The sequence below is a fragment of the Shewanella sp. 2_MG-2023 genome (assembly GCF_030548905.1).
GTDB lineage: Bacteria > Pseudomonadota > Gammaproteobacteria > Enterobacterales > Shewanellaceae > Shewanella > Shewanella electrodiphila.
Genome location: NZ_JAUOSO010000012.1, coordinates 1 through 57,671 on the forward strand (window position 1 = coordinate 1; position 57,671 = coordinate 57,671).

Annotated in this window: 36 protein-coding genes and 1 pseudogene (1 of these 37 running past the window's edge); 18 read left to right on the forward strand and 19 right to left on the reverse strand. The window is 37.5% G+C overall.

Annotation, left to right across the window (positions count from 1 at the left end):
* Positions 1–439: 439 nt before the first annotated feature.
* The 8 genes from Q4600_RS12875 to Q4600_RS12910 all read left to right on the forward strand — a co-directional run bounded on the left by Q4600_RS12875 (position 440) and on the right by Q4600_RS12910 (position 8,259).
* Complete coding sequence (locus tag Q4600_RS12875; protein ID WP_303516719.1) at positions 440–886, forward strand: hypothetical protein; 447 nt, start codon at positions 440–442, stop codon at positions 884–886.
* Positions 887–1,343: 457 nt separating this feature from the next.
* The gene (locus Q4600_RS12880) at positions 1,344–1,820 is read left to right on the forward strand and encodes a hypothetical protein (protein WP_303516721.1); all 477 of its coding nucleotides are present in this window, start codon (positions 1,344–1,346) and stop codon (positions 1,818–1,820) included.
* Positions 1,821–2,242: 422 nt separating this feature from the next.
* On the forward strand, positions 2,243–2,887 hold the full coding sequence (locus Q4600_RS12885; protein WP_303516724.1) for a GIY-YIG nuclease family protein: 645 nt from the start codon (positions 2,243–2,245) through the stop codon (positions 2,885–2,887).
* Between the two features lie 845 nt (positions 2,888–3,732).
* Positions 3,733–4,560, forward strand: a complete 828-nt coding sequence (locus Q4600_RS12890) for a hypothetical protein (protein WP_303516725.1) — start codon at positions 3,733–3,735, stop codon at positions 4,558–4,560.
* A 461-nt stretch (positions 4,561–5,021) separates the two neighbouring features.
* On the forward strand, positions 5,022–5,687 hold the full coding sequence (locus Q4600_RS12895; protein WP_303516726.1) for an HNH endonuclease signature motif containing protein: 666 nt from the start codon (positions 5,022–5,024) through the stop codon (positions 5,685–5,687).
* A gap of 667 nt (positions 5,688–6,354) precedes the next feature.
* Complete coding sequence (locus Q4600_RS12900) at positions 6,355–6,777, forward strand: reverse transcriptase (protein WP_303516728.1); 423 nt, start codon at positions 6,355–6,357, stop codon at positions 6,775–6,777.
* Positions 6,717–7,559 (forward strand): reverse transcriptase domain-containing protein, encoded by an 843-nt coding sequence (locus tag Q4600_RS12905; RefSeq protein ID WP_303516730.1) that lies wholly within the window; start codon positions 6,717–6,719, stop codon positions 7,557–7,559. Before Q4600_RS12900 ends, Q4600_RS12905 begins: the two co-directional genes overlap by 61 nt.
* A 217-nt stretch (positions 7,560–7,776) precedes the next feature.
* On the forward strand, positions 7,777–8,259 hold the full coding sequence (locus tag Q4600_RS12910; protein ID WP_303516731.1) for a hypothetical protein: 483 nt from the start codon (positions 7,777–7,779) through the stop codon (positions 8,257–8,259).
* Between the two features lie 270 nt (positions 8,260–8,529).
* Here the strand turns inward: Q4600_RS12910 and Q4600_RS12915 are convergent.
* Positions 8,530–9,155: pseudogene (locus tag Q4600_RS12915) on the reverse strand (IS110 family transposase); the annotation flags it as partial.
* 114 nt (positions 9,156–9,269) lie between these two features.
* Here Q4600_RS12915 and Q4600_RS12920 point away from each other — a divergent pair.
* From Q4600_RS12920 to Q4600_RS12935, 4 genes are all read left to right on the forward strand, one after another.
* Positions 9,270–9,833 (forward strand): hypothetical protein, encoded by a 564-nt coding sequence (locus Q4600_RS12920; protein ID WP_303516732.1) that lies wholly within the window; start codon positions 9,270–9,272, stop codon positions 9,831–9,833.
* Between the two features lie 96 nt (positions 9,834–9,929).
* Positions 9,930–10,517 (forward strand): lysozyme inhibitor LprI family protein, encoded by a 588-nt coding sequence (locus Q4600_RS12925; protein WP_303516733.1) that lies wholly within the window; start codon positions 9,930–9,932, stop codon positions 10,515–10,517.
* A 753-nt stretch (positions 10,518–11,270) separates the two neighbouring features.
* Positions 11,271–12,743 carry a group II intron reverse transcriptase/maturase gene (gene ltrA, locus Q4600_RS12930; protein WP_303516735.1) on the forward strand — a complete coding sequence of 491 codons (1,473 nt, stop codon included), beginning with the start codon at positions 11,271–11,273 and terminating at the stop codon, positions 12,741–12,743.
* Between the two features lie 343 nt (positions 12,744–13,086).
* On the forward strand, positions 13,087–13,587 hold the full coding sequence (locus Q4600_RS12935) for a hypothetical protein (protein ID WP_303516736.1): 501 nt from the start codon (positions 13,087–13,089) through the stop codon (positions 13,585–13,587).
* A gap of 1,068 nt (positions 13,588–14,655) precedes the next feature.
* Here Q4600_RS12935 and Q4600_RS12940 read toward each other — a convergent pair.
* The 10 genes from Q4600_RS12940 to Q4600_RS12985 all read right to left on the reverse strand — a co-directional run bounded on the left by Q4600_RS12940 (position 14,656) and on the right by Q4600_RS12985 (position 34,082).
* On the reverse strand, positions 14,656–15,942 hold the full coding sequence (locus tag Q4600_RS12940) for a site-specific integrase (protein ID WP_303516737.1): 1,287 nt from the start codon (positions 15,940–15,942) through the stop codon (positions 14,656–14,658).
* A 110-nt stretch (positions 15,943–16,052) separates the two neighbouring features.
* On the reverse strand, positions 16,053–17,135 hold the full coding sequence (locus Q4600_RS12945; protein WP_303516739.1) for a PleD family two-component system response regulator: 1,083 nt from the start codon (positions 17,133–17,135) through the stop codon (positions 16,053–16,055).
* Between the two features lie 26 nt (positions 17,136–17,161).
* A complete protein-coding gene (locus Q4600_RS12950; protein ID WP_303516741.1) occupies positions 17,162–21,937 on the reverse strand; it encodes a PAS domain S-box protein in 4,776 nt (1,591 codons plus the stop codon).
* Positions 21,924–23,144, reverse strand: a complete 1,221-nt coding sequence (locus Q4600_RS12955; protein WP_303516743.1) for an EAL domain-containing protein — start codon at positions 23,142–23,144, stop codon at positions 21,924–21,926. The genes Q4600_RS12950 and Q4600_RS12955 overlap by 14 nt, the downstream gene beginning before the upstream one ends.
* 287 nt (positions 23,145–23,431) lie before the next feature.
* Positions 23,432–23,812, reverse strand: coding sequence for an STAS/SEC14 domain-containing protein (locus tag Q4600_RS12960; protein ID WP_303516745.1), 381 nt, complete (start codon positions 23,810–23,812; stop codon positions 23,432–23,434).
* Positions 23,813–23,926: 114 nt separating this feature from the next.
* Complete coding sequence (locus tag Q4600_RS12965; RefSeq protein ID WP_303516747.1) at positions 23,927–27,388, reverse strand: TonB-dependent receptor; 3,462 nt, start codon at positions 27,386–27,388, stop codon at positions 23,927–23,929.
* A gap of 492 nt (positions 27,389–27,880) precedes the next feature.
* Positions 27,881–30,238 carry an alkaline phosphatase D family protein gene (locus tag Q4600_RS12970; RefSeq protein WP_303516749.1) on the reverse strand — a complete coding sequence of 786 codons (2,358 nt, stop codon included), beginning with the start codon at positions 30,236–30,238 and terminating at the stop codon, positions 27,881–27,883.
* Positions 30,239–30,334: 96 nt separating this feature from the next.
* Positions 30,335–31,435 (reverse strand): glycosyl hydrolase, encoded by a 1,101-nt coding sequence (locus Q4600_RS12975; RefSeq protein WP_303516750.1) that lies wholly within the window; start codon positions 31,433–31,435, stop codon positions 30,335–30,337.
* Positions 31,436–31,509: 74 nt separating this feature from the next.
* Positions 31,510–32,451 (reverse strand): sugar kinase, encoded by a 942-nt coding sequence (locus tag Q4600_RS12980; protein WP_303516751.1) that lies wholly within the window; start codon positions 32,449–32,451, stop codon positions 31,510–31,512.
* A gap of 2 nt (positions 32,452–32,453) precedes the next feature.
* Positions 32,454–34,082 carry a sugar porter family MFS transporter gene (locus Q4600_RS12985; protein ID WP_303516753.1) on the reverse strand — a complete coding sequence of 543 codons (1,629 nt, stop codon included), beginning with the start codon at positions 34,080–34,082 and terminating at the stop codon, positions 32,454–32,456.
* 444 nt (positions 34,083–34,526) lie between these two features.
* Here Q4600_RS12985 and Q4600_RS12990 point away from each other — a divergent pair, with 444 nt between their 5' ends.
* From Q4600_RS12990 to Q4600_RS13005, 4 genes are all read left to right on the forward strand, one after another.
* Entirely contained in the window at positions 34,527–36,917 is a 2,391-nt protein-coding gene (locus tag Q4600_RS12990) for a beta-galactosidase (protein ID WP_303516754.1), read from the forward strand.
* 371 nt (positions 36,918–37,288) lie between these two features.
* Positions 37,289–37,906, forward strand: a complete 618-nt coding sequence (locus Q4600_RS12995; RefSeq protein WP_303516756.1) for a GntR family transcriptional regulator — start codon at positions 37,289–37,291, stop codon at positions 37,904–37,906.
* Positions 37,907–38,581: 675 nt separating this feature from the next.
* The gene (locus tag Q4600_RS13000; protein WP_303516759.1) at positions 38,582–40,981 is read left to right on the forward strand and encodes a hypothetical protein; all 2,400 of its coding nucleotides are present in this window, start codon (positions 38,582–38,584) and stop codon (positions 40,979–40,981) included.
* 159 nt (positions 40,982–41,140) lie between these two features.
* Entirely contained in the window at positions 41,141–42,529 is a 1,389-nt protein-coding gene (locus Q4600_RS13005; RefSeq protein ID WP_303516761.1) for an RICIN domain-containing protein, read from the forward strand.
* 438 nt (positions 42,530–42,967) lie between these two features.
* Here Q4600_RS13005 and Q4600_RS13010 read toward each other — a convergent pair whose 3' ends face one another.
* The 3 genes from Q4600_RS13010 to Q4600_RS13020 form a co-directional block, all read right to left on the reverse strand.
* The gene (locus Q4600_RS13010) at positions 42,968–43,720 is read right to left on the reverse strand and encodes a SapC family protein (protein WP_303516763.1); all 753 of its coding nucleotides are present in this window, start codon (positions 43,718–43,720) and stop codon (positions 42,968–42,970) included.
* Between the two features lie 13 nt (positions 43,721–43,733).
* Positions 43,734–45,368 carry a tryptophan halogenase family protein gene (locus Q4600_RS13015; RefSeq protein WP_303516765.1) on the reverse strand — a complete coding sequence of 545 codons (1,635 nt, stop codon included), beginning with the start codon at positions 45,366–45,368 and terminating at the stop codon, positions 43,734–43,736.
* Between the two features lie 152 nt (positions 45,369–45,520).
* The gene (locus tag Q4600_RS13020; protein ID WP_303516767.1) at positions 45,521–48,295 is read right to left on the reverse strand and encodes a TonB-dependent receptor; all 2,775 of its coding nucleotides are present in this window, start codon (positions 48,293–48,295) and stop codon (positions 45,521–45,523) included.
* Positions 48,296–48,744: 449 nt separating this feature from the next.
* Here Q4600_RS13020 and Q4600_RS13025 point away from each other — a divergent pair, with 449 nt between their 5' ends.
* Positions 48,745–50,808 carry a CRTAC1 family protein gene (locus Q4600_RS13025; RefSeq protein ID WP_303516770.1) on the forward strand — a complete coding sequence of 688 codons (2,064 nt, stop codon included), beginning with the start codon at positions 48,745–48,747 and terminating at the stop codon, positions 50,806–50,808.
* 622 nt (positions 50,809–51,430) lie between these two features.
* Here Q4600_RS13025 and aldA read toward each other — a convergent pair.
* From aldA to Q4600_RS13050, 5 genes are all read right to left on the reverse strand, one after another.
* Complete coding sequence (aldA, locus tag Q4600_RS13030) at positions 51,431–52,879, reverse strand: aldehyde dehydrogenase (RefSeq protein WP_303516772.1); 1,449 nt, start codon at positions 52,877–52,879, stop codon at positions 51,431–51,433.
* Between the two features lie 4 nt (positions 52,880–52,883).
* A complete protein-coding gene (locus tag Q4600_RS13035; RefSeq protein WP_303516774.1) occupies positions 52,884–53,648 on the reverse strand; it encodes an SDR family NAD(P)-dependent oxidoreductase in 765 nt (254 codons plus the stop codon).
* A gap of 10 nt (positions 53,649–53,658) precedes the next feature.
* On the reverse strand, positions 53,659–54,681 hold the full coding sequence (locus Q4600_RS13040; protein WP_303516776.1) for a zinc-binding dehydrogenase: 1,023 nt from the start codon (positions 54,679–54,681) through the stop codon (positions 53,659–53,661).
* A gap of 10 nt (positions 54,682–54,691) precedes the next feature.
* A complete protein-coding gene (locus Q4600_RS13045) occupies positions 54,692–55,801 on the reverse strand; it encodes a mandelate racemase/muconate lactonizing enzyme family protein (protein WP_303516778.1) in 1,110 nt (369 codons plus the stop codon).
* 295 nt (positions 55,802–56,096) lie between these two features.
* Entirely contained in the window at positions 56,097–57,212 is a 1,116-nt protein-coding gene (locus Q4600_RS13050; protein WP_303516780.1) for an AraC family transcriptional regulator, read from the reverse strand.
* A gap of 131 nt (positions 57,213–57,343) precedes the next feature.
* Between Q4600_RS13050 and Q4600_RS13055 the strand changes: the two genes are divergently transcribed.
* Positions 57,344–57,671, forward strand: partial view of a 6-bladed beta-propeller gene (locus tag Q4600_RS13055; protein ID WP_303516782.1) — the beginning only. 761 nt of this gene lie beyond the right edge of the window; 328 of the gene's 1,089 nt are visible here — the first part of the coding sequence; the start codon lies at positions 57,344–57,346; its stop codon lies beyond the right edge, outside the window.

Consider the following 57,671-nt stretch of genomic DNA (forward strand, 5'->3'; position numbering starts at 1 on the left):
TAGAGTTTCTATTGTGCAAAATTTACTAATCCCACGACCAACCTTTAGACCCTTTGATCTAAATGATTTCTGTCCAACTTCGAGCCAGCGAGATCTACGCTGACTCACTTTTGCCCCTTTGTTTGTTAGAAAGGGATTGAATCAAGTTTTAAGACTTAGAAGTCTGGCTTGCTTTTCCTCAAGTCGAAAACTCTACCTATGTGGCCAAATGAGCTGTACCACTATAATATATTTAAGCGCTCCTCTCTGCTGTTTGAGGTGGATTGGTTTAAGTCGAAAGCGTCATCCCAGCTCAAGCAAATAATGCAAATTAAGCAGCCAGTTTTGTGCAATTCATCAAGGCTAGCGTTCGAACTACGCGCTCAAAGGGCAAGGTGTTGTCGTAGCTGAAAAAGGCTAAGACCCCGTATTCATGTTACTTAGAAGGAGAAAGGCTAGGATGAAAATTGTTTATATCGATATGGACGATACGCTTTGTGATTACAAATCCGCATTTCAGCAGGCTAGGCGCTTGCGACCAGATATTGAATACCCACAAAGCCAGCCATCTTTCTTCATTAACTTGTCACCACTACCTAATGCCATCGATGCGATGCAGTTCTTTTTGGCCGATGAGCGATACGACCCATATATACTGACTGCGCCGTCAGTCAAGAATCCACTTTGTTACACAGAGAAGCGATTGTGGGTAGAGGAGCATTTGGGTTTTGCTTATGCCGAACGGTTAATTATCTCGCCAGTTAAAGGCCTGCTTGTTGGTGACTATTTGATTGATGATTACGTTGAAGGAAAAGGGCAAGAGAGCTTTCAAGGTGAGCTAATTCACTTCTCAGGAGAGCGATTTAAGGATTGGAATGCCGTGATGCGGTATTTTGCACTTTCGTAGGCTAGATAGGCGCTGGCTGACATGTTTATGCCTCAAAATGAGTTTCAATCGATTGTTATAAGCTTAATTAGATCTAATACATGCCACAGTTTGTTTGCTTGGAAACATACAAAGCACAGGCCAGAACAAACACCTTCCGGTTGGCTGTTAGATTCTAACTGCCTAGGTTAACTTTGATGTAACTATTGTTGGTTTTAACCTGAAGTCATTAACTAAGATTTAACTAACTGCAGGGTGAAAATACAAAATTTTATGCTTTATGCGATCTAATCCTACATTAGGTATTTACACACTATTTAATTGATTAGTTGTCATGATAACCTTAATAGATAAACCAACTTATTGCTTTTAAATGAAAGCCTCGTTTACTATTCATCATTAAAAAGATGTAGTACTGGTGATGCTAAGTTTACTCTTTTTGGTCAATACGATTGCAAGTGCATAAATAGGGGTCAATGTGGAACGATTGTTAGCTTCAATAGCAAAACTAGACCGTTGGGCTGTGGAAAATCGTGTTGATTTATCACGTGAATTAGCATCGATAGAATCAAAAATAAAAAAAACACATAAAAGAAGTGACGCTTCGCAAAAAGTAAAATCAACAAACTCTAGTAAGTTCCTCAAAAAAATAAAAACAATAGATAATAAACTACAAACAAAGCCGCTAAATGAGCCACCATCTGCGACAAGTATAAACTTTGATAAAAGGTCAAATATCATAAAAGGAATATCGTATTGTCGTTATTGTCGAGTAAACAGATTGGAGTGCAGAGAACATGAGTTATTTGATGGTACTAAAGTTCTAATTTGTAAAGATTGTAGGCTACGAAGGCATAGAAAGTACCTGAAAAAGAAAAAAGAATACTATGTAAAAGAGGATGCGCTGTTCCACCTTGTTTCTGGTAGTTATGGCTCAGGTAAAGCAAACCGATAAAATATTGATACTGTCTATAGAGAAATTAGAGCCCGCAAAAAACCATTAAGATGCCATGCTCTTTATGTTGCTGGTTGGTCATGTCAAATTATAACAACGCTTTACAAACATTAAAAATGTACAATTTAGCAAGTTTAGTTATCACTATTTGACAGAAAAAAGAACGTTGAAACTGCATGTTATATTAATTTTTACACCTCTAATTAGGTGGCCAAATTAACTATGCTACTACAAACCAATCATGTTTAGGAATTGGTCTTTAGTGGCACGGGTGAAGGTGCCGTTTTTTAAAGCTTTACTCACCTCATAGTTAAGCTTTAATTTTTAATAATTTTCTTTATTGTACATTCAATTTACACAAACAAAATTGATAGTGTTTTTTTATAGAGCTCATTTTGATTTCAATTCTTAAAGGAAAGAATATGTACGCTGTTGTAACTAAAAACTTAAAGGCATTTAAAGTTAAAATTGCCGAGCATGTTATTTACGCCCATAAAAACAGAAAGGGGCAAGTGTATATTGGGCAGAGCCGTTGCATGGTCAATCGATGGGCTGAACATCAACAAATTGCCAATTCGCCGTTACACCCAGAACATAATCAAGCTTTTAAAAAATCTCTCCGAGATGAAAAGGTTTGGCAACACTATATTATTGCAATTGCTGATAACCAGAAAGAGGCTGATGAAGCAGAGACCTCTGCAATTGATTTTTATAAACCTCAATTAAACTCTCAACCAGGTATTGGAATTCCAAAACCTGAAGTCTATGGCTTTTTACCGCTAAATGGCGATGGACGTGAAATTTCACTTGAAGCAAAAACTATTACCCGTTACAGAAAACAAGAAAGATTTTGTGACAAAGAAAGGAGAATAATTAAATGCCGCACGATTCGAAAAGCTGGTAAGTCACATATTAGTTTTGAATGTATTGACGATGGTTACAGAGTAAATATTTCATATGAAAAAAGGCTAGCATTTAATGTAGGTGACATTGTGAGTATCTCTTATGCTGCCAAAGGAAAAGGTATTTATACTACGACAGATTATAGCGAAATAACTTTAGATTAGTGTATAGCTAATAATTTTTGCTGTCTAATGGCTTAGTAAAACAGGGCACTAATTTATAGTCAATTGGTGTGTTTGGCATAGAATAAGTTATCAGAAAATTCAGCTGCACTTATCCATCGTAACTTGGAATTGTCCATGAATGGAATATGGGCTTAGCTCACTTCTGCCCAAAGTGTGTTAACTAACCAGGCTGAGTAGTCTTAAGCTAATTACGTTTGCCATACATGCGCTAATGGATAGGGAAAATACAAGACCTGAGCCCGAAGCCATATCAATAGGGTGAAGTAAGGGCAATAAAATACCCTTTAGCACTTAGGTTAATCATTGATGTTATATGGTTTGTCGTTATTCGGATTATTCCTTGCGTATTCAACCCCATTTCTCTTATAGATTATAGATATGGGTATCAGGATGCTGCCCTTGTTTCACTTCTTTGACTATTTGAGCGCGAGACACCTTTCCTCTACCTGTAACAGTGTAGTTATCGTTTCCGCCACTATTACCCCATTGCCATTAATACTTGAACCTTTTGCCATTATGAACACCTCATATAAATACTCTCTAATTTTGTATGATAAATACTATCACACTGGTCTGACCAATCAAGTTAAGGGTTACAGTGAACATTCAAATAGCTGGTTAGGTACGAAATTAATTGCTAAATGATTAGTGCCCCATAGTGAGCCAGAGCTAGATTGAACCTGATTTCAATCTCCGCAATTTAACTTACTTTTTCTCATGCCTTTAACTTTCAACTATGGGCCAAGTTTGATAATCCACTACAGGTAGTCATGAAGCTCCTCTTCCGTCAAAATAAGTGTATAGGCAGCTATGAAGGTTATGATTTGTATACAAATAAAAGGTTGAAAGGGTGTGGTTCTATATTGGGTGCTGTTTACATCTGTTCTATGGTCATTCATCCATTGTATATTGGCGGGTTCAATACGTTAATGGAAACATGGAGTGAGTGGCAGACTTTCAATGCGGGTATGATTGCAATTTTAGCAGCCGTTATCAGTGGGTATATAGCGTTAAAACTTGATAAAAGCGCTCGCCAAAGAGAAGCCGTGAATATTAATGCATCTCGACAAAATGAGAAACGAAAATTACGAGCTGAGAAAAAAGCTATAGATGAACAAAGGCATCGAGAACTCATCGCTGCCAGCGCATTTTTGCCCGCTTCATTGATCTTAATAAATGATTATGTAGATGATGTAAGCAAGAAACTACTAAGGTCTTACGCTGCAAAAAAGACTAATAATGATATGGATTTACGACGGTATATTAATGAAGTAAAAGGACTTAGTGTGCCTGATGGTTATCAAGGGGTATTTAAAGAGTGTATAACTTTTGCAACCCCAGATGTGTCTGAGCATTTGGTATATATTCTAGTTCATTTGCAAGTGTTTTCTTCTCGAATTGAAAGTCTTAATCCCAATCACCTAGGCTATAGTTATCTAGAGGAAATTCTTGTTGATAGCATTAGATTCCAATTGAAAATTGATAGTCTGTTTGATTTTGCGAGAAAAGGTCTTGCGGTCAATGAATTACACAGAGATGTTGAGAGTTATTATACAAGAATTAGTCGTTCATTAGACTACCAAGTTGAAATAAATAGAGGAGAGAGTGAACTTATTGATAAGTTTGTTGATAGCGCAGTTAGAAGGGATTAGATATCGATAAGTGGGTCGGTGCAAATTACCTATGTTGAAGAAACGAAGATACTTTTTCTAATCTAAACTATCCGAGTTAGAGTCAGATCTTTAAGTGTAGTGGATGAGAAAGTTTGGCCAGCCACATGTAGGCTGCTCGCTATACCAGAAGTAATCTGAAAAGTCTGAATCGTCTATGGATCGTAACTCGGAAATGCCCCTTTGCGACTTACAGTCGATAAGCAGTACAGATAAGTAACAAGCCTGTTGACCTACTTTTGCTAATCGATAAGTGACAGCTGCTGATTACTTCAGATAAGGCATCAATTTCAATGCTCACTTTGCAAATCTTTGTACTCGTTTATCCAATGTCACTCTGGTAGAGTGCTTATAAATCAATAGCTTTACTTTAGTAAGGCTTAAATAATAGGTTTATTAAACGCGCGTGCGTACTATACAAACGTTAGGTGAATGGAGTTACCGTGTCCAAATATACATCAGAACAATTATCATCATTGGCAAAATTATCTTTTAACTTATACATAGAGAAATATAAAGAATCTAGTAATTTACAATACTCTATTACGCCAAAATCTAACAAAATGAAAATTCATCTCATTGCTAATGATATTGGAATGAGTACTGGTACGGCTGAGATTTATTCAGAGAGACTTTTTAATTTATTTAATGAGTTAAATGAGTTTAACTTAAACAATGGGTTACCACCTTGCCAAGGTGATCTTAGAACATCTGGACTTCAAGTTTTTGATAAAAAACACTTCATCAAACAGGCTATTCCCAATGAGTCATCGTATGATGATGAACTAATAAAAAGAATCAAAAACTCAAATAAATTATCACATGAAGATAGGTTAAAAGAACTCGAAGAAAGCTCTAGATTACCCGAGAAAATTGAAGTTACCACTTATCGTTTCATCCGAAACGCCAATGTTATTGTAGAAGTGTTAACTCGCGCTAATGGTACTTGTGAAAACTGTAATTCTGAAGCACCTTTTCTTAGGTCTAAAAATCGTACGCCGTATCTTGAAGTACACCATGTTATAAAATTAGCGGATGGTGGTGAAGACACTGTAGATAATGTAATTGCCGTTTGTCCAAATTGCCATAGACAGCTACATTTCGGGTAATTCACCTACAAGCAATTTAAACGGAACTAAAACAGTTTGCAATGTTTCGTTCCTCAACAAGTTTGGCAAACAATTTTAGTCCGCTTAATGTGGGCGTTAGTGCGTCAAGCGAAGCTTGATGCATCTTGCAGGGGGCAAGTCCCTGTCAGGTAAGGTTTAACCAACAACCTGTATCGAGTGTTGCGCCTATGGCGGAGAGTGAGATTAGCGTTGGCTTTTTAGCAGTGAGGACTGCATGACTCGAACAATATAGGTGAAGCGTACACAGAGAATCATATAGGCCATAGGGGTTGTCGTGATCCTGAAGTGCTGGTATCGCTCCGATAAATATTAGAACTGACAGACGAGGTTTGTAACGCCATCGAAGTCCATGCAAAGCAGCCGTTATTCATGTAAATGAAAGGGTGAGGTTGTGGCGAGTCAGCGGAGTTATCAAGCCGTGGCATGTATGTAGAGATGTATTGAGAACTTGAGAGATCCAAAGGTGTTCCATCAGGAAGATGGTAGGGAAGTCTAGTTAAAAGCGAAACGAACGATGACCCATTGGAAGTCAGATCAGCCCGTAGTAGTCTGAGCAGGGGAAAGCCTTGTACAATGCGAAGGAGCTGACAGTTATATTCGGTATTAAGCAGAGACATAGTCCGGACAAAGTAGGGCTGGGAACACTATGACAACCACACTTAATGCCATCACATTTAAAGCACAAACCCACCCCAGGCACAGGTTTCAGAATTTATATGGACTGCTAAATACTGATAGCCTGTATCAAAGCTGGGGGCAACTCAATAAACAAGCAAAGCCAGGTATTGACGGCATTACTATGCCCAATTATAAGGCGAAGCTAACTGAAAATATTGAACGTTTAGGTCAGCAACTCAAGCAGAAATGTTATCGAGTCAATGATATAAAACGGCTCTTTATTCCTAAATCGAACGGTAAACTACGGCCTTTAGGTCTACCAACGGTTGATGACAAGCTAGTGCAACAAAGTGTTAGTCAGATCTTAAAAGCATCTGGGAACAAGACTTTTTGCGTAATAGCTATGGTTATCGTCCGAATAAAAGTGCCCATCAAGCAGTACATAGTTTAACGCTTAATCTGCAGTTCAAAGGTTACGGTTATATCGTCGAGGCTGACATTAAAGGCTTCTTCGATAATCTTGACCACGAATGGCTGATGGACATGCTTAAGCAGCGTATTGATGATAAGGCGATACTTAACTTAATCAATCAGTGGTTAAAAGCGCGGATAAAATCACCGGATGGTGTGTTTGCAAAGCCATTAAGTGGTAGCCCGCAGGGTGGCATTATCAGTCCTGTGCTTGCTAATATTTATCTGCATTATGCGCTAGACCTCTGGTTTGAAAAGAAAGTAAAGCCAAGAATGAAAGGCCGAGCAATGATGATCCGTTATGCGGATGATTTTGTGTGCGCCTTTCAATTCGCAGATGATGCTGAACGCTTTTATAAGGTATTACCGAAACGATTAAAGAAGTTCAACTTAGACGTCGCAGAGGACAAAACCTCACTAATGCGATTTAGCCGATTTCATATTGGCCGCAAGCGTCATTTTGTCTTTTTAGGATTTGAGTTTTACTGGGGCAGAGATTCGAAGGGTAAAGCTAGACTCAGGCGGCGAACAGCTGTGAAGAAGCAGAAGGCGACGCTGAGCGAGTATTATCAATGGATCAAAGCCAAGCGCTCATTAAAGTTGAGCATTTGGCTTCCACAGTTAAAGCGCAAATTAACAGGTTTTAGAAATTACTTTGGTCTTCCCGACAACAGTCGAAGTTTGAGCTATGTATACGATTATGTCTTACATAACTTGTACAAATGGTTGAATAGGCGCAGTGGTCGGCGAAGTTATAACTGAAGTAATTTCAAGAAGATGTTAGAGTATTTTAACATTGAAAGTATCAAAGTCAGCAAGCGTTTGGTGTTGATTGACTGGTACTAGGGTCGTGTTTTACACGAGTGAATATATAACTGAAGAGCCGGATGCGGTAATTCCCACGTCCGGATCTGTGTGGGGTCGGGTCAGCAATGGCTCGCTCTACCACGATTAATTTTTATCTACATAAGGAGTTTAAATGGATGACAAGCAATATAACCTAGCGGATACAATAATAAAATCTTTGGGGTTTGGCGGGGTTGTTGTTTCTCTATTTATTGGCGGATGGCAGTTCAATAAAAATATTGAAAAAGAATACAAGAAACCACTCTGGGAAGCACAGCTCAAACTATGTAGTGAAACAGTTAAAATAACTTCACTTCTAGCAAGAAGTGAAAAAGATGGAAAAGTAGATCAAAAACAAGTTGATGCACTTTTTAAAACATTTTATGGTGAAGCACCGCTATTACTGAGTCAGGAAACCATGAATTCTTTAGGGGAAATGGGGCGACTAGCATACCAGTGTAATAATCCTACAAATAAAAAAACAAGTAGGTGCAAAGGTCCCATTTTTAATGGTCTATCCTTGAATTTCTCTAGATCATGTCGTGATATGATAATTAAATCATCAGGTCTACCAATTGATAAGCTCAATTCAGATTTTAAGCAGCTTGAGTCTTAAAAATTATAACAGATAAGGATAGGCCGCGCGTAGCCGCGTCCTTATCCCAAGTGTTTAACAAGCCCGAGTGATACCTTTATAGTGTAAATATAGGCGTAAGTTCTTACGCTTTTTAGGTGTGTGCTGAGCAGTATCATTTTCACTAGCCGCATCGATCCCCTAGTATCGCCAGCTAATTGCGTTACCTAAAAATATCAATGCCTTAGCACCTCATTTTTCTTTTCTAGCTCCGCATCTTAAGTGTTAACTTTTTAATCCGTGGCATTAGGTGTCGTTGTTTTTTGCCTGTTTTTCAATGAACCATCCGACCTGCGCAAGTTCCTTGGCATTGCAATCAAGAAGTGGCATGTCTAAATCAATATTTCGTTGCACGATAGGGTCTTGATATTGCTCCCGCAGTTTTTGTCTTGCAGAGATGTTTTTAAGGTTTAGGTCAGTGGCAGGTGAGTTGTTTTGGCTGTTGGTGTTAACCACATGACCTTTAAGCTTCGCGCCGTGACGGACAATCTCATTCGTCGACGTAACAGATCACGTGCAGCGCGCATTTCACTTGGGTCATCGTAGGCTATTGGGAAATTGCCACCACGCAGCAGTGTGGCATTTTTAAATGAATCGACTCTATCGTTCTTAGTTTTACCGTCGTGAATCGACTTCATATAAAGGGCATGATATAGAATAAAGTCGATACCCAGTTCAGCACACCAATCAGACACTCAACCCCGACAATGACATTGCCAATATAGGGTTCAAGTATGAGTAGTAAGTCATCTTTGTCAGCGCCAATCTTTTTATGGACGACAGCTTTCCCTTTGAAAGCAATGATGTAGATATAAAGTGAACGTGCGTGTAAATCGATAGCACAGTAGTATGGGTGTGAGATTATTATAAAATCTCATTGAGCTTTCTCCTGTTGGTTTGGTCACCTTAAGCATACCGCTGATACGGCTTGCTAGGGAGGGGACTCAATGAGTATCAAGCTGTTAAACTAGTACAAAAAACCAGGGAGCCATATGTCGCAATACATTAGATTATTTTCAGAAATGAGCTTGATGGCTGGTCTGATTGGACACTTCGAATACATCGAACGGCATGAAATTGCTGATTGGTTGGAAGATTTCAATGGTCGTGTTCCTGATCCGAGAGTAACGAGTGATGAAAATAGTGAGCCGCTTTCGGAAGAAAGTTCTGAAGAAAATAATAGCGATGAAAGACAATCGAGCGCTACAGAAAAACACAAGTATGATGACCCACCATGGCTAGAACTGCTAATGATGAATCAGTGGATGTTCACTCTTGGTGACGCTGATTGCTATCCATCAGTGCCGCATGGACACTACAAAAGTAAGACCAGAGAATGGCCTAAACTGAACCCATATACTGGGCGTGCATTTTCTGATGTTCACAGGGAAGACGTCAGCAAGCGACTAAGCAAGAAAGACATGATTAAGCTTTGGAATGACTCAAAATTCATTGAGCATTGTCGAGAACAAGTCCTCTGGTATAGCTATTTTTCTTCAAGCTATGGATTTCCTAACGCTAGGCGCGGAAAGTTAGCTTTCCCTAGGTGGAAATAATGTCTAACAAATTGCTGTACAAGGAAAAATCACTTGCTACGCTCTCAATTTTTCGTTGAGCAAAGCGTTAGAGTTCATAAAGGAAGTTGTTACGATATGACAGAGATTATTGAAAAAATAGGTTTCATAGCTTTAGGTGGCATTATCTCTGCAGTAGCGTACCTGCTTAAGAGAAAAATCGAGTCCAAGCCTGATTTAGAGTTACTGGATAAACATCAAAAAGTCTTAGATGTACATAAAAAAATGAGTGAACAAGGGCTAGACATTCAAAGCTTAAATACATTTGGGCAGATGTTGACGGCTAAGAGTGCATCAGTTCAAAACCATATTCAAGGTTTACAAACTGAATCAGCTACTTACTTAGTAAGCTCTCCTAGTGAACATGTTACACAACTTGAAATGAATCAACAGGCTCTGGAAAGTTTCACTAGGTCTTCAGAAAAAATGTCGAACATTTATGATGAGTTAAAAAATAAATTGGATTCAGATCAGATCCCCTTATATGAATCGAGTCAAAGCTCTTGGTTAAAATATAGTAAAGAGCAAGCTTTGGCTGTTGCTAGCATGTATCGAGGAGGCTCGATATATCCTTTGATTTACCATACAGAATTGGAAACATTAGTGCATGAACGCACTGCTCGGATTAACAGTGAACTTGACGAGTTAATACAACTTGGTAACTGAGCCGTAATAAGGCATTTAAAACGGAACTAAAACAGTTGGCTATTGTTCGGTCCTTACAAAATTATAGGCAACTATTTTTAGTCCGCTTAATGCGGCGTTACCGTATCGAAGATTTCCATACTTCCCCTAATCTAATCATCATTTTCAGAGCTTAAGCTCTAACGCATTTATGTCCGTGCGACCTGAGATCGTATGAAGCGCTGTTCGCCGCGATAAGAGTGAACCATCTGTAACACCAGATGACCCTAAGACTCTGAATAAAGCAGCGAGTCTGACAATGTAACAAAGTTCGGTTTTATAGCTGAGTGGGAACTGAATCGTGAGAGGACGTTCTTCCTGATAACCACAATCGGGTAAGTGCTAGGGTGTCAGTATGATGAACGTAAGTGAATCCATGTAAGGTACGTTATATGCGAAACAGCGGAAGTGGTTTATACGCTGTAGCCAAAAGGCAACGAGAGTTGGAAAGAGATTGGACAGTGCTCTTTCGTGATCAAATAACTCTCCGCACTATAGTGGGCATCTAACCTGACGTTGCGCGACATACGGAACAGGGTAAGCCTGTATTGCTCCCCTTGGGAAAGCGGTCTGCGAAGGCTGTCGATAGTCATGCAGGTAAAGGAGGCTAGAAAAAGCGAATGCCGCATTGTAATGATGCGGATACTGATTTTATCTGGCGCGAAAGCGAGCTGACTTCTAGCTGGTCTCCCGTTGCAAGATGATTTGAAGAACTTTATTCAAGGAGAAACGCAAATGATGACTTCAATTGAAGTTAGTGCATCCCCTGACAATGTTCAATGGCAATCCATTAACTGGAAAGCGGTTAAGCAACATGTATTAAAGCTTCAAATGCGCATTGCAAAAGCAACCCGAGAAGGTAAACACGGCAAGGCGAAAGCATTGCAGTGGATACTTACCCACTCGAAATTAGCAAAATTACTTGCTGTTAAAAGAGTTTCTCAAAATAAAGGCAGCAAAACACCAGGCGTTGACGGCATCATTTGGAACAGTGATGCTCGTTGTATGACTGCGGTGAATAAACTGAGCCGCAAAGGCTATCATGCCAAACCGCTCAGACGTATCTACATCCCCAAGAAAAACGGCAAACTCAGACCTTTAGGCATTCCTTGCATGATAGACAGAGCGCAGCAAGCGCTTCATCTTTTAGCCTTGGAACCTATTTCGGAAACGGTAGCTGACCTCAATAGCTATGGCTTTCGACCCAACCGAAGCGCAGCAGATGCCATTGCACAGTGCTTCAAATGTTTATGTATGAAGCGCTCTAGCCAGTGGGTTCTTGAGGGTGACATCAAAGCCTGTTTCGATAAGATAGATCATCAATGGCTCATCGACAACATTCACTTAGATAAGCGAATGCTGAAACAATGGCTTGGATGTGGTTATGTTGACAAAGGATTGTTCTATAAAACAGCAGAAGGAACACCGCAAGGCGGGATAATCTCCCCAACGCTGATGTTGCTCACGCTGGCTGGGTTAGAACAATTGGTTAAGTCTATTGCCCGTAAAACAGGGAATAGGGTCAACTTTATCGGATACGCAGATGATTTTGTTATCACAGGTTCTTCGAAGGAAGTGCTCGTTAATGACATCAAGCCACAGCTAATTGGTTTTCTACAGGAAAGAGGCTTAACACTCTCTGATGAGAAAACGTACATAACTCATATCGATGATGGTTTTGACTTTCTGGGATTCAATCTTAGAAAGTACAAAGGCAAACTGCTCATTAAACCGAGCAAGAGCAACGTTCTATCATTTTTGAGTAATCTACGTGAATTCATCAGAAAACATCCAACAATCCCCGTTAACGATTTAATCAAAATATTGAATCCGAAACTGAGAGGATGGGCGAACTATTATCGCCACAGTGTTGCAAAGCAAATTTTCGGTTATGTAGGCCATCAACTTTTCTGGTTGTTATGGCGTTGGGCAGTTAGGCGTCATCCAACTAAAAGTAAAGACTGGGTGAGGCGTAAATATTATTTGGACGGTAAGGGACAATGGCAATTTCATGGTTGGCATAAAATAGCGAACATGGATTGTCGATTTAACCTTGTCCAAATAGCTCAAACGCTCATAAAAAGACATGTAAAAATCAGGAGTGCAGCCATACCTTACGACCCAGAATACGAAGCTTACTTAAGTAGGCGGAAATGGGCTAAGCAAGGCAGAAACTCTTGGTTCGAACCTGTCTTGGCTGCTATGTAAGGTGCTGGGTAACAGAACACGCCTTAGTGGAGGCTTGAGCCGTATGCAGTGAAAGTTGCACGTACGGTTCTTAGGAGGGCGGCACTTGGTAACAGGTGTCGCCTATCCGACAAAAACCAGTTTCAATTTTTATTGTCTTTTCAAAGAAATTGTGTGCTTAAGCCTAAGAAAATTTCAAGCTTTAATGATGCTTGATGTCTCCGTTGTAACGTAAACATCAAGATTTTTGCTAGGTAAAGTTTCGAACTTTATTGTATGACGACAGAAAAATGAGATATTCATTCACTTGTACCAAAAGAAAATTGAGTCACAATGGTAGTACGTAACAAATAAAGGAATGCCAATGTCAGGATCAAATTTATTTCATTCAATACTAAACACAAATGCAGTGATTTACGGTATTGCGATAATTTTAATAACAATCATGATATTTCTTTTATGCCATGCCTTAAAATCTGTATTAAGTTCTTATACTTCTGAGTCAGTAACACCTAAAGTCGTTCCATTAACAACCGCATCCTCTATTTATGGTATTTATGAAATAGCAGATACTGTTATTACTCATGAAATTGATGATACTCATGAAATAGCAGAGACTGTTATTACTCATGAAATTTATGATACTCATGAAATAGCAGATACTGTTATTATTCATGAAATTGATGATACTGATGATACTGATATTTGCACTGATTTATTATTAGATCCTACTTACAGAAATATAGAGTGCAATGTTTTCCATGACTTATTAGATGAAAGTTACTCAATTACTGAAAGTGATGACTTTACGAGAACCATTCTAGAAGATTCCAGTAGCTTTCTAGATGATTCAAGTGTCTTTTAAATATGACATATTGCTAGTGTAGTGGTTCAGTAGTTTTGACCAGGCATTTGTAGGTAATTGGGATACTAGAAGTTATCTGAAAACCAAACTTTGTAACACGGAAATGTCCAGTAACAGGTTAGGGGGCTAACATGATTAATTAATTATATTCCTCTACATTATTTTTGATTGATATAACTATTTTTTTCAATCACTTAGCAAGCTGAAATAAGTAAGTATCAGGGGTAATTTTGTTAATTATTATATCTGGCAAGACCAACGGTAACAATAAAATCATTATTAAAACTAAAATCTTGTGCAATATATTATTGAATTAGGGCGTTGATGTTTTTATGTAATGTAAACAATAAATACTTTCACGATTAGAGATTCAAAATCTCATGCTGTTACAATTGAAAATCAGCAACTCAATTATCTTTGTTCTGTAATTGAATCTTTAGATAGACTAGGAAAGCTCTAGGGTACCAGCAAGGCAATATCATTAGCGATAAATTTAAGAGACTCAGTTTGAAATGGCCTTAGTAAAAGTCGCAGATTTCACGTAGCAACGCCTAACTATTGAGCATTTCCTTATTCGAGTTAGCTTGTTTAATTATTATCATTAATTTTCAGTCACTTATTGATGAGCGGTATTAATAGTTTATGATAATTGAGTTCATAAACAACTCCAGAAAAATGCTTCAATTAGTTAAGTACATGTTTTGGTTTAGTAAATCAATACATGTAGACGGAGTTAAAAGCTTACCATCTGTTTTCAGTTCAAGCTGTAGTTATCCTATATAGCGCATAGTTATTGGTACAAGTGCAAATAAAAATCTCATTGCGCCGTGAAATCTCGATCTAAGTGGCAGGGCTCACACTGAACTAATTTTCTAATCCTTAAAGACATATCTCATTTAACATAATATACATTGTGCGCAGTTATGTGTAATCGTATTAATCGTACTGTTTTAACAAGAATCCGCCACTTTACAGGCAAAACAGCACATTATTTATGGCGTCGCTACGTGAAATCTGAAGCTAATACCCTTGATACACATTCAGATTTCACATACGAGCGCCTAAGTTTTAGGCTAAATGATCCAGTGGTTTGTTGGCAGCACTTTGATGACGTTCTGTTTGTGTGGTGTGCAAGTACTGTGACGTTGTATCAATGCTTTCGTGTCCGGCATCAGCTTGAACATGCGATAACGGCCTTTTATTAATATTGATGTCATGAGTAATACCAGTATGCCTGATATTGTGTGCAGATAGTTTCCTCATCAATTCACTGTCATGATCAAAGCCATCTTCTAATGCTTTATCTGCTGCAAGATTGATGAGCGTATCTATTTCTTCTCTTATTTGCCTGATACCTAAATTTGCATTTAACTCACCAGAGTCTCGGCCATGAGAAGCTGCTTTGTGTCTAATAAAAATTGGCTGTTGCTCATTAATATTAGGTAAATCACTAAGTCCAAGAAAATGGCGATATGTTTGAAGACCGTCTAACAGTGACGCAGATATTGCAATACTTCTAGCTTTGCCGCTTTTTGAAAATGGTACGTAGAAATACCAAATGCCATTGTGAGCATCTTTTCTAAACTGACTCATCATTGGTGAGTAACCAGCACGGGCGCTAATCTCAGAAATACGTAAGTAACAGCTATATAATATGTTGATTAAAAACAAACTTCGTTGATGTTTTTCTGGTTCTTTTTCTGCCAACTCAGTTACTGTACTGACGACATATGACCATTGTAATTTAGTAAAAGCATGATGGTTGTCATCGTCATTTTTTACGTATTTACGATTAACAGCAAAACGACTGTGTTTTAACCATAATTGTGCAGGATTTCGCTCAGTATATTCTTCACTATTTAAATAGCCGTAAAATGATGAAACAATTGCAATTTTAGTCTTTAATGCATTCTCACTTAGGCTGTATGGCAATTGTTTACCAAGCTTTTTCTTACCGATAAACGGTCTCCATGCAGTATTTGGATACCTTATTCCTGTAGGTTTATCTGTCTTAAATTGTGCCACATTAAAATAGCCAACAAGATCAATTGGCGGGTTTTCACAGTAGTTTATATAACGGGCAATATCCTTACGCGTTACTTGAATCGGTGAAAGTGACGCGACATCAAAACACCAATGCAAGAACGTTGTTAGCTCGCTACGATACGCTTTGTAATTATTCTCAGATTGTTTTTGTTCAAATAACCAATCGGAACAATGCTCAATAATTAAGCCAGCATCTGGCACTTTATGAAGCGTTATCGTGGTGATATGTTGATTAACAAAGCTATTACCCGCAAGGATAAAGTCAGCGGAATCAAATAGAGGGTAAACTGGAGGTTTCTCGTTTAGCATAATCTTATCTTGCTGAAATAATTGATTAATTATACCAGATTTACTTAATGCCGATAACGTTATTTATCGGCACATAAATAGCCGTTTATATTGAATTTATTACCTTTAAGTTAAATTACCGCAAGTATTTTTTTCAGTAGTGTTTCTGCATTTGTAGGTTTTACAATGTAATCAATAGCACCCAATTCACGGCATTCGATAAAGCTTTCTTTGTCTGTGTTGCTTGTTAGCATAATGATTGGAACCTGGCTTAATTCATTAATTTCTTTTATGGCTTTTAGTGTTTGAATTCCATCCATTACTGGCATATCAATATCCAATAACACAAGTTCTGGCTGACAGTTTTTTAGTTTGTTTAGTGCTTCAGCCCCATTAGTTGCGACTTCAACATCAAAGCCTTTGGGTTTTAAAATTGTGGTAATAATTTTAAGCATTACATTTTGATCATCAACCACAAGTACTAAAGGCATTTTTTTCTTAAAGCTAGGCTTAGCTGCCCTTACCTTGCTGCCTATTTCGTTAAAGTATTTCTGATTATGGGCCTTAAAATTTTCAACTCTAGGTTTAATCTTTTCTACTTGCACTTTGACTTCGGCACTCTCAGTCATATCCCCTTTACATAACTGATCGACTTCAGAAATAAGCTCGGTTAGTAAATTATGCTGTATGCCCTTTTCGTCTGTTAAAGATGTTTCAACCTCATGCAGCTGGTGGGAAACAGATTGTAATTTTTTAATCACTGCCTTTTTATCTTGTTGGTAAGAGTTAACTTTATCTTGGCTGGTTAATAAATCACCCATTTGCGTTATTGAAAGCCTAATCCTATTCATATCATATACGGGTCTAAAGGTTTCATAGCTATAGAAGCGCCCTTTCGAACACTCAAAATAGGCAGCTTCACGATGTTCTCTGCAACAGATTAATAAAGATAAATATTTATCACTATGGATTTTCTTGTTTTTATTGAGTTCTACAAAAATATCATTAAATTCAATTGCTTCTTCAGTTTTTTCAAAAGCATAAATAAATAACACCGGCTGAGATTTATCCGTCATAAAAGCAATAAACTGTTCTTGGTTAGTATTAACATCGCAGTACAAAATACTTTGATATTTATTTCTAAGGATTTCTTGAATCACTTTTTTAATTTCAATTGAATGATAAAAAACCACCACACTCATTAAATTGTCCATAAACCGCCCTGTTGCTTATCAATGTATTAGAGTACTGATCTGGTTTCTAAAACACGTTTAATTAATACTAATTCTGCTTCAATGTCATTGATATGAGTTACTATCCCCTCAAAGTTATCGTTGTTTTTCTCGATCCACTTAAATAACTCACCTAATGATATTGCGCCACTTGATACAGAAGCCCCTTTTGCTGCATGGCCTCTACTTCGTATTGTTTCTGGGTCTCTATTTTCAAGCCCTTGCTTAATTAACTCAAAATCATCTACTACACTTGACCAAAACATAGCTAAAATCTCATCAGTAATGTCTTTATCGTTGGTACCAATCACAGCTTCTAATTGACTGAAATCAATCACGGACTGATCAAACTCTTGAGTTGGTAAATTTGAATCTGCCGTTAATGTTGATTCTTGACTGTTAATGTCTAAATACTTTGCTAGCTTTTCCTTTAAAGTACTTATTTCTATTGGTTTAGCGATATAATCATTCATACCTGCATCAAAACAATTGTCAGACTCGCCGACCATGGCATTAGCTGTAACTGCGATAATGATAATAGGAGTCTTATTCTCGAGGTTTTCTATATCTCTAATGGTTCTAGTTAATTCTAATCCATCCATATTTGGCATATGCCAATCAGTTAGTAATAAGCTAAACCGACCTGTTTTCCACAGTTCGAGGGCTATAACACCATCTTCAGACATTTCATAAGCATATCCAAGGCTATCTAGTTGTTTACCTAAGACTAAACGGTTGGTAGGTTGATCTTCTGCCACCAAAATTAACGTATTATTTAACTCAGCTTCTGCAATAGTTTGAGGCACTACAGCTTTATTTGATTGATTATCTTCAGTGGACCAATCAAGTATCGGACTTTCTAGACCGCATAACACTGCAAGACCGAATATCAATTCTGTCGGTTTAAGGGGGTGGGTGCCTACTACATAAGTGTAAGGGTCAATATGCCCTTTTCTTTCAATAGGATCTGAGTTTAATTGTAAGGTTTTAACTTGTTTACATTCATCAGAACATTTAAATTGCTCCGTATCAGTAAGTAATACAGCAGGCATTGATGATTGTGTAACAAGATAACAGTCGTCAATAGATATAACGTGGATATTGTGATGTTTAAGTTGTGCTAATATTGTATGGCAAGAATTAGCAAGGTCATCATTAGAGCATGCAATAAATACTGCATACATAGAAAAATCGAATTGCTCAAATTCCACTTCTTTAGATGATTCTGCTTGTACAGGAAGAACAACTTTAAATGAGCTTCCTTCACCAAGCTCACTGTTAATTTGTATGTCGCCTTTCATTAGTTCAGTAAACGATTTGGTTATACTTAGCCCTAAACCTGTACCGCCAAACTTCCTCGTTGTTGATGAATCGGCCTGTGAAAAAGGAACAAATAATTTTTGTTGCTGCTCTGTTGAAATCCCCACACCATTATCAATCACTTCTAATGACAATAAATTTTCTTCAAACTGTGTTTTAACCGTTACCTTTCCTTTGTCCTCTTTGCCACCTGAAAATTTAATCGCGTTTCCTAATAAATTAAGCAGAATTTGTCTTACCCTAACAGTATCCAGCATTAACTCTTTAGGCATTGATAAGTCAGGGTCGATGTACAATTCAACATTTTTGTTTGATGCATTAATCCATAGGCTATCCATGGTTTTTTCGACTATCGAAAGTACATTACATTGTGTTAAGTCAATTTCAATTTGACCCGACTCTATCTTTGAAAAATCTAAAATATCATTAATAATATCTAACAATGAAAACGACGAGTCACGAATGGTCGTTACCATTCTTTTTTGGTCTGAGTTAAGAGGTGTGTTTTTAAGAAGGTCAATCATCCCTATTACACCATTCATCGGCGTTCTAATTTCATGACTCATCGTAGCTAAAAATCTAGACTTAGATTTACTTGCCTGCTTGGCCGCCTGGCTTTCTTTTTCTAGCGCCAATAGAATGTTTTTTTCATGTGTAAGATCAATATTAATACCATACATGGTGACTGGTTTTTGATTTTCATCCAACAATAAGTCAGCTGAACACTGAACCCATCTAATGGACTTATCCAGTTTATTGATGACTCTAAATTCAGTTTTAATTGAACAAATATTTTCTATTGCATCAGCGACTTCTTGTTCTGCTATTTCAACATCATCGGGATGAACCCCATTTCGCCAATCTTTATAAACTATAGCTTGATTCTCATCAAGACCATATAATTGGCACATACGCGAATCCCAATTTAGTTCTCCAGTTTGAAGGTCATAAGACCAATTACATACGCCTGCGGCTTCTGAAGCTAAATTGATACCACTGAGTAATTTATCCCTTTCGTCGTTTGCTAGGAGTAATGCATCTGCCGATGCGATTCGTTCTGAAATATCTTCAACAACAGCGATAAAAAATAAAGGTTGTTGAGTGACATCTTCTCTGACTAATGAAACAGATAAATTAGCCCAAAATACAATTCCATCAGCCCTAATATAACGCTTATCTGTAGTAAAAAATGACTTCTTGTTTTCAAGTAGTTCTTTTATATATTGAAATGATTGAGGAATGTCTTCCTCATAAGTGACATCTTTGATTTTTTTAGTCAATAAGGCGCTTTCTTCGTAGCCTAAAATCTCACACATCTTTGTATTAACTTCTAAAAAATTTGAATCGGTTCCAACACGTGCAATGCCAACAGCTGCCTGATCAAATGCTGTTCGATAAATAAGTTCCTGATCATGTAATTGTTTCTGTAATTCAAGTTCTCGCCGTTTAGTCTGCTCCTGTACAGAAATATCCCTTACAATCGCTACATACATTGTTTCTGCTTCAAGAACTGTTTCACCTACGGAAAATTCAAGTGGGACTTGATGCCCTGATTTATGTAAACCATAAATTTTCTGTGTTTGTCCGATGTAATTTCTAAGCCAGTCTTTAAACGGTGATTTATGCAATTGATCTTGTTGATTATATTGTAAGCTGACGAGTAATATACTGATGTTATAATCAATTAACTCTGTACGTGTCCGACCAAAGATTAACTCTAAAGATCGATTTACATCTTTGATATTACCTCGTTCATCTAAAACAATTGTGCCATCAAAAGTGGTATCAAAAACAGCTCTTAATCTGTTGGCAGAGTCTTTAGATTCTTTCGTTCGCTCTTCTAATATCAATGCCATTTCTACCATCGATGCTTCTTCTTTTTGCTTTTCTTCGGTTATGTCATTTTGCACACCGATGTAATGAGTTAACTGGTTATTTTTATTAAACACTGGCCCTAAAGATAAGTTATTAATAAACGCATGACCTGCTTTGTTGTAATTAGTAATGACAACGTCACAAGGTTTTCCTTTAGTAATAGCATGTGACATCTGCTTTATTAATGCTTTTTCAGTATTGGGACCTTGCAAGAAACGGCAGTTTTTACCTAAAACCTCTTCTGCGCTGTATCCAGAGATATCACTAAAAGCTTTATTGATAAAAATAATAGGTTGATCTGGCAGTCTGATGTCAGTTACAACAATTCCCGTTTTGGTTGAATCAATTGCACTTCTTTGCAAATCTAATATTTCTTGTTGTATTTTGTTTTTATCAACCAGCTTTTGGTTATCGATAAATTTTTGCTTTAAATCGTCAATTATAATATGTGTCTCGTGATCAATATTTGTTAATCGATGCTTACTATTTGGGTTTGTTGATAAATTTTTTATAGAGTGAGTTAAGTTATTAAGTGGTATAAGTAATTGTTTATATATCAAATAACCTAAAGTGAGCAAAAGTAAGAAGCTAATTATTATTGTTTGATATACATTTTTGTCGAATAACTGAGAAACAGAAAAAGCATCCTGTTGATCAATACGAATAATGGTTGACCAACCGATATTTGGGCGTTGTTTATGACCTGAAAAGTGGCTAAAAATTATGATCTGTTCAACGTCTTTAGTTTCGTGGCTGGTTAATTCTACACCAGAAAAGCCAGCTATCGCGCGATCAGCCCCTTTAACCCCTGCGTCTATTAAATTAACTTGATTCAATATAGAAAAATCACGTTGATAACTGTTTTGGTGTTTACTAATGGGGTCAAAATCAATTAACAAATAACCTTGGTCGTTAATTAACGCCAACTCGAGATGATGTAAGTCGTTTAGCGCTAGTTGTTGATAGGTATTTTTAAAAATTTCTTCTATGAGGCTAAAATCGATAATGTTTATCCATATCGCGATCTTATCTCCGTTTTCAGCAAAAATTGGATGACCTATTAGTAAGTCATATCTATCAGGATAATTATCAATAAATTGTTGTTGCGGCCCAAACAAGTCAGCCTGTTGAATGCGATTAACCTGGTTGTTTCGAATTGCTTTAAACCATTCTGAATTAGCGATTGTTAATTGGTCTACGTTAAACTTAGGAACATTAGCAGACAATTTATTTTTAGTGGTTTCGACTAAGACCTTACCTTGTAGATCTAATATCGCAATTTTGATGTAGTTGTCTTTTTGTGTGGTTAGCGTATTTAGTTTAGTTTTAAAACTCTCAGTAATAATAATATCGATCAAGTTATTTTCATTTACTGGCCCCATGATTAAAGGCTGTAATTGAGTATCGTTTAGCTGCTCATATAAACTCTTTTCGACTAACCCAGTTAGCATCTTTGATTGTTTTTCATAGAAAGATACCGTCTGTTCTTGAAGTAATTGATCGTTATTTTGTGCAAATATATAAATACTAGTTAACAAAACAACAGAAATAGCCAAAAAGCTTACAGTCATTAATTTATTTTTGTTCAATTGGACTTACCTCTTCTTTTACACCAAAACCTAAGCCTAACTGATTAATTTTATTCACGACTTCATTGGCAGGTAATGGTTTAGAAAAGAAAAACCCCTGGGCAATTGAACACCCAAGTTGCTGAATTAAACATTTGGTTTCATAGTCTTCAACACCTTCTGCTACTGCGAGTAAATCAAGGTCATTAGCTAATGAAATACTTCTTCTGAAGAGTGCTTGAGACTTTGTGTTATTTAAAATATCTGACACAAAGCATCGATCGATTTTAAGCTCATCAAAAGGCAACATATGTAATTGCTCTAATGAAGCAAACCCAGTACCAAAATCATCAATTGATAATTTAAATTTCATCATCCTTAACCTGAGTAAGGCGACAATCATGATCGAAGGATTCGATGGAATGGCTGTTTCTGTTAGCTCACAAGTGATGGCGCTATTTGCAATCGCGTTTGCAGATGCGGTGCTTTCAATCCATTGCGGGAGAGTGTCATCCACTAAAATCTTTCCGGACAAGTTAATTGATAAGTTGAGTGATGAGAAAGTGTTATTTAATTTTGAAAAGTTTTCAAAGGCATCTGTGATCACCGCTTTCGTTAACGGTAAAATCAAGCCAGTATTTTCTGCTGCGTTAATGAATTGCGATGGCAAAATAACGTTATCGCCATCGACTATTCGGGCTAGTGCTTCAAATCCCGAGACTTGATTTGTATTTAGATTATATTGAGGTTGAAAATATGCTTTTACATTACCTTGCTTTAGATGAAACTGAAGTTGTTCTTGTGTGAGCTCTAGTAATGGTTCTTGTACTGTAAATGTTTTTAGTGAGCTCGCCTGATTAATCAGAGATTTAAGCATCATTGAAGTTATTGGTTTGGGAACGATTGAAAGGATGTTTAAGTGGTAATGAGAGGCTAATACTTTCGCTGAGTTAAGCAGATTTTCATCTTCACCACTAAATAATACGATTGGGCTAGTGTATTTAATTTCGATTAATCGTTCTAGTAGATACAAACCGTCTTTGACTGGCATGTTTAAATCACAAAACACCATATCAAAATCACAAGTTTTAATAAGATTGAAAGCATCTAATCCATCAGCTGCTTCAGAAATATCAAATTTACCCAACAGCTGTAGGCTTTTGATAAAAATCTTTCTGATGATTGATTGGTCATCGACAATCAGTATAGAACGTATTTCCTTAGCCACTATACCTCCACTTATTCGAAATTCCTTTTCATAAAATAAGTATAGACATAAATAAGAAAAAACAAGGAAGAAACAGGATGTTGCCAGACAAGGTTTAATACATTGATCACATAAAGACAAAGCAGTTTGAAACTTATCACTTATTCAAAGCTTTTGACCGAAGCAATAAACCTAAGTAAATAACCTAAGCAATAAAGATTGCTCAAATGCTGCTAAGCCTTATAAACCCTAAGCATACCTCGTTAACTTTTACTTATGGTAAACAAGGTGTGTTTAGGGTTTCGGTATTAGTTCAATAACCACTGAAGTGCTTTGTCTTTATCTTCAAAGAACTGTGATTCACCGTGTATAAACCATTTCGCAATTTTGCCAGCAACCTCTTGCCAGCCTTTATTGCCGTAAATAGCTATTTTTTCAAATTCGTTGCCATGTTTCAGCCCTAACTTTAAATCATCCCACGCAGCTCTCATTTCCCAGCCGTCTAACTCGGTACCATCAATGAAAACTTTCACCTTAGGATTGTTAACTTCTGCTAAAGCAGATTCGATAATTGGCGTTATTGTAAGATAGTCCTGATGAGTTAATGTCCCTTTTGCTTTTAGTGATAAAAAAACATCACTGTTAATTCTCTCTATGCCTATAGAAAAGCCATGTGATTCCTGGGTCATAAATTTCTCCTTCTAACATTGATAGCGACGAACCGAATTACTAGAACACTACTAAGCTAGCATATTTGTACAAAAAAAAAGCTACCCAAAGGTAGCTTTTTATAAGTATTCAATTTAGAAATTCATACGTGCATTGAGACGGAATGTTCGGCCTGTTTGGTACTGATAAACGGTACGTGAGTCCGTCGCATTACCTGACAGTGGACTACCTTCATCTAACACTTCACCATTAACATTTAGGAAACGGCTAGTATAATACTGACGTACACCCTCATCAGTTAAGTTCACGGCTTGGAAAGAGAATGTAACCATATCATTTAGCTTATAACTAGCTGAGAAGTCGAGAGTTTGGCGCCCTTCTTCCCATAATGAACCTGATTCCCATGAGCGCTTGGCTAATTGGTCACTATTACCTCGATAAGACAGTCTTAATTGATGTCCATTCTTTTCCCAAAATGCAGTTAAGTTATAACTATGCTCAGGTGTATAGGCAACTTGTAACTCAGGTAGTTGAACAGTGTCATCTATTGACGATACTTCTTGGTCATATTTACTGTCTTGATAGGTATAATTAGTTTGAATACCTAAACCTGAAAGCCAACCGGGTAGCATGTCAAAAGTTTGAATATACTGCAGTTCAACCCCTTTAATGTTCGCACCTTTACCATTTTTGATACGAGTTGTTTTGAACTGAGCACACATTTGCTCCAAGTCACCCGAGTACATCCAATCTTCACGGAATTCATCATTACCCTGGAAGCGTTTAGGCATACATTGTTCAAGACTGTCTTGGCCTGCTACCAATACTAAATCATCAGGATTATAACCTTCGCCTTCTGTTAAGCCGACATCTCGTAGGTCATCCATATAAGTCACAACAGTTTCAGATTCTTCGAAATTAGTCATGTCTTTATAGAATAGGCCTGCAGACAACATACCTGATTCGTTAAAGTACCATTCGTACGATAAATCTAAGTTAATTGATTCTAATGGGTCTAATTTAGGTGTTGTGAGGGTAATGGTGTTATTACGATTGTAACCGCCCCACTGGGTTTCACGCACTTTAAAACCAGGACGTAATGAATCAATTTGTGGGCGTGCCATCGTCTTAGATGCTGCAAAACGTAGTACCGAATCGTCAGTAAGGAGATAATTCAAGTTTAGACTGGGTAAGAAAACGTCATAATCATGAGTACCAGTTACAGCAAAGCTACGCTTACTTCTATCTTCAGTTGCAACAAGCTGACCATTTTCGTCAAGTTGTCTATCACCATAACCATAGAATTTTTCAGTAGATATATCACTGTGACGCCATAACCACCAACCACTTTCGTTTGGATTACCACGTACAGCATTAGCATCAAAACAAGCACCTTCATCTGGTCGAGCAATATCATCAGTTAAATCGTTAGTACCATTAGTATCGTAACCATTGCCATCTACACGGCCCCAACGAGCTTCAGCATTCCAATCTGTGCCATAAAAAGGGATACCGCTACATTCAGGTAAAGATGAGTCTCGTAACTCAGCTAACTTAAATGGATCCATCAAACGGCCGACATTTCCTGGATCAAAGGCGAACTGAACACCTGAGTAGCCTGATGTTTCGACTTCCGTTTTAACATATCGAACACCAACATCACCCGATAAGCGACCATCAAATAAATCAAAATTGGCTTTTAAATAAGTTGCAAAATTTTCAAGTTCTGCAGAACGTGTATTTGAATTATCAGGCTCGAAACCTACAGAAGGTGAACCTAAAGCAACATCAAATGCTTTAAATGCTGAAAAAGTTGTCCAACCATCAGTAATCGCATCTCGCCCATAGCCGTTACTGTCCATAAAGTCATCTACAGGAAAGTTTTCACCGGTAGCAAATAAATCACCACTTAAAGAATTCAAACCATCATTTAATACAGTCGGTGCGCCGGTGTAAGGGTTATTAATGACAATGCCTTCACCAACACTATTAAATGCATTTTGCTGGTTATCTACGTATTTTTCACGGTTAGAGTATTTCGCACCAAACTCGATACTTGATAGTGGCCCTACGTCGACTATCCAGTCAAAATCAACAAAAGCAGATTTCTGTTCATCTTCAACAGCAACAACTGAACGGTTCAAAAAGGTTAAATGCTGGGCATTGAGCTCATCAACGTTAAAACCTGTTGTACCGTAGTTATCCCAAACATTTAATGGATCGCCAAATTCGTTATTCTCGCCATAATCAATGAGGCCAGAACCACCTACTAAGGTACATGGGCCATTGGTACAGTCGTAACCAACAGGCTCAATATCAGTTTCTGGAACATTTTTTAATAACCAGCGGTTAATATTGCTGTAGTTTTGCATCGCAATATACACTTGGTTTTCAGGAATACGTTCTGACTTTGAATAACCTAGACCGGCATTTAAAATAAGATTATCACTAATATCATGCCTAACATCGAATGAGATAACGGTGTTTTCTTCATCATATTTGTTTTCAGACTGGCTTAATCCACCATCACCAAATCGGTTTAAGTATTTAGTAAATGTATTGGTTTTTAAATCAATGGTATGCCAATCTTGCTGTGGATCGGTCCACTGAGATGGACCGCCTCCTAAACCAGGGTCGACACCTTCAATCATATTTCCTTGTTCGCCGCTTCGAATTTGTACGCCATGCATTGAACTTTCAAAAGATTGTTTAGTGTAATTGGTATTAAGATTAAACTCAGTTGAATCGCTCGGCGCCCATTGCAAACCTAGATTGAAATTCATACGATCTACATCGTTATTATATAGCTCGTAACGTGAGTTCTTGTTAGTAATACCCCACACATCTTCAACCAAATTTCCTTCTGTATCAGAGGCTAAATGAGAAAACTCAGATACCCAGTTATCTGCTGAATACTGATCTTTACGATAAGAATTGGTTTCTTTTACTGCCGTAAAAATAAGACCAAAAGTATCTTCGAACATTTTTTCAGAAATAGTACCCGATATTTTGTAATTTTCGTCATCAAGTAAATCGTTGTATCGTCCCTCTACAGTAACGGTACGAATTTGATAATTTAAATCTAACGGTTTGTTGGTGATTAAATTAATATTTGCACCTAAAGCGCCCTCTTCGTGATCTGCACTAGGTGTTTTAACCACTTCGATTTTTGACAAAATGTCAGATGAATACTGCGATAAATCAACGCTTTGACTAAAGTCAGTGGAGCCAAGTTGTACACCGTTCATGCTGATGTTATTTTGTTGTGAGTTTGCACCACGAACTGTAATACGTGAGCCTTCACCATCAACAGATTGAACAGTAACACCGGTGACTCTTGATAATGCATCAGCAATATTTTGGTCAGTGGATTTACCAATATCTTCAGCATTAATTGAATCAGTAAGGTTTTCAGAGAATCTTTTATCGTTGATTGACTTCTTTAAACTGCTTTTCAAGCCTTTAACTTGAATGACTTCCATCTCATCAGGTGATTTATCCGCTGCTTTTTCGTCAGCAACCGCATTAACTGACATTGCAGTAAGCAATGCTAGATATATTGGATTGTATTTATAGTGTGTCTTATTAAATGGCATGTTTACTCCCCCAAGAGCTTTTTGTTTCTGCCTATCTTGAGTCGCTAAAAGTTAACACAATGTTGCAACTCTGTTTACAGACATTACTGACCAAGAGAAGATGTGTCAACATAATTTTGTTAACAATCTTCAATTAATTAAAAGCCAAATTTAATTGGGAAAAAATAATTCAAAGGTATTTATTTAACAAAATGGTAACGCAATTTTGCAAGGCGGGATAGAAAGCTGAAGAGATTAATGTGTTTTTAAATAGTGACTTATGGAGAGAATGCTTTACGTAGTTCTTTATACTGCTTTTTTACATACATTGGTTTCTTTAAAAGCCTGTCATTACCAAAGTAGAGTTTTGAACTGTTTAAAAAATTGATATTTTATAAATAAGATACAAATTAACAATGTACTTTTACAGCAAATTTATGTGTATTTGTTAAATCTTTAATAAAAAAGCCATCTTTCGATGGCCTCATAAAGCTAATGAAAATATATATAACGTTAAGTCAGTTTATGTATGTAAGGCCATCCAGAAAATTGCTTGCCTGTTGATGGGTCTACATTCCATTCCCAACATTCAAATTTTATTTGTTGCTGGTTATGTTGAATCTTGACAATGCCATAGCCTTCACTTTTCAAACGCCTATCCGATAGGAAGTTACTCCAAGAGTGATTGGTTTGATGCTTAAAGTCATCATAAGTGACTTTAGGATTAGCAACAGCTAACACGCGCATCTTATTGCCGAATGTATCTGTAAAATTACCTGTATTAGGATCTTGATTAAACTGATTATCCAATTTACCTAAGCCTTCAAACCAGCGTTGCCAAAATGCAGCACCAGCAGGACCTGCAAAAAATGTTGGACCATCTTCATAGTCATCAAGTCCTTGTTTAGCCACCATGGCTAGATGCTGGTCACCGCAGATAACGACTGCGTCCGCCTCTTTAATAAGTTTTATCGCACGAGTTCTTCCGTCAGGTGGATAGCCATTAGAATCGTAATCAAGCAGTGGTTCGAGATTACTCTTAGTCTGTGGAGATCCCCACATAGATGAAGCAATACAAATCTTTGGTAAACCTTTATCCATATCAGCCCATGCTGATAAAAATTGCTCTTGTCGATGACCCAGTAACTCTCCTTGAGTATATAAAGGGTTTACTTTGATATTACGTCGAGATTTAAATTTACGATCTTCTACTAAAGCAAAACTCACTCCGCCATAAACAAAGGCTCCATAAGTGACCGGTATATCATGAGCAATAGGTGTAGGATCATAAGCATCTGGATTATGGCCATGTTGCATGCCATAAACCATTTTCACCAGGGCTTTAGTTTGAGTATATCCGCCATCTTCTTCAGTTGGCTTGTCACCTTCTAGTACAACAGGATCTCTGCCACCGACACCCCATAAGTTACCTTGGAGTACATCATGATCATCAGCTAACAAAATAGCTGGCTTATTACGTATCGAATCTCTAAAGGTCCAGTACCATAAATACCAACGATAAAGCATGTCTAGATGTGAATCAGGTCTATTGCGCCATATTTGTGTCGGTGTAGCTTCGTAATACTGATCACCACAAAAAACATACATATCAGGCTGATGTTTATCACAATTACTTACCAACTCTGTGTGTGGAAAAAGTATATTTTCATTACTAAACCGACCCAAAATGTTTTCTTGTTTCAGTCTTTTTTTATAATGTTCGATGTCTAATGAAAGATTAGTTGCAACTAGACATGAGTATAAAGCCACGGTTAAATCTTTACCCTTGTTCGGATCTTTTAAGACTTTACCTTGGTACAGAATTTTTTCATCTGCAAGGCTAACGACTCTATAATGATAATCTTGAGTACTATCCCAATTATCAACTCTAAATTGATATACAAAACCTGGATCGACTCCTGCCAAAACTGATTGCCACTCATCACCATTAACGTTTTTATATTGTAACTTGATAGTCTGGTATTCATTTTCAGCTATAGGCATAAATTGACAGCTTAGCTTTAATATTTGGCGGTTAACGCTATGCATACACCCAACCACGGGCCCAAGGCCTTGGTCATCATTACGTGATATTTTATTACCACCAGTACTGATATCCCTAAAGGACCACCTCGCGCCAGCTTGTTTAGGTGGTGTTGAAGATAACAGCATTATACCGCCCACTAATTCACTTGATGGAACGGCAGTTCTAACAATAAAGCCAAGCTCTTTGTTCGTTTTTGCATCAATAGCAATCAGTCTGACATCGAATTTTCCGTTCGTCACCGGATCAATGTGACAATCCAATATAATTTCTTTGCCTTGTAAGTTACCGATGTTAATCGTATTAGTTCTAATCACTCGTTCGAAAGATAGCGGTTTTTGAATATTGGTAAAATCTTTAAAGCTTAATTCACCTTGTTCATTAATTACGGCCATAAAGCCGCCATTTTTACCGGATGCTCTTTGGATAAGTGCTGCAGAGCGGTAATCAAGTTCATTGCTGCCAGCACCAATCAAAAAGCCACAAAAACCGGCTTTATTTGGTGTCATATTTGAAACTTTTGCTCGTATCCGTGCTGGTTGCTGCCTGTCATTAAGTTGCCTAGTCAACAGGGATACTGTTCGCATTTCGAAACCACGACTATTTCGAATACATTCTATTCTGCCGTCATTAACTCGCCAATCTTGTAATCTGTTGCCCCAAAAGCTACTGCCAAGCCAATGACGTTTAATATTACTGGCAACAGACTCGATAATATCAACAGGGGTTAGATTTTGCCTATTTGCCGCGGCTCTAGCTGCTTGTGTAGGAAATAACAAACTGCCTGTTGCTATTGCTGACAATTTAATAAAACTTCTTCTATCCATGAATGCCTCAAAATTTATATAGAGCAATGCAACAGCAGGCTATCTTTTAGCGAGCAACTTGTTCCGAATAAAGGTGGTTGTTAATTAGTACAGTTATTAATTGCTGTTTTGAAATGTTCCAGCATCAAGGATTTGTCGTTTTATTTTAAATCGGCATATAAAATTCCAGTTCCATGAAGCATCGTATTGATGGCATAACCCCCAAGACAAACCTGGTTTAGCAAGCTTTGATGGATTTTCTGCACAAATAGTTGGATCTCTATATAAACCAATTGCTTCTGGAGCACCTTTAATATGTGCTTTAATTTCAAAATTTTGACCGTCTGCAGCAAACTGAATAGTGTTTTTTTCTGGTCCATCTGTTGTAAGCAAAGAGGCTATGCCGCCTTGATAATTCCAGACCACGACTTCATGACCGCTATTAGAAATAGGATTGAGCTCAGACTTGATATAAGGTCCTTCAATTTGGTCTGCTATAGCAACACCATGTTTTATCTCGCGGCCGCCAAAATTCATCTCCTCGCCCATAGTTTCTCCTTTGTAATAAAGGTGGAACTGCTTATTAAAGAAGAGTAAACATGGATCATGAACTTTATGGCTATCAAAACTGCCTTTATTTAACACATGGAAACGATTGTCTTCATTCCCTCGCCATTCGCCATCCTGACTTGGGCTTAAAATTGGAGCTGGTGATTTCAACCAAGGTCCATAGGGGCTATCTGAACTTGCTATGGCAATGTGTTCAAATTGGCGGTTGGTATAAGGGGTTGTCACTGTCTGATAAACTAAATAGTAGCGACCTTGATGAACTAATACCTCTGGAGTAAAGATAGCACGATCGTCATATTGGCCTTGTGCACTGCGTTCAATAGCAACACCGCACTCCTTCCAAACTTCACCATCTATAGATGTAGCATGCCACACTTCAGTTAAATCCCATGGGAACACTTTATCTTCTAAGTTATCGGAGCCAAAACCGACGGTTTCGCCTGTTCCTTTGGTATACCAACAATGAAATAAGCCATCAACTTCAATCACTGACGATGGGTCACGTCGAATAACCCCTTCTTCAAAAGCAAAATCGCCTTTTAGTGGACTCACATCAAACTCCACCATCCAATCAGCATTGTTATTATCATAACCGCGTTCAATTGCGCGTTGGCTTGCAAGGCTTAGCGGTTTATTATTTGTTTTCATATGACTTCCCAGTAAAGATTAAGTGGTGCTTAAACATTATTAATGAGTGTATTAGCACCTAAACCAGTTTTGGTTTAGGTTGAAGATGTTAATGTAGCAACCGATTGATAATTTTTTTGATTTATAATTGCGCCAGTATGCTGAACGACTTGTCTTGCAATGTTAGCAGCATCAATTAACGCCCCTTCAATATCAAAACCACTTAATCTAGCGGCTAAATAAGTGCCAGCAAAAGAGTCACCTGCTGCTGTTGAATCGACCTGTTGTTCAGCAGGAATGAAAGGTTGATGAAATATAAGTTCACCGTATTGATAAACATAAGTGCCAAGCTCACCACATTTAACAACGATTTCTTTTACATTTAAATCTTGGCAATGCTGCATTATCTGTATCGGGCTTTGATGATTAAATAAAGTCTGATGTTCTTCAATTCCTGGGAGCACGATATCGCTATGGCCGTAAGCTAAATTTATCCATTGAGTAGCGTGAATGGTGCCCCGCCACATTGCGGGCCTATAATTTGGGTCAAAAACAATTTGGCTGCCATTTTCACGAAGTGTATTAATAAGAGATAACAGTAAATGTTTATCTTCATCTGATAAAATACCCAATGTGATACCACTAAAGAAAACACTGTCGACGTGACCAATCTTCGAAACCATTTGCTCTAATGACATTAACTTCATCATTTGAGTAGCTGCTGATTGATTACGCCAATAACTAAAACTTCTTTCCCCATTTGAATCTGTATGTATTGCGTAAATACCTATGGTTGCATTAGTCGAAGCTATAACACATTGGCTGTTTAAATCATGTTGGCGCAACACATTTAGCATTTCCCCACTGATAGCATCTTCACCGATAGCCGTTAAATATTTACAATCTAGTTTTTTGTTATAACGTTTTGCATAAACCAGAGCATTGTATGTGTCACCAGCAAAAGAACGCTTAAGTAAATTATCCGAATGGTGGCTTAACTCCATCATACATTCGCCTATAGCAAGTATTGATTTCATAATTATGCTTCTCTCTCTGCTAAAGGTACGGTTTCTATATCTTCATTCCGTTTATTCATATCCTTTGAAGCATGAGTTAATAAAGTTTCAATTTCTTCGATGGTTTTGTTTTTAGTCTCGGGCATTATTTTAAATAAGAGTACAAAGCCAATAGCACCGCAAATTGCATAGAATAAAAATATTTCGTCTGCGCCGAAAACACTAAGCAGCCAAGGAAAAAACTGCTGTACTAAATAACTCACAAAACTTGTAATGAAAGCAAAAACAGGAATGGCCACACCACGAATATGTGTTGGAAATATTTCAGAAAATAATACCCACATAATCGGTCCAATTGAAAAATGAAAAGCAGCAATGAAACCAATAATGCCAGCTAGAATTAAGTTCACATTGATGTTGGCTGCACTTTGAAGTATCTGGCTTTCATAAAGCTTTGCGTTGGTTGAACCCATCACTTCAATGAGTGCATTCTTAAACTCGACATCACTTTGATACACGACATTTATAAGTGAACTAATATCTACTAACGCATACTGATTCATTAACCCAGTCACTTTAGCTTCATCAAGTAAATAAGTTGCTTGATTAAATCCCCAAAAACATGCGAATAGGCTTATTGTAGCAATGGCTAACCCCCAAATAACTAATGGACGTCTACCTAATCTGTCGATGAGTAAAATGGCGACTACTGTGAATACGATACTGACTAAACCCACAATAATAGCTTGAAAGAAAGCAGCATCAGTTCCGATCCCTAATTGTTCAAACACAGTCGGTGCATAAAACATAATTGCATTAATACCAGTAATTTGCTGTACAACTGCAATAGTTAAAGCAATCGACATTGCAGCACGCACTTTTGTATCAAATAAACTTTTAAACAAATACCAAAACGAATGCTTGGGATGATGACTTTTAAGACTTAACTTGATTTGCGTGATTTCTTCATCACAATGGTCCGTATTATTAAACTGATTGATAATTTGTTTCGCTTTTTCTTCCTTGTGTTTCATGATCAACCAACGCGGACTCTGTGGGATATTGAGTAATAAACAAAACCAAATAATGGCAGGTAAAATTTCAATACCTAACATCCAGCGCCATGTATGAATATCTAGACCTAATGTTATTACAAAGTGATGTTCACTTTCTGACAAGGCTAAAATTGCGTAATTAGCAAAATAAGCTATCGACAGACCTACAACAATATTAATTTGGATAATAGAGACTAATTTTCCGCGAAGGTGTGAAGGTGAGATTTCTCCAATATACATGGCCGCTACAGATAAAGAGGTGAATGCTAAGCCGCCAATAAAGCGTGCGATGACTAGTGATTCAAAACTATTAGCCAGTACAGACATCACTGCGGATATGATGTAAATGAATGAAATAATGACTAGGGTATGTTTACGGCCAATTTTGTCACAAACATAGCCCGTAATCATTAACGCGAATATAACCCCAAATCCTGGTGCACTGACTACCGTTCCAATTTGCAAATCTGTTAAATTGAATTCATTGGTCACAAATTTTACTGTACCAGAAATAAGGGCGGCATCTAATCCAAATATAAACCCACCCAATGCCACCACTAATGCGCAATATAAAACACTGTGACTTGTATTAATCATAACTACATCCGCTGTTATTGTAATTTTCTTTTGTTGATCATGCTGAATTAAGCCTTACTGCATGAAATTAGTATCAATTAACACCGGTTTCATTAAGTCTAACCATTAAAAGCATCAACCATTTAATTAACAATACAGTAGCATTACCTTATTTCAATTTGCAACTATTGTTAACAATTTACCATTTAAGAATATGAGTCTGCTTTCAAATCTCAAAATAAAGCTGACGCTAAGTTAATATTTAATATCAACATTTTAATGACTAGTCCTAAGGATAAACACAAAATTCCTAATTAATTAACTGGCCAGCGAGATTTCAGCAGTCAAACATAAGTACCGACTTTGAAAAATTGTTAATAAGATATTGCATCAACAAAAACCATAATGTAGATTGTTAACAAAGTATAGACGTTCAAATAAACTTGTCACCACATGGAAATTAAGATGAGAAAACGAAATACAGACGGTAAGCAATTTAATCTTAACCGTAGAAAAGCAATATTAATGTCATCGGTATTCTTAGCTTTATGTGGTTGCCAAAGTGAATCTAGTGGAATAAACGAGCCTACTGATCCCATCACCTTGTCTAATAGTGAAACGGAAAAATTACAATCCTTACAATTGATTGATTTGTCAGATCCGACTTTAATAAATAATGTAATTACCAGTAATGCAGCAAAACTGTATATCGATAAATCTCGATTGAACGTAGATTTTCATTCAAAAGATAACAGTTACAGTAATGTAAGCTTCTCCCCTGTTACACCATGGGATTGGAGTGATTTAAACGATTTTAATTTGGCGTTTGATATATCAAATCCAAGTGAACATAGCGTCCAGTTATATTTAGATATCAGCGATATTGATGGTAACAACTACACCCGTACGGTAAATGTTCCAGCAAATTCTAAAGCACAAACTTATTATGCCAAAATGGCAGGTCATGATTTAGGTACACCTGATGGGGATCATAATGTTGAACTTAACTTTACCTCAGGACTCCGTTCTAACCCAGATACTTGGCAAAGTGATGAAAGCCAATTTACATCTATGTGGGGTAAAAAGAATCTCAATACTAAAGGAATTAGCCGAATAAGTTTAAGCGTCCAAAGTAATATGCATGATAAGCAGATTATTATTAGTCAGATGCAGTTACGCCAAAACCCTCAATTTGATAAATCATTTTTAACCCATATCGTTGATCAATATGGGCAAAATAATAAAGAAACTTTTGTCGGGAAAATTGCAAATGATCAACAAATGGAACAAGAGCGAAAACTAGAAGCATCATCACTCACAGGGAAAGTAGCAGAAGATCGCAGTCAATATGGTGGCTGGCTAGCTGGCCCTAAACTTAAATCAACTGGTTATTTTAGAACTGAAAAAATTAACGATAAATGGTCACTTGTTGATCCAGATGGTTATTTATACCTCGCTACTGGTATTGATATTATCCGCTTATCAAATTCTTCAACCATGACAGGCTTTGATTTTAGTCAGCAATATATAGTGCAACCCACTGATAGTGATGTCACACCTGAAGACTCTCAAAAATTAAATCGAGTAAGCGATGATGCCATTAATAGCCGTTTTGTCTCATCAGATGTTAGAACTAACATGTTCAGTTGGTTACCTAAATACGATGAACCTTTAGGCAAACATTTTGGTTACCGTCGTAGCGCCCATTCAGGACCTGTGAAACATGGTGAAACCTATAGTTTTTATGCCGCGAATTTAGAAAGAAAATACGGCAACCATCCTCAAGGGTATATGCAAGCCTGGGAAGATACCACTGTCAACCGTATGCTAGATTGGGGATTCACATCTTTAGGTAATTGGACCGACCCTCGTTATTACGACAATAATAAAATCCCCTATTTTGCCAATGGTTGGATTATTGGCGACTATAAAACGGTTTCCAGCGGTAATGATTTTTGGGCGCCGATGCCAGATGTATTTGACCCTGAATTCGAAAAAAGAGCTCTAGTCACTGCTAAGGCAGTTTATGAAGAAGTAAAAGGTAATCCTTGGTGTGTCGGGATCTTTATTGATAATGAAAAAAGTTTTGGCCGCTCAGATAGTACTGAAAGTCATTACGGGATCGTGGTTAATACACTGACCCGAGACGGTGCAGATGTGCCAACTAAAGCGGCTTTCACCAGGGTAATGAAAGATAAATACAAAGATATTTCGAAATTAAATGCCGTTTGGCAAACTCAAATTACCGATTGGCAAGCGTTTGATAAAGGGATTGATTCAACGATAAATAATGAACAGCAAGTGAAAGATTATGGCATCCTACTAACCACATACGCAGATAAGTATTTTAGTACCGTGGATAATGCATTACAGCAATACTTACCAAATCATATGTATTTAGGGTCAAGATTCCCTGACTGGGGGATGCCTATTGAAGTTGTAAAATCGTCTGCAAAATTTGTAGATGTCATCAGCTTTAATTCTTACAAAGAAGGTTTACCTAAAAAGAAATGGCAGTTCTTAGCTGAAATTGATATACCAAGTATCATTGGAGAGTTCCATATTGGTGCTAAAGACTCTGGTCTTTATCACCCTGGACTTATCCACGCAGCAGATCAACAAGACCGTGGTGTGAAATATAAAGATTATATGAATTCACTTATCGATAATCCTTACTTTATAGGTGCTCATTGGTTTCAATATATCGACTCACCCATTACAGGTAGAGCCTATGATGGCGAAAACTATAATGTAGGTTTTGTATCTGTTACTGACACTCCTTATCCCTACATGGTTGAAGCAGCAAAACAAATTAATGCTGATATGTATCAACGCCGTTTCGGTAATCTTGATTAACCAGCTACATAGTAATAATAGGTCTTTTTTCCATTTTCGAGTGGTGGGTTATCCCCATAACCACCACTTGGTTTTTATCCAATCTGTTGCAGATTGCTTGTCTGAATAGGTCATCAGAGTTGCCCTTAACGTCATTATTGTTTCTTTTACACGAAGTCAAAGCATTATTCTCGCTAGTGTATTTTGTTAACAATAAACGTGATGAGGGCTTTTTTTTGAAAAAAATATCCACTTATAAAACAAATCCCTTAAACATCAGAATGTTGGAAAATAAATTAATGTTTATTTTTAACAATAATACATTTGACAATTGTATTAAACTTTCTAAGTGTCTAGAATGTTAATATATAATGAAGAATATTGGGAATCTCATGGCAACAGCAAAACCAACTAAAATCCTTTCTGTAAAAGATCAAATTGCAGATCAATTGCGCTCTGACATAATTGCCGGTGATTTAGCGCCCAATACTAAATTAAATGAACAAGAATTAGCAAAACGCTTTGGCTTATCTCGCGGCCCTATTCGCGATGTGATTCTACAATTGACCAAAGAAGGTTTGCTCATATCTAAAAATAACTGTGGAGCCTCTGTCAACAGTGTATTAGAGCCTAAACTGCAAAAGTTAATGATTAACTTGAGACGTAATATAGAAGTCTATGCTATCGAAAGTCTCAAAAACAACCCATTAACTGAAGATGATCTAATCCAATTAGAATCGATATTAGACGAGCTACAAGGTGCGTTTGATAACGAAGATTTTACTGAAGTGACAAAAATTGATATTTCATTTCATAACTACCTTATCCATAAAGCTGGTGGAGAAGATTTAGTTAATATTTGGTATCCATACGTCATGAGAATGCGTCTGAACTATAAACGCATTACCACGAGTTCAGAATGTGTTGAAGAGCATAGAGGTATATTAAAAGCATTACGTGATGGTGACATCAATAGTGCAACTAAGGCGATTAAAGCCAATATTAAATAGAACAAGCTAAAGTTTAATCTACATTGTTTGTACTTGAATTCTAATTTCAAAGTACAGTTAAAAGGACAACTTAGGTTGTCCTTTTTATTTTCCGTTTTTCATTCTCGGCTTACTTTAATACTAGCTGCGCCCACTTTATTTAGCTTTTTAGCTATTTCATTGGCTTCGAAGCTAACTTAATTGAATAGATAGCTAAGTCAGTTAAATCAAGCTATCAATATCCTAAATATTCGCTATCTTTCCACGACAAAAAATGACAATAAGTTCCATAGATTTGAATAATGAAGAATCGTCCCGTTATCAAAAAAGCGGTCCGGTTTAACTTATGTGTTAATTCGAGAAAAATTTACTGTCTAGTAAAATCTCTACTTGAGCAAAATTTACAATTGATATTAATTCAATCCAAATTAAAACCACAAGAATAATCACTCACCAAACCCTATAAAACAAACGTTATCAATATCAAATATATTGCAAGCAGAAACATTTAATTTCACGGTAAATTTATTTTGTTAACAATATACTTTTAACAAAGGTTTTTGTTTGTTACCTTGCAGTGGGATATACAGGATTTATTCGTATTTTAAGTATACGCAATTGATGTCATCACTGTGCAGTTAACCCAACCATATTTTAACTGTTTCTAATAACTATTAGATATTTTAAGTGAGCATCATGACCCAAAATTTGATTAACACATTAAGCCTTAGTGCACTAGTTATGCTGACCTCTTCAATACTCATTGGATGTGGTGGTAACGACTCTTCAAACTCTGATCTTTCAGAACAAATACCGCCTATCATTTCAGAGCCTGTAGATGATACTGCTGACCAATTATCATTTGCACGGCAAGAGGATATCCCCTTAGGTGTATTAATAACCTCAGAAACTGTCACAGTTAGCGGTATAAACACGACTGTTGATATCAGTATCCTTGGAGGTGAGTTTTCGATTAATGGCGAAAACTTTCAACTGGCAGAAGCTAGCATAAACAATGGCGATACAATAACAGTGCAGTTAATGTCGTCTGATACATTTGATACTGAATCCAGTGCAACGCTTACTATTGGACAGCAGCAAGTTATATTCTCAGTAAAAACCCTCGAAGCTCTAAGCCAAGTTAACACTAAATTGAGTTTTAATTTAGATACTGCGCACCTCATTAATGGCGTTGACAGCTTTGAGCGAGACAAGTTTATAACCTTACATGCATCTCACACAGAAAATGATTGGTACAGCGTTGGAGTAAACGAATCAGATGATCTTATCACTGAGTTTGTTGAAGGCTATGACGTTTACTTTGGTCGAGATACTGGTGGAATGCGTTATCAATTAAGTTTAATGCCAGAATCCGCAAGTAAAAATGGATTTATCAATCCTGAAATGGCCAGCAATAATGGGGGTAACGCACGTTGGAGTTACACCTCTAACACTGATGACATTGCAATAACGAAACGTAAGCATGAGCATAGAAATCAAAAAATGGTTGTTGCTGCGCAGCAACATCCATACTGGCCTGATGGTAAAGATACTGGCCAAGGATGGTCTTTTTCTCAAACCGATACTCAAGATGAACCCTTAGGTACTGCTACCGGCGACTACATGGGTCAATTTGTCGCAAAGTTTTTTAATAAAAATGATGGCGTCGATATCTATGGTCAACCCAAGCCTAGATATATAGAAATCATGAATGAGCCATTATATGAATTGGTCGATTATTCAGAGACGCCAGCAACATTAAATCAGGTATTTGAATTTCATAATGCTGTAGCCCAGGCAATTAAGGCAGTAAAAATAGACAATATTGCTGTTAACGATGATGTATTGATTGGTGGTTATACAGTTGCCTTTCCAGATTTTGAAAAAGACAACTTTGAACGTTGGGAAACACGTGATAAAGCCTTTATAGATATTGCAGGTAATAATATGGACTTTATCTCATTGCATTTCTATGATTTTCCAGCTTTTCAAGATCGAACCGAAATACGTGCCGGCAGCAATATCGAAGCCAGTTTCGATATGTTAGAGCACTATATGCAGCTTACTCTCAACGAAGTGAAACCGTTTTTAGTCTCAGAATACGGTGCACAAACTCATTCTTTATTTAACCAGCCTTGGCTACCTTATCGCGATTGGTTTCATTTAAAAGCAATAAATAGTCAACTCATGTCGTTTCTTGAGCGTCCAGATCAAATAGAAATGGCAATTCCTTTTATTCCTGTAAAAGCTGAGTGGGGACGAATAAGTGACACAGTCCCCTATTACACCCGTTTGATGAGACAAAAGTTCGAAAAAGTTGGCGATACGGGTGATGAATATGTCTATACCGATATGGTTAAATTCTATCAAATGTGGAGCGAAGTTAACGGCAAACGCGTTGACAGTTTCTCAACGGATTTAGACTTTCAGTTAAACGCATATGTTAATGATAATCAGGTTTTTTTAATTATTAACAGCCTAGAAACGGAATCATCCACAGTCGATTTATCCTTGTTAGGACTTGGCGATAACACGTTAACTTCGATCCTCATAAAGCAACTTAATCTAGACGACACAAATCCAACACTAACTGAAACAGTGGTTAGTGAACTTGCAGATATCGAGACGTTAACTGTCGGAGCAGAAGCTACTGTCATCATTAAACTTACTTTTGAGGACAAGATTGAAATCAAGCATAACCAGACTGAAGTTAAATATTACGCAGATAGCTATAAACAAAACATTAATGCCAATCAAAATATTGAATTTAATATCAATGATGTCCAGGTAAATGAATATGGTGAGGCCGTTATTCGTCTTGGCTTAGGTAGAGAACACGGCAAAACATTAATCCCTGAAATTTCCATTAACGGTCAGCCAATGACCGTGTCAGAAGATTATCGTGGATACGATCAATACTTTGACGGTGCAGGACGTTTGCAGTTCTTCGGCGTTATAGAAATCCCTGTAGCTAATGAATTTATAAAATCAAATAACCATGTTGTCGTCAGTTTTACCGATGACGGTGGCTTTGTTACTTCATTAGCAATGCAGTATTTCGCCCATACCAAGCAATTGGCTAGAAATAGTCAGTAACGCTTTGCGCAGCAAACATGACTATTAAATGTTTGCTGCTTTTTATCTGGCTTTTGTGTTTTCCCCAACTAAACGACATAAAGGCGAGATCTATTCTTGTTGGGGCAAGAATAGTCCTAAGTAACACTAATGACATAATAGACAATATAAGGGAATTACATGAAAAATCGTCTAAAGCCAATATATAAACTCGGGTTAATCAATACCAGTTTACTGTTACTGAGCACAGTAAGTCACACAGTAATGAGTGCTGATTGGGATTCAATCCCTTTACCTGCAGAGGCTGGTAATGGTTTGGTATGGCAGTTAAATGAAAATTACTCAGATTCATTTAACTACTCAGGCAAGAACGCGACTTTTACCAGTAAATGGAATGACACTTATTTTAATGCATGGGAAGGGCCTGGATTAACAAGATGGAGTAGCAATGAGTCATGGGTGTCTGATGGTAATTTAATTATCAGCGCGTCGCGTAAAGCACCAAACTTGGTAAATGCAGGTGTGATTACTTCGAAAACTAAAGTTAAGTACCCTATTTTTTTGGAAGCCAGTATAAAAGTCAGCAACTTGGAGCTTTCATCAAACTTTTGGTTACTGAGTGAAAGTGACGAACGTGAAATCGATATATTGGAAGTATACGGCGGCGCAAGAGAGACATGGTTCGCACAAAATATGTCGACTAACTTTCATGTTTTCTTAAGAAACAGTGACAATAGCATTAGAAGTGACTTTAATGATCAAACCCATAATACACCGGTATGGGGTAACAATTGGCGTGAAGGTTTTCATCGATTTGGTGCATATTGGAAAAGCCCAACAGATGTTACCTTTTATATTGATGGCCAAGAAACCCCACAAGGTTCATGGGATGAAGTCGTAATGAAAGACAAGGACTACACTGGCGCGATTATGAATAAAGATCAGTATAATATGGATGAAGAAATGTTCATTATTTTAGATACTGAAGATCATTCATGGCGCAGTGAAGCTGGAAATGTAGCAACTGATGCAGATTTAGCCGATGGTAGCAAAAATAAAATGTATGTTGATTGGATACGTGTTTACCAACCCGTTAGTGATGGTTCAGGTGGAGGCTCTGACGGTGGTATTGAGGCCAATACTCAATATCAAATTAAAGCGAAACACAGTAATAAATGTATTGATGTTATCAATAGTGCGGCAACAAATGGTTCTACTTTTCAGCAGTTAACATGTAGTGGCAATAACAGTAATAGCGACCAGCAATTTAAATTTACTGCATTGTCTAATGGCTTTTATAGTATTACATCTAAAGTCAGTAACCTTTGTTTAGACTTGTCAGCTGGAAACATTGATAACGGTGCTAAGATCCAGCAATGGGTATGTAATAGCAGTAACCAAAATCAAATGTGGAATATGATTGATAAGGGGGATGGCTATTACGAAATCCGAAACAGTGTGAGTAATAAATGCCTGGATATAGCTGGTAAGTCAAATGCCGATGGCGCGGTTCTTACTCAGTGGAATTGTTATAATGGTGATAATCAACGCTTCTCACTGGCGCAGTAAATAAGTAACCTTGTTCAGTACCCAATGTTAATTTTTAACGTAGTTTGGGTGCTTTATCAAATGAATACAGGCAAACTCATTAGGAAACATAATTCAATATATTGTATCGCTTCAACTGTTCCAACCGCATAACCTTTTTTGTGCAATGTAGCTTACTTTTCAAAAATCTTTAAACCACTTCAACTATTTTACACTCACACATTTTGTCTACACCCTTTGCTTACACAAACTATCTTGCCATCAAACGAAAAATAGATGTTGGAAGAGCAGTGCTGGCGAGATATGAACTCAACTATATTCTTATGTCGCCATTACTTTGAAGTAACTTCCCCTCCCTAGCGTTTGGTATCTTGCTCTTTGAATGGCTTTACCTTCGAGCGTTATAATTTACCTTAGCGCTAAAGTAATTATTTATCGATTAACTTTGATTTAATAAGCTTAGCTAGACTGATTGCGTAATCGAATTAAGCTTTGAATTTGTCCCATTGAGGCCATCATTAAATGACATGCTTGTAAATATCCTGTTCGGTGATATTCCTGCAATAAATCAGCACTTAAATTTGCTAATGCTTTTTCATTGATGACATATAAGCCATCAAAATTGATACTTTCTTGCTCTTTATCTGCAGAGTTTCTTTTATTCATTGAGATCCCAAGTTGAATTGCCTCAACCAACTCATTATCTACAAGTGATTGGATAAAAGATTCTGTACGAACAATCCCTTGAGCTAACTCAAAAACCATTCTATTCATTGATGTAAGGTATTCAGTCGGTTTTCCGTCTGATGTAAACAAGTCTTGCGAATCGGCGCTTGTATTTCCATCAACAACACGTCGATTGTTCATATCTATGGTTAATACGGTATTAGTTTCACTCATTGGCTCAGAAGAATGATCTTTACGCGCAACCATAAACGGCTGTCGTCTAATGTGTAATGGAATGTAATGGCTTCGCCAATTAGCATCTGCAAGAAATAAGTTCTCACCTGATTCAAAACCCAGTAATGCATGTAATCCGAACTGACCAGTTTGATTGTTTTTAAGCAAACAGCATGGATATTCTAGAATAAGGCTCCGTAGCTCATCTGCAATAACGGGGACGAAATGAATATTTTCACCAAAATCTTGCCCATGACCAACGAGAACTTTGGTGTTTTTGTGTGTATTACTATCTACAATAACGTTTTTCATAAAAAATCCTTATTTATACTCGTTGCAAACCATATTGTTTGATTGAATTAATCAGCTCACGATTAGACATTAAATTAGCTTTGAACTGAGACGTTTGTAGATTCACTTGTTTAAATTTTTCGTAGGCTTTTTCACTTGCCTCTGTTGAATAGCCCCAGTGTGATGAAGCTGTTTTGAATCCCATACCATAAAGCACATACTGATAACTGGCTGCGGGGAACACTTCAGTGGCATGAATAAAATCATTGTCACTGGGAGGTTGATATTGCCATAGTGACAATAGCGATTTAAGACTATTAGGAATGCTTTCAGGCTTTCGGTTATCGCGCCAAAAGTCACTGTCTTGACGCTGACTTAACATATAGTGCAGTTTTAAAAAATCAATGATTCTTTCCCATCGATAAGTGAAAGTCTGATTAAATCGCTCAGAAACGATCTCCATACATTGACGATTTGCAGGCAATTGCTCAGCAATCATATTGGCCGAAATCTCAACCAATAATAGTGCAGAAGCTTCTAGCGGTTCTAGAAAACCTGCCGACAGACCAATAGCAACACAATTACGGTGCCAAAATTTTTCTCGATAACCAGGGTTAATTGGAATTTTACGAAAGGTAAGTTGCTCAACATCGTTTACCGTAGCCGATAAGTATTGCTTTAACTCCTCAATCGCAGCATGTTCACTGATGTAACGACTTGAGTAGACATGACCTACCCCTCTTCTACTTGATAATCCAATGTCCCATATCCAACCGGCTGTTTGAGCGGTAGAAATAGTATGTGACGCAATAGGACTGTTTTCTTCGGAATATGGCACTTGTACAGCGATGGCATTATCAACAAACAACACATCTTTACAGCTTTTGAATCCCACTTGATAATGTTCACCAAGCAAAAGAGATTTAAAACCACTGCAGTCAATAAATAAATCACCTGATAAATCACCATGTTCAGCTGTTGAGACACAAGCAATATCACCATCATCATTATTGGTAACCGCCATGACATCATCAACCACATGCTTCACATTGAGTACTTTTATACAGTGCTGTTTCAAAAACTCTGAAAATAGTCCAGCGTCAAGATGGTATGCGTAGTTTGCGATTGCATCATATTCAGCGGTAGTGATTAATTTGGGCGCTAAACCCGCTTCACAAATAGCTTCTTGTGGGCTTAAACACATTGAAAAAGAATATTGATTCTTTGGATTCTCATTATATGGAAATTGTATAGATAACCAATGAGATGCCAGGTTATCTTTTATTGAACCTTCAGGTAGCATTAATGGATGGTAATAATAATCGTCATGCTTTCCTGTCACCCATTTTGCAAACTTAGCGCCTTGCTTAAAGGACACATTACATTCACGAATAAAATCAGTTTCTTTGATCCCCATGTTTTTAAGCGTCCGGCGCATGGTAGGCCAAGTACCTTCACCAACTCCAATAGGCGGTATATTAGATGACTCGACTAATGTCACGCTGAAATTCTTTACATGTTGACTCGTTAATTTAGCAGCTAATGTGCCAGCAGTTATCCAACCCGCTGTTCCACCACCAACAATCACAATGTTCTCAGTTAGTTTTTTACTGTCAATTTGACTCACAACTTTATTGCCGATTGGATGATTTTCATTCTTATTAGTCATATTTTCTCCAATTCTTGTTATCAAATAATTTAATCACAATATGCACAAAGCAAAAAAGGCTGCTACAAAAACGTAGCAGCCTGGTCATTTTTAGTGAATATTTTTATTGGCATGATCGCCAACTATTAATTCTTTTGCATGAATAACTAGCATTAGAACTTAGCACTAATTCCTATGGTGTAGCGAGGACCGTACTGCTCAGCAGCAAGTAACTGTTCCTCAAAACGACCGTAGCGGCGAACGGTTTCATCAGTTAAGTTAATACCATCAAGTGATACAGTGAGCATTTCGTTGATGTCATAACTTAAACTCATATCAAGCTGACCATAAGCTTCCGTGAAGGTTGGTTCATTACCAAGCGCTAGCAAGAACTCATCACGCCAGTTATAGGCAACTCGAGCTTGGAAACCATAGTTTTCGTAAAATGCAACTAAGTTACCAGAGTCACTTAAGCCGGTTAATGCGATTGTTTGATCAAAGTTATATGGATCAAACGATTCATCGCTGTTTACGAGGGTATAGTTAGCAACTGTACCGAACCCACTGTCGCCAAACATGTATTGAGCATTAAATTCCCAACCATCTACTTCACGGTTTTGTAAGTTATCTGGCGTCGCAACTTCCCAAGTAATAACAGGATCAGTTGCCGTACCGAGACAATCTGGATTTGGTGTATCAGATGCATCAGGACAACTAGCACGAGGATTTACACTTGGATCAGTCAATGGTTGGCCATTAACGTCATTAATTGAGCGGTTCTCAGTACCAGCGCCGATAAAGTTCTCAACGTACTTTTTAAAGTAACCTGCAGATGCGAAACTACCGTCATCAAAGTACCATTCAAGTGATAAATCAAAGTTATCTGAAGTAATTGGTAATAGGTTCGGATTACCTTGTGAGGCATTAAATGGCCCACCAGGTCTTGCTGACACATTCGTTGCAGGGAACATTGCACTCACCCCTGCTCTCGATAAAGTTCGGCTATAAGAAAAACGCGTCACAATTTCATCTGTTACTGACATATTAAAGTCAAAATTAGGCAAAATACGGGTGTAACTACCAGACAACTCATCTGCTGTTGGTGTGTCATCATAAACAGGTCTTAACTCCTGAGCATGACGGTAGTTCATTGCAATAATGCCATTTTGTACTGAATACGCCGTAACATCCGTGTCTTCGTAACGGACACCAACATTCATTTTCACTGGCATGTCATTAAAGTCAGTGTCAAAATCGAAAGATAAATACGCAGCAAAGGTTTCTTCATTTACACCATTCGTTTTGATGTTAGGCTCAGCAAATAAACCTTCATTTTTAACGATATCAATAAACTGATTTACATCATATTGTGAAATATATGGGAATAATTGGTTAGCACCTGGGAACTGATCCGCTGTATCGCCTAATGGAATAAAGCCAAGATCTAAATCGTTTAATGGCACATCAACGAAAGAAAATACTTCGCTCAAGCGTGTATCAATGGTGTAATCTGTATTCATCACGCCAAAATTGATTTTAGTGAGCGCACTGTCAGCAGCAGCGTTTTCCCAAGTACCTGAAAAACGGTATTGCTTAACATTGTTTTCCATTGAGTAACCGCGTTTTTGATATAAATCAGACACGATATTATCTTTATTGAATGCGCCACCTGGTAAATTAGAGTCATCAACAATAATTTTAGGGATATCACCAATAAAATCCGCACCGATTAATGCAACAGAACCTGATGGGTTTTTAAGGTTCGCTAAGGTTTCAGCGGTTTGACCATCAGGATTTGATTCAGATGTTGAGTCATGGACGTCAAGTTCAAAACTCAAAGTATCTGTGGCTTGCCATTCAATATTCAAACCTAATGAATCGTTTTCTTTCTCTTGGTAATATTCCCAAGCCCAGAAATTCAACTCATCATCTTGATCTCGTGGGTTCCATAAGGTGCCATTTGCATTGGCTGATCCACTTGGATTGTCGAACCAAAATGCTGAGCGATTGGTATAACTCGTTTCTTCGAAACGCGAAATAGTATAATCAACCGTCGCAACTACTGAGTCGACAGGTTGAATCTGTAAAACGGCTTGGGCATTTTGACGAGTTCGTTCAGTATCTAAATGCTCTGTTTTAGCAGTCCAAGGCGTCCAAATTGCTTGCTCTGGATTTTTGTTAGTGTCAATTGCCGATAAATCAACATTGTCACGACTACGATTTCTTACCCAACCATCAGTTCCAACGATATCAGTGTGACTATCTCGTTCTGAATGAGATGCCGACAATAAGAAGCCCACTTTGTCATCAGCAAAGGTTTGGCTAATCATGCCTGAAACTTCAGGCGTAACAGAGTCACCCTCTTCAACGCTTGTATCGTAAATTCCTTTTGCGCTTACAAAGGCTTTAAAACCATCATAGTCAAAAGGTCTGGCTGTAGTGATATCAATAGTTGCACCGATACCGCCAGAGGTAATATCCGCTTTACCAGTTTTATACACATTTACGCCAGATACACTCTCTGCTGCAATTTCACGGAAGTTAAAGCTTCGTGATACGCCCTCAGATTGTAAAGCTGAAGAGTTTGGCATTTGACGACCATTCAAGGTCACCAAGTTAAATTCAGGTCCAAAACCACGTACTGTGACTTTATTACCTTCATTATTTGCACGGTCAATGGATACACCGGCGATGCGTTGTAAAGACTCGGCTAAGTTAGTGTCGGGTAACTTACCAATATCTTCGGCACTAATAGCATCTACAACACCATCAGAGTATCGTTTTGTCGATGCAGATTTTGTTAAAGAGCTTCTGATCCCTTTAACTTGAATCACTTCCGTTTCTTGTGCCTGTGTTTCAGCGGCTAGGTCATCTGCAAGCACCCCAGTACTAGCAGTAGCAATTATCGCTGCAGTTAAAGCATTAAGTTTGAACTTACAATGTTTCATCTTAAAACCTTCTTATTATTTGGTTTAAAAGGTGTCGTGCTCACAAAAACAATGTTCATCACATTGCTAACCACATAGCGAAGCCTGACCCTGTTAACAATCTAGCTACTTTTTAAACAATGTGTCAACTGTTTTTTGGTGTTAGTTAATTGTTGACAATAATCAATAGTGTTCAATAATACACATATTCATAAAGAATTTATGTACAAAAAATGCTTAAGTTTTATTGGATGGCTAGTCCTATCGAAATAAAATGCACTTTAATTAGACACTTAAAAACACTGATGTAAATTCGAAGATTTTTAGTTCTTCATATAAGCGATAAATAGTTTACATGAACACATGTTTTACATATTCAAATCGAGAAGATGATTAGACTAAATGAGTATAAAAATCACCAACAAGTGTTTAACACTTTTAACTGACGAAATGTTGTTCAAGGAATGAAAATGACTAACCAGCAACCGAGTACTAACAAATACAAACACCGCATAAATGATTCAAAAATGTTATTTAGCGCCCTGTTATTTACACTCGTTACAATTAACTTATCAGCATGCCAGCAAGGCAATCACAGTGATTCAAGTGATGTAGACAAAACAGATCAAGCTAATGTATTAATTAAGTTGACTACCAAGGTTCGTTTTAACAATGTCACGGAAGAAATAGGTTTAACCTCCTTACCGGCTTGGAAATATGGCGGTCCAAGTGTTGCGGATATTAATAACGATGGCCGCTATGACTTAGTTTTAACCAACCATGACACTACCCCTATTCAGTTATTTCTGTCTAAGGCAGAAAATCAATTTGTTGAACAAACTGCCCCATTTCCTATAGCTGATGCCCATGGTTTGGCGCTTGGAGATTATGATCTAGATGGTGACAATGATTTGTTACTCTCATTAGGTGGTGGTAATGGTACAAAACCACAACCGCAGCGTTTACTTCGCAATGACGGAGGTAGTTTTACTGATGTAACAGTTGAGGCAGGTTTAGGTGAAATGGGTGCACGTGGTAGATCTGTTCGCTGGGTAGACATTGATCTTGATGGTGATTTAGATTTTATGCAAATTAATGCTGAACAAATGATGGGAGAAACGATTCCACGAAACATCCTTTTTGAAAATACTGGCAACGGCCAGTTTCAATATCGTTCAAGCCCAGCATTTGAACATATCGATGCAGAGCGGTTAATCATTACTGATATTAACAGCGATCATCAGGCAGATATCATTGCATTTTCTCCATACTCTCCTATGTCTATCTGGAAAGGCAATACCGACTTCAAATTTACCAATGTCACCGAACAATATCTGACTCAAGAATACCTGGCTCAACATGGCAACATTACCGATGTGACTTCAATGGCACAAGCGGATATTGATAACGATGGCGATATGGATTACTACCTTGCTAGAGGCAAAGTGTATTATCAAATAGCCAATAATGCGGTGTCTTTTGATCCTGTAAAACAACGCTTAGACTTACGTGATGAAGGTAATAAAAGCCATGATGGGATTAGTTTTAGCGCTAATGGTCCTATTCAGTTAAGTGATTTTTATCATTTTCCTAGAGGGCCCAAGAAAATCATCATCCCGTTATTTATAGGTGCTGAAAAACAATTAATAACAAATAAAGAGACTCAAATTACACGTGATAGTGCACTAGGTTTTCCTGAAATCATTGAACAAAGTGGATGGTATCTTGGCTATATTGGGAATGATGAATGGCGCCTTGAGTGGTTATTACAAGATAATTTAGCGTGGGATATTAGAGCCTCCATTACAGGAGTTAGTGCCATCGAACCTGATTGGACACCACAGGAACTTGGCGTTGATGATATTTTGTTTCGAAATGATGGCAATAAACTAACTGATGTAAGCCACCTACTGCCAAAACAAAGCCAAAATAATAATTGGGGTGTTATTACAGCAGACTTTAATAACGACACTCATAATGATTTTTTTGTATATCGATTTGGCGAGTTAACTGAGCGTATTAACGATGTCATGTTACTTAATTCAGACAAATTAAATCAACAAGGGTTTATTAGTCATGAAACTCACCAAGCCACTACATTAGGTGTAAATGCACACGGTGACATGGGTAGTGCGTTTGATAATAATCTGGATGGTTTTGTCGATATTCTGAGCGGTGATGACGACAACGGTAAGTGGTATTTATATCAAAATAAACTTGGATCAGAGCTAAATTTTAATCAGCACAGTGACCATAAAAATAATCAACATCAATACTTGCTCGCCCATATTGGTTATTCTGAATCAGGTATTGATCCTCATGGTGCTGAAGTCACTGTAGAGACAGCAACACAGATACAATTCAAGTTGATTGGTTCTAGCAGTGCAAGTCATTCTCAGAGTCTTAAAAATATTAGCCATTTCGGACTAGGAGAAAGCGATGTAATCGAAAAGATCCATGTTCGCTGGCGTGATGGAACGCAGCAAACAAGAATTAACCTAGCAGCTAATCAATTAATTAAAATCGGTAAATGATTATTAAAAGGTTTTGAGCTTTCAAGGTTAATTTACTGCCGGTTGTTACGCATTTAGATAACAATAGGTTTTATAGCGTAATCAATATTTAAGTGACAAATATAAAACCTTGGGTCTTATTGAATCCAATGTACCAGTCCAGAAAGTTATAAATGACCAAGCGTGAGAGCCTAAATCCCAATGATGTCCAAACCTGTAAACAAATGTCATAGCTGAATAAATGGTAAAAGTTGTTTGCTATTGCCAACTCTTTAAAATCGTTTTATCTAAATTCGAGGCACTCTGTTCTAAGGTATGTTGGCTGGAAACTTTTCTTATTATTAGTTTTCCCTTACTAGCGACTCTTTTACTAGCGACTCTTTAAGTAGTTAGTCCTTAATTATCGGTTTCTTAATCAGTTAGCCTTGCGAGTGGCTAAAGAGCAATCAATGACATAGAAGTGCTATGTTTTGTCGCTTGTGATAATAAACTAACATGATGTACTATTTTTAAGGAACAAAAAAAAGCCAACTGCTGGAGGGGATTCAGTTGGCTTTTGCTTAAATGTAAAACTGATTGGTGTTTTTAACTAACTGAGTATATGTGAGCCTTAATATATAGCAGGTTCACTGTGGATACTTATTTATGCTTCGTTGAAATAAACTGTCTTTTTCTCAACATATTGTTCAAGACCATATTTACCGTCTTCGCCACCTACACCGCTCATCTTCCAACCATTATGGAAACCCTGATGTTGTTCACCTAAACCTCGATTAACATATACTTCACCGACTTCCATTTCAGCAATGGCTTGATGAATATACGCAAGGTTCTTAGTATATAAATAAGCAGATAATCCATATTCACTATCATTGGTATAAACAATGGCATCATCTATGCTATGAATTTTTATGATAGGCAGTACTGGGCCAAAGGTTTCTTCATGAACGAGTATATTATCTTGCTTCACATCGACCAGCACGGTTGGCTCATACCAATTGCCACCTTCAAAACCTTTAACGCTTGCTTGCTGACCACCGGTGACTATTTTGGCCCCTTGTTCAACACTTTCCTGAACCAGCTTATGAATATTATTGATTTCAGAAGCGTTTACTTTAGGTCCCATATCTGAAGCAGGATCCATCGGATCACCGACTTTTAACGCTTTGACTTTAGGTATAAATCTCGCAATGAAAGCATCATACACATCTGCATGCACATACAAACGCTCTGCACAGGTACAAACCTGACCACAGTTTGCGAAACGTGCAATAACTGCATCATCAACTGCTTTATCTAAATCAGCATCTTCCATAACAATAAAAGGAGCTTTACCACCCAGCTCTAGCATCACTGGGGTTAAGTTTTTACCGCTAGCTTGATAAATAATTTGTCCTGCTCTCGTACTGCCCGTCATGGTGATAAGTTCGGTTATTGGACTTTCACACAAATGCTGTCCAACAATCGAACCACTACCATTAATGATGTTAAGAACCCCTGGCGGGATCCCAGCGTCATTTGCGATTCGACCTAACTCCATTGTCGCAAGCGGCGTTTCTTGAGTAGGTTTAACTACAATAGCATTACCGGTTATCAGAGCTGGGCCAATTTTACGCCCCGCTAGCGCCAGCGGAAAGTTCCAAGCAGTAATAGCAACCACAACGCCTTTAGGGACTTTATGAATATATATTTTTTCATTTTCATTATCTGAAGGCAAAATATCACCTTGCAAAGTCAATGCGTTATCACATGCGTATTCTACAAATGTCGCTGTAGCTTCAACTTCCATGCGCGCGACATCAATCAGTTTACCTTGCTCATTAACTAATAATTTAGCTAACGCTTCAGCGCTTTCTCGAATACCATGCGCAAACTTACGTAACACAACCGCGCGAGCGCGTGGCGTTTTCTTAGCCCAAGATTTTTGTGCTTGCTGAGCAATTTCTAATGCATCTTGAGCATCATCAACACAGCCTTTTGGGATCACACCAACAAGTTCACCAGTACTAGGTGAGTGAACAGAAATGGTACCGTCAGATTTTGACGCAATATATTCACCATTAATAAAGTTTACGTTATTTCTAATTTCCATTGGATTATCTCCCCATCCAACCGCCATCAACCAATAAAATTCCGCCGTTCATATAATCAGATGCTGCGGATGCAAGGAAAACTGTTGGCCCTTTAAAGTCATCAGGTGTACCCCAACGACCTTGTGGAATTCTTTCTAAAATCGATTTTGAGCGAACGGGATCATCACGTAATGCTTCAGTATTATCAGTAGCAATATAACCAGGCGCAATTGCATTAACATTAACACCTTGACCAGCCCATTCATTCGCTAGCGCTTTAGTTAATTGACCAATCGCGCCTTTACTGGCTGCATAGCCTGGTACGGTAATACCGCCTTGAAAGGTTAGTAATGATGCGGTAAATATAATCTTACCTTGTTTACGTGCAACCATTTTTTTACCAATTTCACGGCTTAAGATAAACTGAGAGTTTAAGTTTATCTCCATAATTTTATCCCAATACTCATCACGATGTTCAGCAGCAGGCTCACGTAAAATTGAGCCTGCATTATTAACTAATACATCTATAGTGTCATGTTCAGCATTCACTATTTCTACAAAGTTATATAGACTTTGACGGTCAGAAAAATCACATTGGTAAGCATAAAACTTGCGACCCGCTGCGATTACAGCCTTTTCTACATCCGAGCCTGTTTTAGCAAGTGTTGCCGATACACCTATAATATCAGCTCCGGCTTCAGCCAATGCTTCTGCCATCGCTTTGCCAATTCCACGGCTACAACCTGTTACTAAGGCAATTTTGCCTGTTAAATCAAATTTATTTAGCATTGCTATTCCCTTATTTCGCTTCACAAGACACAAGCGCTTTCATGCCTATTGGGTTGTTATCCATACTTTCAAATGCATTACTAATATTGTTAAGATCACTAACAGACGTGATAAATGGCTCAAGGTCTATTTTACCTGTAGCCACTAAGTCAATTGCCATATCAAAGTCTGCATGTTCATACACGCGAGCGCCTAGCAACTCTAGTTCCTTCCAGAAGAATTGAAACAAATCGACTTGCGGTTTTTGCGCATGAATTGCCACCATACAAATTCGGCCACGAACAGAAGCAACCTGCACCATAATATCAACTGCTGGTTGAACGCCTGATACTTCAAAAACAACATCGGCGCCCTTGCCATCGGTCCATTGCTGCACGTACTCTGCTAAGTTTTGTTCCATCGGATTTACCGTTGGTATATCGAATTTATTAGAAAAGCTACGGCGGCTTTCATTAGGTTCAGAAATCATCACTTCCGCGCCTACTGATTTAGCCACTAATGCGACTAATTGACCAATAGGTCCGCCACCAATCACCACAGCTTTTTCGCCAGCTTTTAATCTTGAACGTGAAATATCATGGCAAGCCACTGATAATGGTTCAATTAGCGCGCCTTGTTTCAAACTGACATTTTGAGGCAGTTTATGTAAAGTCCGCGATTTTACTGTCCAAGAATTTTGAAAAGCCCCCGGTGTATCAATCCCCATAAACTTAAGGTTTTGACACACATGAGTATGACCTGCAGTACATGCTGGACATTCACCGCACCAATCTAAAGGACGCACAACGACACGTTCACCTATAGCATAGCCAGTAACGTTTTTACCCAATTCAGCAATGGTGCCCGAAATTTCATGACCAATGGTATGCGGAGGATTAACTCGAGTATCCATTACGCCATGGTAAATGTGCATATCTGTACCACAAATGCCGACGTAACCAACATTCAATCTTACTTCATCGTCTGCTGGAGCAATCGGTGATGCTTCAATAATTCTAAAAGACTTATTTCCAACATATTGAGCAGCTTGCATAATATCTACCTTATGAACTCATTTTTAAATGAGGAGTTAAAAGTGCATCATCGAAAACCACGCCTGTTCCTGGAATATCAGGAGCTACAGCTTTGCCTTCGACAATTTTAAGAGGTGTTGTGGTGTATTCATCGATGGGGAATGAATGAACTTCTAAATATCCGGAATGAGGTTGTGATGCTAATAAACTCACATGTAATTCGTGCATACCGTGACTACACACAGGCAAATTATTAGCGTAAGCCATTTGAGCTACCATCAAGAAGCCCGTAATACCCCCAATGTTGGACGCATCAGGTTGTAAAAAACCTAATTTTGATTGCTGAATAGCATAAGTAAACTCATGAATTGTATGAAGGTTCTCACCCATTGCTAATGGAATATTGATCGCATCTGCAATATCAGCGTAACCTTGATAATCATCAGGAATTGTCGGTTCTTCAAACCACTTGATATCACAATGGCTGATAGCATTGGCAAAACGAATGGCCTGCTCTTTGGTCATTGAATAGTTAGCATCAACCATAAACACACGATCTTGACCAATTAACTCTCGAACAGTCTCGACGCGACGAACGTCTTCTCTATAGTCAGCTTTTCCTACTTTTATTTTCACCGCTTCGAAGCCGCGATCTAGGTAGCCCTGAATATTGGCCAGTAACTTTGTTTGATCAAAGTTGAGGTCGATACCACCAGCATAGCAATTAACTGTATTAGATGCGCCACCAGCGACTTTCCACAAGGGTAAACCTAAGTTTTTACACTTAATATCCCATAACGCAATATCCACTGCTGAAATGGCAAAGCTCAATAATCCGCCTCGACCAACGTAATGAAAGTGCCATTGCATCTCATCCCAAACAGACATAATGTCAGATGCTTCTTTTCCAATTAGTAAAGGTTTCATTTCATCGTTAAGTAATGAATAAATGGCCCTGCCACCCTTACCCCCCGTATAGGTATAGCCAACACCTTCAACGCCACTTGCAGTGGTAATACGCGTTAAAATCAATTCAAAATGAGTGTGATCTCCGTGTTTTGCATCTGATAACACTTCAGCCAAAGGTATTTGATAATACTCTACCTTTATTGATTCAATGGTATTGCTCTGTTTTGACATTTAACCACCCATAACGAATTCTAAAAACAGTTTATTGTTAACAATCTACACTGTAAAAAATAAGATGTAAAGTGATTGTTACCAGTTTTAAACAAGAGTAATTATCAAGCCTTCGTTTGAATTCAATAATAAAAGAAAGCGGTTACCCTTAGATGGTTAAAGGGTTTGGCAAACTGAAGAATTTAAGATGCCTTTTAAATCAGACAAATTAAAGTTAGAAACAAATGCTATATGGTCTAAGCTCAACCCTTTAGCAATCTGGACATTTATTCACATTAAAAAATTACCGGCATACTCAGGACTCTCGAAACCTTATTTGTTTACGATACTGATTCGGCGTCACTGAAAAGTGCTTTTTAAACAATGAAATAAAATGTGAGGGATTTGAAAAATTTAAATCGTAACTTATCTCTGTAATGGTTTTATTGGTTTGCCCTAGCCACCTTGCACTGCTATGAAGCTTATGCTGCAGTAAATACTGCGAATAATTACATTTGAAGGTACGTTTAAACATTCTTGAAAAATAGGATGCTGAGATATGACAAAGTGCAGCTGCCTCAACAAGGGTTAAATCAACTAAGTCCTGTTGTCTAAACAAATTTAGAATAGGAGTAAGTTTCTTATAATTTTGACTCATTACAATTTTGTTTTTTGGATTTTCAGTTACAGGTTTACCGTTCGCAACTAACGAAATAATAATCAGTTTTAACAATGTCGCACTTTTCAAACTATGGGGATCTTCATTATAACTTTGTTGCAGCCACTGGACTTGTAGCTGTATTTCTTGCCACTGATTTTCATTCAAACGTAAATGCATACCGTGTCTGAGGATGGCTTCTTGCTGATATAAATCGTTATTAAGTAAAAACTCCGGCAAAATTTGGATGATATGCCAAGATTTAGCCTTGTTAGTAAGTTGATAGTGATGCGTATCCAAAGCAGGAGTAAAAATAATATCTTTATTTTCAAGTTCAGATTGACCTTGAGAATGAAAGTAATGCCCTTCTATATCTTCAAAAATAATAAATTCGTGTACTTGATGAAAATGCATTAAGCATGTGTACTGCTCATTAGGCTGAAAACTGACTTGATGAACTTCAAATTGGTAACCAGGCTTTATTGCAAAGGCTTCACAATAAACCTGTTCTTTATTATTACTACTATCAAAAGTCCTTTTACCGTTACTGCTACTGCTACTGTTACTTTGCAGCAAATCTGTTTTAGCTTTGTTCGCAATGCTACTAATATTTTCATTTCGAATAGTTAACTCTTCTATTCGATTTTTATGCTTTGAACGCACACTGTTCACTTCTTTTAAAGAATCCAATTTCCCCATTATGAATGACATTATTGCTTCCTTACCTTTAGTGTTAATTGTTGCGTTAACGCTCAACTGATTTAGAAAGAACATTGATGTGATAAATCACAAATAGCAGTGCAAATATTTAACAGTTTAATTAATCACAATAACCTAACATTGTTAACAATTGAATATATTTAATGTTTTAACTCAATTTTCAATCAATTTTTCAAGGATAAACAATGTCAGTAAACGTTAAATCAACACCTTCTAAGCACCAGGTTACCGATCCACATGGCATAGTTATTGGCCAAGGAGATTTCCAATATCGAGTTAATATGCATTGGAATCAAATCAGCTCAAACCAATTACCTGTAGAGAATTGTCATGACCTTGCTTTTGACTCTCAAGGTCGAATTATTATGGTGAGTGATCATCCGCAAAATAATATTATTATTTACAACAAAGACGGTAAGCTTATCGATGCTTGGGGGGGGCAATTTCCAGGCGCTCACTCTGTAAAAGTTAATCATGAAAATGGAGAGGATTTTTTATACGTTGTCGATTGTG

Bases quoted from the DNA above. Each gene is read 5' to 3' on its own strand.
- Q4600_RS12875 (WP_303516719.1), top strand. From the start codon at position 440: ATGAAAATTGTTTATATCGATATGGACGATACGCTTTGTGATTACAAA.
- Q4600_RS12885 (WP_303516724.1), top strand. From the start codon at position 2,243: ATGTACGCTGTTGTAACTAAAAACTTAAAGGCATTTAAAGTTAAAATT.
- Q4600_RS12900 (WP_303516728.1), top strand. From the start codon at position 6,355: ATGACAACCACACTTAATGCCATCACATTTAAAGCACAAACCCACCCC.
- Q4600_RS12910 (WP_303516731.1), top strand. From the start codon at position 7,777: ATGGATGACAAGCAATATAACCTAGCGGATACAATAATAAAATCTTTG.
- Q4600_RS12920 (WP_303516732.1), top strand. From the start codon at position 9,270: ATGTCGCAATACATTAGATTATTTTCAGAAATGAGCTTGATGGCTGGT.
- Q4600_RS12925 (WP_303516733.1), top strand. From the start codon at position 9,930: ATGACAGAGATTATTGAAAAAATAGGTTTCATAGCTTTAGGTGGCATT.
- ltrA (WP_303516735.1), top strand. From the start codon at position 11,271: ATGATGACTTCAATTGAAGTTAGTGCATCCCCTGACAATGTTCAATGG.
- Q4600_RS12935 (WP_303516736.1), top strand. From the start codon at position 13,087: ATGTCAGGATCAAATTTATTTCATTCAATACTAAACACAAATGCAGTG.
- Q4600_RS12940 (WP_303516737.1), bottom strand. From the start codon at position 15,942: ATGCTAAACGAGAAACCTCCAGTTTACCCTCTATTTGATTCCGCTGAC.
- Q4600_RS12945 (WP_303516739.1), bottom strand. From the start codon at position 17,135: ATGGACAATTTAATGAGTGTGGTGGTTTTTTATCATTCAATTGAAATT.
- Q4600_RS12960 (WP_303516745.1), bottom strand. From the start codon at position 23,812: ATGACCCAGGAATCACATGGCTTTTCTATAGGCATAGAGAGAATTAAC.
- Q4600_RS12965 (WP_303516747.1), bottom strand. From the start codon at position 27,388: ATGCCATTTAATAAGACACACTATAAATACAATCCAATATATCTAGCA.
- Q4600_RS12970 (WP_303516749.1), bottom strand. From the start codon at position 30,238: ATGGATAGAAGAAGTTTTATTAAATTGTCAGCAATAGCAACAGGCAGT.
- Q4600_RS12975 (WP_303516750.1), bottom strand. From the start codon at position 31,435: ATGAAAACAAATAATAAACCGCTAAGCCTTGCAAGCCAACGCGCAATT.
- Q4600_RS12980 (WP_303516751.1), bottom strand. From the start codon at position 32,451: ATGAAATCAATACTTGCTATAGGCGAATGTATGATGGAGTTAAGCCAC.
- Q4600_RS12985 (WP_303516753.1), bottom strand. From the start codon at position 34,082: ATGATTAATACAAGTCACAGTGTTTTATATTGCGCATTAGTGGTGGCA.
- Q4600_RS12990 (WP_303516754.1), top strand. From the start codon at position 34,527: ATGAGAAAACGAAATACAGACGGTAAGCAATTTAATCTTAACCGTAGA.
- Q4600_RS12995 (WP_303516756.1), top strand. From the start codon at position 37,289: ATGGCAACAGCAAAACCAACTAAAATCCTTTCTGTAAAAGATCAAATT.
- Q4600_RS13000 (WP_303516759.1), top strand. From the start codon at position 38,582: ATGACCCAAAATTTGATTAACACATTAAGCCTTAGTGCACTAGTTATG.
- Q4600_RS13005 (WP_303516761.1), top strand. From the start codon at position 41,141: ATGAAAAATCGTCTAAAGCCAATATATAAACTCGGGTTAATCAATACC.
- Q4600_RS13010 (WP_303516763.1), bottom strand. From the start codon at position 43,720: ATGAAAAACGTTATTGTAGATAGTAATACACACAAAAACACCAAAGTT.
- Q4600_RS13015 (WP_303516765.1), bottom strand. From the start codon at position 45,368: ATGACTAATAAGAATGAAAATCATCCAATCGGCAATAAAGTTGTGAGT.
- Q4600_RS13020 (WP_303516767.1), bottom strand. From the start codon at position 48,295: ATGAAACATTGTAAGTTCAAACTTAATGCTTTAACTGCAGCGATAATT.
- Q4600_RS13025 (WP_303516770.1), top strand. From the start codon at position 48,745: ATGACTAACCAGCAACCGAGTACTAACAAATACAAACACCGCATAAAT.
- aldA (WP_303516772.1), bottom strand. From the start codon at position 52,879: ATGGAAATTAGAAATAACGTAAACTTTATTAATGGTGAATATATTGCG.
- Q4600_RS13035 (WP_303516774.1), bottom strand. From the start codon at position 53,648: ATGCTAAATAAATTTGATTTAACAGGCAAAATTGCCTTAGTAACAGGT.
- Q4600_RS13040 (WP_303516776.1), bottom strand. From the start codon at position 54,681: ATGCAAGCTGCTCAATATGTTGGAAATAAGTCTTTTAGAATTATTGAA.
- Q4600_RS13045 (WP_303516778.1), bottom strand. From the start codon at position 55,801: ATGTCAAAACAGAGCAATACCATTGAATCAATAAAGGTAGAGTATTAT.
- Q4600_RS13050 (WP_303516780.1), bottom strand. From the start codon at position 57,212: ATGTTCTTTCTAAATCAGTTGAGCGTTAACGCAACAATTAACACTAAA.